Annotated in this window: 55 protein-coding genes (2 of these 55 cut by a window edge); 25 read left to right on the plus strand and 30 right to left on the minus strand. The window is 62.0% G+C overall.

All coding sequences use genetic code 11. The annotated features are described in order from the left end of the window. A protein-coding gene (locus ACGYLC_RS02230) for a P1 family peptidase (RefSeq protein ID WP_394421815.1) crosses the window boundary here: on the minus strand, window positions 1-75 show its beginning. It extends 915 nt beyond the left edge of the window; only the first 75 of its 990 coding nucleotides appear in the window; the start codon lies at window positions 73-75; its stop codon lies beyond the left edge, outside the window. Between the two features lie 232 nt (window positions 76-307). After that, the gene (gabT, locus tag ACGYLC_RS02235; protein WP_394421434.1) at window positions 308-1708 is read right to left on the minus strand and encodes a 4-aminobutyrate--2-oxoglutarate transaminase; all 1401 of its coding nucleotides are present in this window, start codon (window positions 1706-1708) and stop codon (window positions 308-310) included. 179 nt (window positions 1709-1887) lie between these two features. On the opposite strand from gabT, the gene ACGYLC_RS02240 reads away from it, so the two are divergent. Then, window positions 1888-2439, plus strand: coding sequence for a cupin domain-containing protein (locus tag ACGYLC_RS02240; protein WP_394421435.1), 552 nt, complete (start codon window positions 1888-1890; stop codon window positions 2437-2439). Window positions 2440-2509: 70 nt separating this feature from the next. Here ACGYLC_RS02240 and ACGYLC_RS02245 read toward each other — a convergent pair whose 3' ends face one another. The 4 genes from ACGYLC_RS02245 to ACGYLC_RS02260 all read right to left on the minus strand — a co-directional run bounded on the left by ACGYLC_RS02245 (window position 2510) and on the right by ACGYLC_RS02260 (window position 5271). Further along, window positions 2510-2677, minus strand: coding sequence for a hypothetical protein (locus ACGYLC_RS02245; RefSeq protein ID WP_394398352.1), 168 nt, complete (start codon window positions 2675-2677; stop codon window positions 2510-2512). Window positions 2678-2816: 139 nt separating this feature from the next. Next, window positions 2817-4541, minus strand: a complete 1725-nt coding sequence (locus ACGYLC_RS02250; RefSeq protein ID WP_394398354.1) for a sensor histidine kinase — start codon at window positions 4539-4541, stop codon at window positions 2817-2819. 2 nt (window positions 4542-4543) lie between these two features. After that, window positions 4544-5101: an RNA polymerase sigma factor gene (locus ACGYLC_RS02255; protein WP_394398356.1), complete on the minus strand. Its 558-nt coding sequence runs from the start codon at window positions 5099-5101 to the stop codon at window positions 4544-4546. Next, window positions 5101-5271 carry a NepR family anti-sigma factor gene (locus tag ACGYLC_RS02260; protein WP_197470876.1) on the minus strand — a complete coding sequence of 57 codons (171 nt, stop codon included), beginning with the start codon at window positions 5269-5271 and terminating at the stop codon, window positions 5101-5103. Before ACGYLC_RS02260 ends, ACGYLC_RS02255 begins: the two co-directional genes overlap by 1 nt. A 93-nt stretch (window positions 5272-5364) precedes the next feature. Between ACGYLC_RS02260 and ACGYLC_RS02265 the strand changes: the two genes are divergently transcribed. The 3 genes from ACGYLC_RS02265 to ACGYLC_RS02275 all read left to right on the plus strand — a co-directional run bounded on the left by ACGYLC_RS02265 (window position 5365) and on the right by ACGYLC_RS02275 (window position 6937). Next, a complete protein-coding gene (locus ACGYLC_RS02265) occupies window positions 5365-6174 on the plus strand; it encodes a response regulator (RefSeq protein WP_067264155.1) in 810 nt (269 codons plus the stop codon). 106 nt (window positions 6175-6280) lie between these two features. Then, window positions 6281-6586, plus strand: a complete 306-nt coding sequence (locus ACGYLC_RS02270) for a YqjD family protein (RefSeq protein WP_394398358.1) — start codon at window positions 6281-6283, stop codon at window positions 6584-6586. Next, on the plus strand, window positions 6587-6937 hold the full coding sequence (locus tag ACGYLC_RS02275; RefSeq protein WP_394421436.1) for a phage holin family protein: 351 nt from the start codon (window positions 6587-6589) through the stop codon (window positions 6935-6937). It abuts the gene before it with no gap. On the opposite strand, the gene ACGYLC_RS02280 is transcribed toward ACGYLC_RS02275, so the two are convergent. Then, window positions 6888-7259: a hypothetical protein gene (locus ACGYLC_RS02280; RefSeq protein ID WP_394421438.1), complete on the minus strand. Its 372-nt coding sequence runs from the start codon at window positions 7257-7259 to the stop codon at window positions 6888-6890. The two genes, ACGYLC_RS02275 and ACGYLC_RS02280, sit on opposite strands and share 50 nt — an antisense overlap. An 89-nt stretch (window positions 7260-7348) precedes the next feature. Between ACGYLC_RS02280 and ACGYLC_RS02285 the strand changes: the two genes are divergently transcribed. Continuing rightward, a complete protein-coding gene (locus ACGYLC_RS02285; protein ID WP_394421439.1) occupies window positions 7349-8077 on the plus strand; it encodes a Crp/Fnr family transcriptional regulator in 729 nt (242 codons plus the stop codon). Window positions 8078-8080: 3 nt separating this feature from the next. Here ACGYLC_RS02285 and ACGYLC_RS02290 read toward each other — a convergent pair whose 3' ends face one another. The 3 genes from ACGYLC_RS02290 to ACGYLC_RS02300 all read right to left on the minus strand — a co-directional run bounded on the left by ACGYLC_RS02290 (window position 8081) and on the right by ACGYLC_RS02300 (window position 11331). Next, on the minus strand, window positions 8081-9016 hold the full coding sequence (locus ACGYLC_RS02290) for a YihY/virulence factor BrkB family protein (RefSeq protein ID WP_394398366.1): 936 nt from the start codon (window positions 9014-9016) through the stop codon (window positions 8081-8083). A gap of 42 nt (window positions 9017-9058) precedes the next feature. Beyond that, complete coding sequence (locus ACGYLC_RS02295; RefSeq protein ID WP_394398368.1) at window positions 9059-9904, minus strand: formate/nitrite transporter family protein; 846 nt, start codon at window positions 9902-9904, stop codon at window positions 9059-9061. Window positions 9905-10056: 152 nt separating this feature from the next. Beyond that, window positions 10057-11331 (minus strand): Hsp70 family protein, encoded by a 1275-nt coding sequence (locus ACGYLC_RS02300; protein WP_394421441.1) that lies wholly within the window; start codon window positions 11329-11331, stop codon window positions 10057-10059. Between the two features lie 158 nt (window positions 11332-11489). Here ACGYLC_RS02300 and ACGYLC_RS02305 point away from each other — a divergent pair, with 158 nt between their 5' ends. Then, a complete protein-coding gene (locus ACGYLC_RS02305; RefSeq protein ID WP_394421443.1) occupies window positions 11490-12974 on the plus strand; it encodes an ABC transporter substrate-binding protein in 1485 nt (494 codons plus the stop codon). 76 nt (window positions 12975-13050) lie between these two features. On the opposite strand, the gene ACGYLC_RS02310 is transcribed toward ACGYLC_RS02305, so the two are convergent. Continuing rightward, window positions 13051-13488: an HdeA/HdeB family chaperone gene (locus tag ACGYLC_RS02310; RefSeq protein ID WP_394421444.1), complete on the minus strand. Its 438-nt coding sequence runs from the start codon at window positions 13486-13488 to the stop codon at window positions 13051-13053. A gap of 252 nt (window positions 13489-13740) precedes the next feature. Here ACGYLC_RS02310 and ACGYLC_RS02315 point away from each other — a divergent pair, with 252 nt between their 5' ends. The 11 genes from ACGYLC_RS02315 to ACGYLC_RS02365 all read left to right on the plus strand — a co-directional run bounded on the left by ACGYLC_RS02315 (window position 13741) and on the right by ACGYLC_RS02365 (window position 29095). After that, on the plus strand, window positions 13741-14688 hold the full coding sequence (locus tag ACGYLC_RS02315) for an ABC transporter permease (protein ID WP_394421816.1): 948 nt from the start codon (window positions 13741-13743) through the stop codon (window positions 14686-14688). Beyond that, entirely contained in the window at window positions 14685-15500 is an 816-nt protein-coding gene (locus ACGYLC_RS02320) for an ABC transporter permease (protein ID WP_394421446.1), read from the plus strand. The genes ACGYLC_RS02315 and ACGYLC_RS02320 overlap by 4 nt, the downstream gene beginning before the upstream one ends. Then, on the plus strand, window positions 15497-17098 hold the full coding sequence (locus ACGYLC_RS02325) for an ABC transporter ATP-binding protein (protein ID WP_394421447.1): 1602 nt from the start codon (window positions 15497-15499) through the stop codon (window positions 17096-17098). Before ACGYLC_RS02320 ends, ACGYLC_RS02325 begins: the two co-directional genes overlap by 4 nt. A 222-nt stretch (window positions 17099-17320) precedes the next feature. Then, complete coding sequence (locus ACGYLC_RS02330; protein WP_394398382.1) at window positions 17321-18280, plus strand: TAXI family TRAP transporter solute-binding subunit; 960 nt, start codon at window positions 17321-17323, stop codon at window positions 18278-18280. Between the two features lie 101 nt (window positions 18281-18381). Further along, window positions 18382-21135, plus strand: a complete 2754-nt coding sequence (locus ACGYLC_RS02335) for a TRAP transporter permease (RefSeq protein WP_394398384.1) — start codon at window positions 18382-18384, stop codon at window positions 21133-21135. A gap of 12 nt (window positions 21136-21147) precedes the next feature. Further along, the gene (locus ACGYLC_RS02340) at window positions 21148-21579 is read left to right on the plus strand and encodes a universal stress protein (RefSeq protein WP_067268202.1); all 432 of its coding nucleotides are present in this window, start codon (window positions 21148-21150) and stop codon (window positions 21577-21579) included. Window positions 21580-21646: 67 nt separating this feature from the next. Next, on the plus strand, window positions 21647-22729 hold the full coding sequence (locus tag ACGYLC_RS02345; protein ID WP_394398388.1) for a carbon-nitrogen hydrolase family protein: 1083 nt from the start codon (window positions 21647-21649) through the stop codon (window positions 22727-22729). Between the two features lie 66 nt (window positions 22730-22795). After that, window positions 22796-25531, plus strand: coding sequence for an aminotransferase class I/II-fold pyridoxal phosphate-dependent enzyme (locus ACGYLC_RS02350; protein ID WP_394421450.1), 2736 nt, complete (start codon window positions 22796-22798; stop codon window positions 25529-25531). 17 nt (window positions 25532-25548) lie between these two features. Beyond that, window positions 25549-27006 carry a biotin carboxylase gene (locus ACGYLC_RS02355; RefSeq protein WP_394421451.1) on the plus strand — a complete coding sequence of 486 codons (1458 nt, stop codon included), beginning with the start codon at window positions 25549-25551 and terminating at the stop codon, window positions 27004-27006. 17 nt (window positions 27007-27023) lie between these two features. Next, the gene (locus ACGYLC_RS02360; RefSeq protein ID WP_394421453.1) at window positions 27024-27995 is read left to right on the plus strand and encodes a C45 family autoproteolytic acyltransferase/hydolase; all 972 of its coding nucleotides are present in this window, start codon (window positions 27024-27026) and stop codon (window positions 27993-27995) included. After that, window positions 27992-29095, plus strand: a complete 1104-nt coding sequence (locus tag ACGYLC_RS02365) for a CaiB/BaiF CoA transferase family protein (protein WP_394421454.1) — start codon at window positions 27992-27994, stop codon at window positions 29093-29095. Before ACGYLC_RS02360 ends, ACGYLC_RS02365 begins: the two co-directional genes overlap by 4 nt. A 50-nt stretch (window positions 29096-29145) precedes the next feature. On the opposite strand, the gene ACGYLC_RS02370 is transcribed toward ACGYLC_RS02365, so the two are convergent. Continuing rightward, a complete protein-coding gene (locus ACGYLC_RS02370; protein ID WP_394421455.1) occupies window positions 29146-29706 on the minus strand; it encodes a type 1 glutamine amidotransferase domain-containing protein in 561 nt (186 codons plus the stop codon). A 157-nt stretch (window positions 29707-29863) separates the two neighbouring features. Between ACGYLC_RS02370 and ACGYLC_RS02375 the strand changes: the two genes are divergently transcribed. The 7 genes from ACGYLC_RS02375 to ACGYLC_RS02405 all read left to right on the plus strand — a co-directional run bounded on the left by ACGYLC_RS02375 (window position 29864) and on the right by ACGYLC_RS02405 (window position 38785). Beyond that, the gene (locus ACGYLC_RS02375) at window positions 29864-30511 is read left to right on the plus strand and encodes a paraquat-inducible protein A (protein ID WP_394421457.1); all 648 of its coding nucleotides are present in this window, start codon (window positions 29864-29866) and stop codon (window positions 30509-30511) included. Next, complete coding sequence (locus ACGYLC_RS02380; RefSeq protein WP_394398912.1) at window positions 30469-31128, plus strand: paraquat-inducible protein A; 660 nt, start codon at window positions 30469-30471, stop codon at window positions 31126-31128. The genes ACGYLC_RS02375 and ACGYLC_RS02380 overlap by 43 nt, the downstream gene beginning before the upstream one ends. Further along, complete coding sequence (locus tag ACGYLC_RS02385; protein WP_394421458.1) at window positions 31121-33205, plus strand: MlaD family protein; 2085 nt, start codon at window positions 31121-31123, stop codon at window positions 33203-33205. Before ACGYLC_RS02380 ends, ACGYLC_RS02385 begins: the two co-directional genes overlap by 8 nt. Window positions 33206-33208: 3 nt before the next feature. Further along, window positions 33209-33775, plus strand: a complete 567-nt coding sequence (locus tag ACGYLC_RS02390) for a membrane integrity-associated transporter subunit PqiC (RefSeq protein ID WP_394398404.1) — start codon at window positions 33209-33211, stop codon at window positions 33773-33775. Between the two features lie 121 nt (window positions 33776-33896). Continuing rightward, entirely contained in the window at window positions 33897-34370 is a 474-nt protein-coding gene (locus tag ACGYLC_RS02395) for a GbsR/MarR family transcriptional regulator (RefSeq protein WP_394421460.1), read from the plus strand. Between the two features lie 42 nt (window positions 34371-34412). Continuing rightward, entirely contained in the window at window positions 34413-35657 is a 1245-nt protein-coding gene (locus tag ACGYLC_RS02400; RefSeq protein ID WP_394421461.1) for an efflux RND transporter periplasmic adaptor subunit, read from the plus strand. After that, window positions 35654-38785, plus strand: a complete 3132-nt coding sequence (locus ACGYLC_RS02405; protein WP_394421463.1) for an efflux RND transporter permease subunit — start codon at window positions 35654-35656, stop codon at window positions 38783-38785. Before ACGYLC_RS02400 ends, ACGYLC_RS02405 begins: the two co-directional genes overlap by 4 nt. A gap of 37 nt (window positions 38786-38822) precedes the next feature. Here ACGYLC_RS02405 and ACGYLC_RS02410 read toward each other — a convergent pair whose 3' ends face one another. From ACGYLC_RS02410 to pcaF, 15 genes are all read right to left on the minus strand, one after another. Continuing rightward, complete coding sequence (locus tag ACGYLC_RS02410; protein ID WP_067630567.1) at window positions 38823-39287, minus strand: PTS sugar transporter subunit IIA; 465 nt, start codon at window positions 39285-39287, stop codon at window positions 38823-38825. A 40-nt stretch (window positions 39288-39327) separates the two neighbouring features. Next, on the minus strand, window positions 39328-39894 hold the full coding sequence (gene hpf, locus ACGYLC_RS02415) for a ribosome hibernation-promoting factor, HPF/YfiA family (RefSeq protein WP_067267651.1): 567 nt from the start codon (window positions 39892-39894) through the stop codon (window positions 39328-39330). Between the two features lie 308 nt (window positions 39895-40202). After that, window positions 40203-40961: an LPS export ABC transporter ATP-binding protein gene (lptB, locus tag ACGYLC_RS02420; RefSeq protein WP_394398914.1), complete on the minus strand. Its 759-nt coding sequence runs from the start codon at window positions 40959-40961 to the stop codon at window positions 40203-40205. Continuing rightward, window positions 40958-41431, minus strand: coding sequence for a lipopolysaccharide transport periplasmic protein LptA (gene lptA, locus ACGYLC_RS02425; RefSeq protein ID WP_394374296.1), 474 nt, complete (start codon window positions 41429-41431; stop codon window positions 40958-40960). The genes lptB and lptA overlap by 4 nt, the downstream gene beginning before the upstream one ends. 26 nt (window positions 41432-41457) lie before the next feature. Beyond that, a complete protein-coding gene (gene lptC / locus ACGYLC_RS02430; protein WP_394421464.1) occupies window positions 41458-42066 on the minus strand; it encodes an LPS export ABC transporter periplasmic protein LptC in 609 nt (202 codons plus the stop codon). A gap of 6 nt (window positions 42067-42072) precedes the next feature. Continuing rightward, window positions 42073-43041, minus strand: a complete 969-nt coding sequence (locus ACGYLC_RS02435) for an SIS domain-containing protein (RefSeq protein WP_394421465.1) — start codon at window positions 43039-43041, stop codon at window positions 42073-42075. Next, a complete protein-coding gene (locus ACGYLC_RS02440; protein ID WP_394421467.1) occupies window positions 43038-43652 on the minus strand; it encodes a ribonuclease D in 615 nt (204 codons plus the stop codon). The genes ACGYLC_RS02435 and ACGYLC_RS02440 overlap by 4 nt, the downstream gene beginning before the upstream one ends. Window positions 43653-43706: 54 nt before the next feature. Further along, entirely contained in the window at window positions 43707-44486 is a 780-nt protein-coding gene (locus tag ACGYLC_RS02445) for a PaaX family transcriptional regulator C-terminal domain-containing protein (RefSeq protein ID WP_394421469.1), read from the minus strand. Then, window positions 44476-46500 carry a phenylacetic acid degradation bifunctional protein PaaZ gene (gene paaZ, locus ACGYLC_RS02450; RefSeq protein WP_394421470.1) on the minus strand — a complete coding sequence of 675 codons (2025 nt, stop codon included), beginning with the start codon at window positions 46498-46500 and terminating at the stop codon, window positions 44476-44478. The genes ACGYLC_RS02445 and paaZ overlap by 11 nt, the downstream gene beginning before the upstream one ends. Before the next feature lie 10 nt (window positions 46501-46510). Further along, complete coding sequence (locus ACGYLC_RS02455; RefSeq protein WP_394421471.1) at window positions 46511-47575, minus strand: 2Fe-2S iron-sulfur cluster-binding protein; 1065 nt, start codon at window positions 47573-47575, stop codon at window positions 46511-46513. A gap of 7 nt (window positions 47576-47582) precedes the next feature. Next, a complete protein-coding gene (gene paaD / locus ACGYLC_RS02460) occupies window positions 47583-48131 on the minus strand; it encodes a 1,2-phenylacetyl-CoA epoxidase subunit PaaD (protein ID WP_394421472.1) in 549 nt (182 codons plus the stop codon). Further along, the gene (gene paaC, locus ACGYLC_RS02465; RefSeq protein WP_394421818.1) at window positions 48125-48847 is read right to left on the minus strand and encodes a 1,2-phenylacetyl-CoA epoxidase subunit PaaC; all 723 of its coding nucleotides are present in this window, start codon (window positions 48845-48847) and stop codon (window positions 48125-48127) included. Before paaC ends, paaD begins: the two co-directional genes overlap by 7 nt. A gap of 35 nt (window positions 48848-48882) precedes the next feature. Continuing rightward, the gene (gene paaB / locus ACGYLC_RS02470; RefSeq protein ID WP_394421473.1) at window positions 48883-49227 is read right to left on the minus strand and encodes a 1,2-phenylacetyl-CoA epoxidase subunit PaaB; all 345 of its coding nucleotides are present in this window, start codon (window positions 49225-49227) and stop codon (window positions 48883-48885) included. A gap of 5 nt (window positions 49228-49232) precedes the next feature. Continuing rightward, entirely contained in the window at window positions 49233-50225 is a 993-nt protein-coding gene (gene paaA / locus ACGYLC_RS02475) for a 1,2-phenylacetyl-CoA epoxidase subunit PaaA (protein WP_394398426.1), read from the minus strand. Window positions 50226-50253: 28 nt separating this feature from the next. Further along, window positions 50254-51459 (minus strand): 3-oxoadipyl-CoA thiolase, encoded by a 1206-nt coding sequence (gene pcaF, locus ACGYLC_RS02480; protein ID WP_394421474.1) that lies wholly within the window; start codon window positions 51457-51459, stop codon window positions 50254-50256. Between the two features lie 206 nt (window positions 51460-51665). On the opposite strand from pcaF, the gene ACGYLC_RS02485 reads away from it, so the two are divergent. Further along, window positions 51666-53213, plus strand: coding sequence for an alkaline phosphatase D family protein (locus ACGYLC_RS02485; RefSeq protein WP_394421476.1), 1548 nt, complete (start codon window positions 51666-51668; stop codon window positions 53211-53213). Between the two features lie 57 nt (window positions 53214-53270). On the opposite strand, the gene cobO is transcribed toward ACGYLC_RS02485, so the two are convergent. The 3 genes from cobO to aroC form a co-directional block, all read right to left on the minus strand. Further along, a complete protein-coding gene (gene cobO / locus ACGYLC_RS02490) occupies window positions 53271-53876 on the minus strand; it encodes a cob(I)yrinic acid a,c-diamide adenosyltransferase (protein ID WP_394421477.1) in 606 nt (201 codons plus the stop codon). 70 nt (window positions 53877-53946) lie between these two features. After that, a complete protein-coding gene (locus tag ACGYLC_RS02495; protein ID WP_394398432.1) occupies window positions 53947-54885 on the minus strand; it encodes a DMT family transporter in 939 nt (312 codons plus the stop codon). Window positions 54886-54895: 10 nt separating this feature from the next. Beyond that, window positions 54896-55815 carry the 3' portion of a chorismate synthase gene (gene aroC / locus ACGYLC_RS02500; RefSeq protein ID WP_394398433.1) on the minus strand. 190 nt of this gene lie beyond the right edge of the window, so only the last 920 of its 1110 coding nucleotides appear in the window; its start codon lies off the right edge, out of view; the stop codon is at window positions 54896-54898.

The raw sequence follows: 55815 nt of genomic DNA on the forward strand, positions 1-55815 counted from the left end.
CAGCCGCGCATCCTGCGCGTTGCCCACCTTCAGCCCTGTCACATCGGTGATCAGGTTGCGCGGGCCGGGACGCATCGGCGCGCTCATGGCAGGCTCTTCACGTGAAACATCCCCGCAAGGGTGCGCGTGGGGCAGAGGGCTAACAAGGGCATCGTCTCTCCGGCGTTGATTTCGGGCGGAGTTTGCGCGCTTGCTCGGCGGATGCCAAGGCCCGAGGGGGGATAGGATGCCCCCGCCGGAGGGGCGACACAAAAATGGGCGCGCAGGTTGCCCCGCGCGCCCGCTCCATCCGGTGTGACGGTTTGGTTTACTTCTGCTCTTCGGCGACAGCGGCGGCGACGGCCTCTTCGAAGATGGCGAGGCCTTCTTCGACGATGGCGTCGGAGGCTGTCAGCGGCACCATCACGCGCACGGCGTTGCCATACATGCCACAGCTCAGCAGCAGCAGGCCGCGTTTCAGCGCATGGGCGATGACGCGTTTGGTGAAATCGGCGTCGGGCTTGGCGCTGTCGAAGTCGGTCACGAATTCAACGGCGACCATGGCGCCAAGGCCACGGATGTCCCAGAACCGGAAGGGGGCGGAACGCTCGCCAATCTCGGCAAAGCGGGCTTTGAGCGTTTCGCCCATCGCAGTGGAGCGGGCCAGAAGACCTTCGTCCTCGATCGCCTCGATGGCTGCCAGTGCGGCGGCGCAGGCCACAGGGTTGCCGCCATAGGTGCCGCCCAAGCCGCCGGGGGCCATCGCGTCCATCACATCGGCGCGGCCAATGACACCGGCCAGCGGATAGCCACCGGCCATGGATTTCGCCACGGTGATCAGGTCCGGCACCACGCCGGAGTGCTCGATCGCGAACCATGTGCCAGTGCGGCCAAAGCCCGCCTGCACCTCGTCGGCGATCAAGAGAATGCCGTGCTGGTCACAGATCGCGCGCAGCTCTTGCATCATCTCGAAGGGCACGGGGGTATAGCCGCCTTCGCCAAGCACCGGCTCGATGATGATTGCGGCGACACGCTCAGGCTGGGCATCGGTGAGGAAGAGGTTCTTCAGCCCGGTCAGCGCGTCCTGCACGGTGATGCCGTCGCGCAGAGAGGGGAAAGGCGCACGGAAAACATCTGCGGGGAAGGGGCCGACATCTTTCTTGTAAGGTGTGACCTTGCCGGTCATGCCCAGCGTCAGCAGGGTGCGGCCATGATAGCCGCCGGTGAAGGCGATGACACCCGGACGGCCGGTGGCGGCGCGGGCGATTTTAACTGCGTTCTCAACAGCTTCGGCACCGGTGGTGACCAGCAGCGTCTTCTTGGGCGCATCACCGGGGGCGAGCGCGTTCAGCTTCTCGGCCAGTTCGACATATGGGCCGTAGGGCACGACCTGAAAACTGGTGTGGGTATAATGATCTTCCTGCGCCTTGGCGGCCTCAACCACTTTGGGGTGGCGGTGGCCGGTGTTCAGAACGCCGATGCCGCCGACGAAGTCGATGTAGCGGTTGCCCTCTACGTCCCACAGCTCGGCGTTCTCGGCATATTTCGCGTAGATCGGCGCGGCGGAGGCGACACCGCGCGGCACGGCCGCATCGCGGCGCGCGACAAGATCGGCGTTGGTCTGACCGTCGGGTTGGGTCGCGGGATTGGTTTCGACCACGGAGATCTGCGGCGCGGCTTTGGCTTTGGCAGCGGATTTCCGGGGTGATTTCTTGACGGTGCTGGACATGGAACAGATACCTTATTGCGAAAGAATGGAGCAGTGATGTGTCGTTTAAAAAATCCATATTCCGTTTAATATAATTGTCAATCGCGATTGCAGCCTCTATCTAACAATTCCTGTGACCCCCGGTCGGTCCAAAGCCGCGCCGCGTAGCGGCGGCAGGGCGACCCACAAAGGACAAGCCATTGAACGTCGGCGATAAACTTAAAGCGATCCGCAAGAAACATGGGCTGTCCCAGCGGGAGCTTGCGGCCAAGGCCGGGCTGACCAATGGTACGATATCGCTGATCGAAAAGAACCGAACCAGCCCATCGGTCGCCTCGCTCAAAAGCCTGTTGGACGCGATTCCCATCAGCATGGCCGAGTTTTTCGCGATCCTCGAAGAAGACGACAGTGCCAAGGTTTTCTACCGGGCAGAGGAATTGACCGAGATTTCACCGAGCCATCAGGGCGGTGTGTCTCTGCGGCAGTTGGGCAGTGCCGCGCATCACGCCCTTCAGGTGCTGCATGAGACCTATGAGCCGGGCGCGGATACCGGGCCTGAGTTTCTGAGCCATGAGGGCGAAGAGGCGGGGGTCGTGGTGCGCGGTAGCATCGAAGTGACGGTGGATAGTACGGTCAGCCTGCTGCGCGCCGGGGACGGATATCTGTTCGACAGCCGCTTGCCGCATCGGTTCCGCAACATCGGATCCGAGACCTGTGAGATCGTCAGCGCCTGCACGCCGCCCAGTTTCTGAAAAAGGTGCTCCATAAATATCGACCGCCCCAAGCGTTCTGCTCAGGGCGGTCGATAGGGGGTGTCAGGTCTTAGTAGTCTGACCGGTATTTCGACCTCTGGGTCTCCGTTCGCTGTTCTTCGCGCCCGGTTTGGTCCTCATCCAAATGAAGTTCTCTTCGGCCCGTTGTGAGGGCAAGGATGATGACCGCCGCCAAGGTCAGGATGGTCAGACCGCCGAGAAAAAGCTCCGTGGTCATCTCCGTGTTCCTTTTTAGCACTGCGTTTCAGGTGCTCAACCGCGCGCAGGCCAAAGGGTTCCGACAAAATTTTCGCCTATGACGAGTCTGTGATCGGTCTGCCACGTTTCGGGCCAGATTCCATTGGGGTCTTGGAGCCTTAGTAATCGTAGATCATTTTACTGTCGGTCGGGACGTGGAAGTTCACCCTGATCTGGTAGATGTCGTCGTTGGTTTCGACCTCGACCTGGCCGTTCAACTGGCGGGTAAAGGCAAGGATCAGACGCGAGCCAAGCCCGGTGCCGGATTTCACCTCTTCAGGGTTGCCCATGGTGTTGCGCACTTCAAGCATGGCTTGCTCCGGCCCGGTCTGGATCAGCTTGAGCGAAATAAAACCTTTGCCATGTTCGACCGTCGATACGTATTTGAGCGCATTGGTCAGCGCCTCTGAGACCAAGAGGGTCAGGGGCGCGGCATCGTCAGCGTCGATCTTGATCGGCTCAAAGGACTGTTCCACCTTCACGCCAGACCCGGAAGCCAGGCCGACGGAGAGCATCTGGCCCACGATCTCGGTCAACAACTCACTGGCGTTGACACGGACCAGATCGTCATTCTGATAGAGGTTCTTATGCACCGTGGCGAGGCTGAGGATCCGGTCTTGCAACCGGCGCAGCACAAAACGCGCATCTTCGCTTTTGGCCTGCCGTATCTGCATGTTCATGATGGAAGAGATTAATTGCAGGTTGTTCTTGACCCGGTGGTGCACCTCTTTCAGCAGGATGTTTTTCTGCCGAAGGCTGTCTTCCAACGTCGCCTCGTCCCGCAGGATGGATTCCGCCATGCCGACAAAGGCCGATTCCATCTCGACCAATTCGGTGGGAACCGAGGGGCCGAGCGTTCCGCGTGGCAGGGTGCGGTTCAGCGCAAAGCGCCGCATCTGCCGCCCGAGTTTGCGGATATGGTTGATCGCCAGACGGTTCAGCGCCCAGAAGGCCACGATAAGGCTCGCCAGCCACATGACGATGGGCAAGAGCGCACTCAGACGGGTCGAGACACCAGTGTCCAGAAACGGGGTGTTGCTGGGCCAAACGCTGAGCGCGAAGACCGTGTCGGGCACGATCGGCACGATCACATAGGCGCGTTCCTGGTCATTGGAGTTCTGGGAAAAAAAGACGTTGGGTTCTTTGGTGGTCAGCAGCGACAGGGCGACATCGCTGGGATATTCTTTCTTGGCCACCTCCAGCCCGTTTTCCGTGGTAAGGATATGACCCATCTTATTGAGGGTCATCATCGCGACGCTGCTGTGTTTGCTCTTGGGTTCGCGTATCGCGTTAATGGCATCTTCGGGGATGCTGAGCGCCATGAAGCCGATCAACTCACGATCTTCGTAGACCGGCGCGTTGATCAGCGTCACCACTTGGTTGCTGACGGCCCCCTGCAACACCGGCATCGCGCGGCGGACCGGGTTTTCCAGCAGAGTTTGAAAATTCTCATCCTGCGAAAAGTCATGATCCTGCCCCGTGGAGGAGCAGGTCATTTGTCCGTCTAGCCCGATGAAACCCACAAGCGAATAGATGTCCGACGCCTGTTTGTATTCCCTAAGGAAGGCCGTGCATTCCTCGGGATCGTCCCGCCTAAGTCGCACGATGGCGGTGAGCGCTTCGGCCGCGCCGAAGGCCTCTTGGATCACCCGGCGTTCCGCCGCGGAGGCCTGTTCCGTGACGGCGATCAACGACAATTCCGCGCTCTGCCGACTTTGATCCGCAATCTGCCGTGTCTGTACCACCGCGATCAGCCCAATGGGCAATAGCGCGAGAGACAGAAACAGCAGAATACGGATCGTCAGCCCACGCATCAGATCACCGCTGAAGAAGCCAGATGTCATATTTAGAAAGAAGAAACTTTTGAAGCAGATAGAACAGACATTGTCGCGTCGTCGGTCATTTCAAGTGACTCGTTGTCATGGTGACCGAGCAGTTCGGCAAGGCGGGCACGTGCCCGGTTGGTGCGGCTTTTGATGGTGCCGACAGCGACTCCACACATCTCCGCAGCCTCTTCGTACGAGAACCCAGAGGCCCCGACAAGCAGCAGCGCTTCACGTTGTTCGTCCTTCAACAGGGCCAGTGCCTTGCGGAAATCGGTCATCTGCATGTGGCCGTCATGGGCGGGCTTCTCGGCCAAGCCATCCGTCAGCACGCCATCCACGTCCGAGATTTCGCGTTTCGCCTTGCGGCGCGAGGAATAGTAAGTGTTGCGCAGGATCGTGAAGAGCCAAGCACGCATATTCGTGCCTTCTTGGAACTTTTCGATGTTGGTCCATGCCTTGACCAAAGTGTCCTGCACCATGTCGTCTGCCGTAGCACCATTGCGTGTCAGACTGATGGCAAAAGCCCGCATGGCCGGCAGATGTTCCACCAGCTCGTCGCGCGGATCGGGACGGGTCATCATGACGTTCCTTTTTCTGAATCCTGTTCCTTCAACTTCTGAAGCAGATCCTTGAAACGATCAGGGATGCCTTCTTCGAGCGTCTCATCGAAGACCCGTTTGAGGTTGTCGTCGATGACGCGCTCGCGCTCGTCCTTGTTTCCTGAATTCACTAACATCACCTCTGGCATCGTCGTCTCGTTTGAATAATTATGCATGCATACTGGAACCAAACACAATGTCGACGTGTTTGGTTCCAAGAAAAGTAAAAAGGATTCGACTAGATGAACGATGCGACACAAAAGACCAGCATCAGCGATGAACTGGGAGCCAACATCCCCTACCTTCGCCGGTTCGCGCGGGCGATGACAGGCAGCCAGACCAGTGGCGACACCTTTGCCGCGGCAGCCCTCGAAGCTATCTTGGTTGATCGCTCGGTGCTCGATGGAGTGGATACAAAGACGGGTCTTTTCAAAGTTTTGTACGGTATTTGGGCCAGCGCAGGCGCCCCGGTGGAAGAGGGCGAGAGCGGCCCGCGGGCCAAGGCGCAACGCCATCTTTCCAGCCTTACGAACAACAGCCGCGAAGCGCTTTTGCTGCACACGATCGAAGGCTTTTCCCACGGGGAAATCGCCAAGATCATCGGTGTGGATGAGGCCGAAGCGGGCGAGTTGATCCAGATTGCTCATCGCGAAATGGCCGACAGCACCTCGGGTTCGGTGATGATCATCGAAGACGAAGCCATCATCGCGATGGACATTGAATCCATCGTCGCAGAAATGGGCCATCGCGTGACCGGCATCGCACGCACCCGCGAAGAGGCGGTGAAGCTGGGCAAGGCCGATGTGCCGGACCTGATCCTCGCCGACATCCAGCTGGCCGACAACTCGTCAGGTATCGACGCGGTGAACGACCTGCTGAACGAATTGGGCATGCGCCCGGTGATCTTCATCACGGCCTTCCCCGAGCGCCTGCTGACCGGCGACAAGCCCGAGCCCGCCTTCCTGATTTCCAAGCCCTATTCGGTGGATCAGGTCGTCTCGGCCGTGTCGCAAGCGATGTTCTTCTCCTCCACGGAAACGCTCAACGCCTAACGGCTGGCTAAAAAAACCGGGTTCCCCGCACGCAAAGTCGCGCCGGGAACCCTTTGCATTAAACACAGCCGCTGCCTACCATCATCCAAACACTCAGGAGGCCCGCATGGCCAAGACCACAACCGCCGCCGCAAAAGAGGTGACGATTGACGATCTGTCGGATCAAATCGCCCTTCTTAAAAAAGACATCGCATCGTTGACCGAAAGCTTGGGCGACTACGGCAAGGCCAAGTCGGAAGAGATGCGTAACAACGCCCGCAACGCGGCGAATGATTTCGCCGATACGGGGCGTCTCAAGGCGATGGAAGTTCAGCAACAGGCCGAGGAATTCCTCAAGGCCCAGCCCGGAACCGCTTTGGGGATTGCCGCAGGCATCGGTTTCCTCGTCGGTCTTGTGACGGCCCGTCGCTAAATGCTGTCTTCGGTGATGCAACATCTGCGCGGCTCTGTGCGACGGGCGCTGCGCACCGCCATGCTCAGCGCCGGGGCCGCGCTTTTCTTGCTGATCGGCCTGCTGTTTCTGACGCTGGCGGCTTGGCTTTACCTCATCACCGTCACCACCGCGCTCACCGCCGCGCTGATCCTTGGCGCGGTCTATTTCGGGATCGGCTTTCTCTTGCTTGCCATGGCAGGCGCAGATGCTGAGGGTGCGGCGCCGCCCTCCCGGCCAAAAGACCCTGCAACGTCCGAACACGATGGTCTCAAGAACCTTGTCATGGCATTTCTGGCTGGCATAACCGCGGGTCAGAAAGCGCGGCGTTGACGGCGGCAAGCAGGTTGCTGCTGGAAAAGGGCCGGGCGATAAATTTCAGCCGCTCGCCCACTTTTGCCAGCCGTGGCGTATCATTCATGATGCAGATGATCGGAAACCATTCCTGCAAGTTCGACAGTTCCGGCAGATGCTGATACAACTGCGCGCGCCGCAATGACAGGACCGCAAATTTGATGGCAGTGATGTTGTCTACCAATGCGCTCAAATCAAAGCTTTCCAATACCTCAATTCGAAGTTGCGGAAAGGCGGCAGAAAGCGTTTCATTTATGTCTGAACAGACCAATGGGTCCGGTTCGTAGATCAAGATCGACATGGTCTTCCCCCGGGTAAGCAAAGGCGTCGGTGTAGGGGGTGCGCAAAGCGCGCGCATTAAACTAAGACATATGAAGGCAAACTTATCTGATGACGACACAATGCCGCTATTGCCCCCTTCGCCGCAAAGATGCCTTCCTGCCGATGTCGAAAGAGGAAGTGAGCTTCATGGAGAAGTTCAAATCCGGGGAACTGACGGTCGAACCGGGCACGCCAATCCTGCTGGAAGGGTCGAACTCGCCCCAGCTCTACACGGCGCTTACCGGAATGGGCATCCGCGACAAGACATTGGAAAACGGCAGTCGGCAGGTCATCAGCTTTGTCTTCCCCGGCGACTTCATCGGGCTGCAGGCCGGTATCATGGGCGAGATGGGTCATTCCGTCGAAGCCCGAACCCATATGCGCCTTTGTGTTTTCAACCGCAGTGAGTTCTGGAATTTCTTCAAATCTCACCCCGAGCGCGCCTTTGACATCACCTGGCTGGCCGCCATCGAAGAGCATTTCATGGGCGAAGTCCTCGCCACCATCGGCCAGCGCACCGCGACACAGGCGATCGCATGGGCGATGGTCAAGATTTTCGAACGTGGCCAGTCGCTTGGGATGGTTACCCACAATCAGATGCTGCTGCCCTATTCACAGCGCGATCTGGCCGATGCGCTTGGCCTGTCGGTGGTGCATACCAACAAGACCCTCGGCGCTTTGAAAGAGCGTCAGTTGCTCTCGTGGTCCGACAGGGTGCTGCAAATCAACGATCTCGCCGCCCTGGCGAAAGAGGGGATGACCGATCTCCAAGGTCGTCAGAAACGCCCGCTTCTCTAACCGTCACTCCTGCGCGACATCGATATAGGTATCCGCAGCCTCCGCCCCGCGCTGACCCCGCGGTTTGGCCGGGCCAATGGTGCTGTCCGGCCGCGTCCGCCGCTCGACCTGTGCGTTCAGGGCCGCGCCAAACAGGATCAGAAAGCTGCTGATCCAAAGCCAGATCAACATCGCGATCACCGCCCCGATCGAGCCATAAACCTGATTGTAATTGCCGAAATTGGCCACATAATAGGAAAAACCAATGGAAAGCACGGCCCAGGACAGCACCGCCAAAATTGCCCCGCTGCTGAGCCAAGGCAGCCGCGCCGCCCGCCGGTTTGGCCCAAAACGGTAAAGCACCCCAACCCCGGCAAACAGAACCACCGTCGCCACGGTCCAACGCAAAAGGTCGGCCACCGCATTGCCAAAAGGGCCGAGTGGGATGAAGGCCAGAATGATCGGCGCGACCACCACCGCCAGCAGCGCCACAATGCCCACTGCCACAAGGCTCACCGTCAAGAGCAGGGCATGAAGGTAGTGTTTCGCAGCATTGCGGTTGCGCTCGTTATAGACGGCATTCAGCCCGATCACCATCGCCCCCACCCCGGCCCGGGCGGACCAAAGCGCCACCAGCAGGGACACGATACCGGCCCAACCCAGCGTATCGGCCCGCGCGGTGACCAACCCGGTCACCTGCGTGTTGATGATGTCGTAAACATCATCCGGCAGCAGTCCGCGCACCTCCTGCAACTGGGCAATGACCACGACAGGGTCCGAGATCAGCCCCAAAAGCGCGATCAAGGCCGCCAGCGCTGGAAACAGCGACAGCATGGCGAAAAACGCCACCCCGGCCGAAATCAGCGCAAGATTGTCCTCCGCCGCCTGTTTCAGGCTCGCCTTGAAAGCATCCCAATAGATCGCCGGTCGGGTCGGGGGTCTGCGGAGCACCAATGCCATTCCTCTCAATTCGGCCCCGATGCTGATCGGGGCCGCTATGCCTCAACTGTCCTCCACATCGTCGCGGACCTGGCCCCAGGCAACAAGGGTAAAGACCACCGTGCCACCGATGATGTTGCCCACAAGCACCGGCAGGAAGAAGCCAAAGATCGCCTGACCAAGCCCCAAACTACCATGTAAAAGCAGCGCCGCCATCTCGACTGACCCCGCGACGATATGGGTGAAATCCCCCGCCGCAATCAGCCAAGTAAAGGTCAGAATCAGGAAAAATGCCGTCTCATCCGCCTGCGGAAGCATCCAAACGATCAGCGCCACGATCACGCCCGCCGGGATGCCCCGCCAGAACGCCTCCGACAGCCCCATCCCGGTGGCATGTTCCGAAAGGCTGATAATGGCAGGAAGGATGTTTTCGGGAATGGCAGGCGTATAGATAAACAGCGCCGCCGCCGCAAAAGCCCCGACGACATTCGCCCCCAGCACCACGCCCCACAGCCGCAACAGACTACAGAGCACTCTGACGCTGCGCTCCTGCATCAGCGGCAAGACGGTGGTGATGGTGTTTTCGGTAAACAGCTGCATCCGGCCCATGATGACCGCAATGAAACCCAAGGAATAGCCGAGATTCTCCAGCAGGAACCGCCACTCGGCATCCGGCAGATAGGTCCGGAAAATCGCCTCGCCCAAGACCGAAAGACTGATCAGCATTCCCGCCGATATCCCCGACCAGATCAGCGACCGATTGGTGCGGTTCAACTCGTCACGCCCCTCGCGGCGGATCACCTCATAGATCAGCTTGGGCGACAGCGCCGCCGCCTCACTGACAGAGCGTTCTTCCGCCTCTTCCTGCACGGCAGAGGTCGTGGGCTTTTTCTGGATCAGTGGGGCCATTCGCGTTCTTCCTGAAATTCATGGACATTATGAACATAGCCCGCCACGGCCCCCCGCACAGTAAAAAGACCCTAACCAAACACCGGACCGCCAGCGGCTCCCCCGCCCCCCCCCTTCACCTTCATCCTTTCTCAAATACCGATCCCGCACCCTCAACCAGCCGGATCGGCCGCGTTCGCCCCACCTGCCCGCAAGGCCAACCCCTCGACAATCGCCGTAAGCGCCGCCCCCCGATGCAGGTCCGCCCGTGGGAACCGCGCCCGCATCTCGTCTTCGACCACCGCCATCAGGCTCGACCCGCCGACAAAGATTAGCCGATCCACCGCCTCGGGCGCGAGGCCTGCGTTCTGCGCCGTTGCCTCCGCCGCATCCCCCATCTGCGCGGCGAGTTTCGACAGCCGCTTGCGCATCCAATCGCGGGGCAGGGGCAATGTCGCGCGGGGTTTGAGCATCGAGACGTCGATCATTGGTTCTGTATCCCCTTCGGCCCCCGCGGCATTGGCGCGGATTTTGCCCGCTTCGACAGCAAAGGCGAGGTCATGGCCAAGCTCTTCGTCGAGCACTTTGACCAACCGCGCCAGACGCTTGGGATGTTCGGCGTAGCGATGCAGTTCCGCCGCCGCCTTGCGGGTCTCCGGCCCATAGAGAAACGGAATTTTCGCCCAAGTGGCCAGATCGTTAAAGATCGCATTGGGCGCGATATGGGTGTCGCCTCCGAAAGCGTGGCGAATTTCGCTGCCCATGCCAAGCTGCGGCATCACCCGCCCAATCGACAGGGACCGGTCGAAATCGGTCCCGCCCAGCCGAATACCGTGGCTTTCCAGAATGTCGATCTCATCATTCCCGCGCTGCCGGAACAGCGTGAAATCCGAGGTGCCGCCGCCGATATCGATGACCAGCCCCAGATCTCCCGGATGCAAGGCCGCGCGATTGGCAATCGCGGCGGCTTCAGGTTCGTTCATGAAGTCCACATGCGCGAAACCTGCCCGACCATAGGCCTCGCACAGGTCCGTCAGGGCTTGGGCATCGCGGGCGTCATCGGCAGAGTGAAAGCGCACCGGGCGGCCTGAGATCGCCCTGTCGAAATGCATGCCCGTGGCGGTTTCGGCCTGTGTTTTGACCCGCGCCAAAAACCGCGCCACGATGTCGATAAAATCGAGCCTTTCACCCAATAGCACCCGCCGTTCGCGCATCAGCCGGGTGCCGAGCAGGCTTTTCAATCCGCGCATATAGCGGCCCTCGGCCCCGGCCAGCAGCGCGTCGGAGGCAGCGGCGCCGATCCGCATTTCCTGCGCTTCGAAATCAAAGAACACTGCCGTCGGAAGGGTCTGTGCCTCGGCCTCCAGCGGGATCAGTTGCGGGGTGCCGCCGATGGCGATGCCCGCCGCGGTGTTGGAGGTTCCAAAATCAATCCCCAGCGTGGCCATGATGTTCTCCTGACGCCTTTTCACGGTCGTTCCGATACGCGGCGCGCCCGTGCAAAGCACCCGCGATACCCTTCTCGCGCAAGCTTGGCAACGAAGGCTGGCGCGCCGCGCGGCTTTTGGCTAGCCTCGCAAAAAATACGCCAATATGGGAGACTTTCATGAACCGTTTGAACCGCTTGATGACCGGTGTGGCCAGCGCTGCATTGGCCGTTGCCGCCACGACGGCCCTCGCCAAGGACGACATCACTGTCGCCATGCAGCTTGAGCCGCCGCACCTCGATCCGACCTCCGCCGCCGCGGGCGCCATCGACTCGGTGCTTTATACCAATGTTTTCGAAGGGCTGACCCGTTTCATGGGCGATGGCTCTGTCGTGCCGGGGCTGGCTGAATCTTGGGAGATTTCCGAGGACGGTCTGACCTATACCTTCAAGCTGCGTGAGGGGGTCACTTTTCACGATGGCTCCACGATGGATGCCGAGGATGTGAAATTCACCCTCGACCGGATCAATGCCGAAGACAGCGCCAACGCGCAAAAGGCGCTCTATTCCGCGATTTCCGAGGTGAATGTCATCGACCCGCAGACCGTTGAGGTCAAACTGAGCGAGCCAAACGGCAACATGCTTTTCAACCTCGCTTGGGGCGATGCGGTGATCGTGGCGCCGGAATCGGTCGAGACGATCAAACAGACCCCAATCGGCACCGGCGCGTTCAAATTTGAGAACTGGAACCAAGGTGACAAGATCACCCTGACCCGGAATGAAGACTATTGGGGCGAAGCGCCCGCGCTGGCCAGCGCGACGTTCAAGTTCATTTCGGACCCGACAGCGGCTTTCGCTTCCGTCATGGCCGAGGATGTCGATGTTTTCACCGGCTTTCCCGCGCCCGAGAACATTCCCCAGTTCGAAGCCGACCCGCGGTTTCAAGTGCTGATCGGCTCGACCGAGGGCGAAACGATCCTGTCGATCAACAACCAGCGCGAACCTTTCGATAACGTTAAAGTGCGCGAGGCGGTGGCCCGTGCCATCGACCGGCAGGCGATCATCGACGGTGCGATGTTCGGCTATGGCACGCCCATCGGCACCCATTTCGCACCGCATAACCCCGATTACGTCGACCTGACGCAGTTGAGCAGCTACGATCCCGAAAAATCCAAGGCGCTGCTGGCCGAGGCCGGTTTCCCCGATGGGTTCGAGACGACATTGCATCTGCCGCCCCCCTCCTATGCCCGCCGCGGGGGGGAGATCATCGCCGCGCAGCTGGCCGAGGTCGGCATCAAGGCGCAGATCACCAATGTTGAATGGGCGCAGTGGCTGGAAACCGTGTTCAAAGGCAAAGATTTCGGCCTGTCGATCGTCAGCCATACAGAGCCGATGGACATCAACATCTATGCCAACCCAGACTATTACTTCCAGTATGACAATGCCGAATTCCAGTCTCTGATGACCGAGTTCAACAAGACGGCAGACCCTGCTGCGCGGAGCGAGATGCTGGCCAAGGCGCAGCGCATCATCGCCGAAGACTATGTGAACGGTTACCTGTTCCAGCTTGCTTTCCCGACGATTGCCAAGGCCGGTGTCGAAGGGCTTTGGGTAAATGCGCCGACGCAGGCGACGGATCTGACGGGTGTCAGCTGGGCGGAGTGATCTGAAAGGATCATGTCCAAGCATTAAAAAGGGCGCGCCTAAAGGCGCGCCCTTTGTAGTGAGATGCGAAGACCTATTAGTCTTTGCCGCGCATGCCGGCCGCGGCTTCGCTTACCAGCGCATCGGGGTTCTGGTTGCAGACGACCATGAAGTCTTCCATTTCCTGCTGCATTTCCGTGTCGGCCATCTCGTCGGCTGCTTCAGAATCTTCGACAGCTTTTGTGTCGTCGATCAGGGAATCTTCGGTCTCTTCAGCGTCAGTCGCTTCTTCCGAGGTAATATCGCTCGGCTCGGAACCGTCGTTCTTGGTTTCGGTGATCAGGGAGCCACCGTGGCCGCCATCTTCCAGCTCGGCAATTGCCATGGATGCGACTTTCATTTTGTCTTCATCGCTCAGTTCCTTATACTGGGCGCAGGTCATGGTGGCCATGTCCATGTGAGCGGCGGCGAATGCGGGTGCGGAAACGGTGCCCAGAAGGCCGGCGATCGCAAGTGTTTTCAAAGTCGTTTTCATTTTCAATCTCCAGTTTTGTCTGTTCTCCCGAAAACAACACCGCATAACCGATATGGTTCCAGCGCATGGCAATAAGCCATGCAAAATCCGCGCTCAAAGAGTTTAAGGGCATGTCACGACTTGATTCTTTCGGCGATTGTGGGGGGCGCAGCTGGACCGAACTTCCCAAAATCGACCATTTTTCACATTCTTGCAGGGGAAACTGCACGCGGGCTCTGGACCCTCCCGAGCGTGCCGCCTAACCTCCGCGCTATGTTGCGCTATGCGTTGAAAAGATTTCTCTCCTTGCTCATCAGTCTCGCGGTTGCGTCGCTGGTGATATTCATGGTGATCGAGGTCGCCCCCGGCGATCCGGCATCCTTTATGCTGGGCTTGAATGCCCAGCCCGAAACACTGGCCGCGCTGCGCAGTGAACTGGGGCTCGATCAGTCCCGGCCAGAGCGTTATCTGGAATGGGTCGGTGGCATGTTGCAGGGTGATTTCGGCACCTCCTACACCTATCGCACCCCGGTGACCGAGATGATCGGCGACCGGCTTTGGGTCTCTGTGCCCTTGGCGCTCTATGCGCTTTCCCTCTCTGTCATCGTGGCCTTTCCGGCGGGCATCTATGCCGCTTCGCGCCGCGGTCGAGCGGGGGATGTGGGCGTGATGGGGGCGACGCAATTGGGCGTGGCGGTGCCGAACTTCTGGTTCGCCATGATCCTCGTGCTGATCTTTTCGATCAATCTGCGTTGGTTTTCGGCGGGTGGGTTCGTCGGCTGGGACAAGGGGCTTTTCGCCGGGCTGCACGCGCTGACCCTGCCCGCCATCGCGCTGGCCTTGCCGCAGGCGGCGATCCTTGCGCGGGTCATGCGCTCGGCCCTGCTGGATGTGCTGGGCGAAGACTTCATGCGCACCGCGCGGGCCAAGGGGCTGACCGCGCGGCAGGCGCTTTGGCGGCACGGGCTGCGCAATGCGCTGATTCCGGTGCTGACCATTATTGGCTTGCAGTTCTCCTTCCTGCTGGCCGGGTCGATCATTATCGAGCAGGTCTTTTACCTGCCGGGGCTGGGGCGGCTGGTGTTTCAGTCGATCTCGGCGCGGGATTTGATCGTGGTCGAGTCGGTCGTCATGCTCTTGGTCTTTTCGGTGATCCTGGTGAACTTCCTTGTCGATCTGGCCTATGCTGCCGTCGATCCCCGGTTGAGGGCCCGCACATGAACCGCAACCTGCTGCTTGGGGTCGTGCTGACCTCTGTCTTTCTGCTCGCCGCGCTGATCTCCTTTGTCTGGACGCCCTATGACTATGCCGGGCTTGATATCGCGAACAAACTGCGTAGCCCGTCGTTGGCGCATCCGATGGGGACGGATCACTTTGGCCGCGACATCCTCAGCATGATCATGGTCGGCGCGCGCACCTCCATCGCCGTGGCGCTGGTGGCGGTGGGCATTGGCATGGGCGCGGGCGTGCCGTTAGGGCTCTGGGCCGCAGCGCGGCGCGGCAGCCTTGTGGATGAGGTCATCATGCGCGGCAATGATCTGGTCTTTGCCTTTCCGGCCATCGTCATCGCCATTCTGATTACGGCGGTCTTTGGCGCCGGGGCGATCAATGCGATCATCGCCATCGGCATCTTCAACATCCCCGTTTTCGCCCGGATCACCCGCGGTGCGGCGCTGTCGCTCTTGCAGCGGGAGTTCATCATGGCAGCACGGGTGGCGGGCAAATCCGCCGCGCGTATCTCGTTCGAGCATATCCTGCCCAATGTCGCCAATCTGCTGATCGTGCAGGGGACCATCCAGTTCTCTTTGGGCATTCTGGCCGAGGCGGGGCTGAGCTATGTCGGCCTCGGCGCGCAGCCGCCGGTGCCCTCTTGGGGCCGGATGCTGGCCGATGCGCAGACCATGGTCAGCATCGCGCCGCATATGGCCCTGATGCCCGGTTTCGCAATCATCCTGACGGTGCTGGGGCTGAACCTGATGGGTGACGGGCTGCGCGACCTGCTTGACCCCCGCCTGAGGGTGGCACGCACATGACGCTTCTGACCGTTTCCAATCTTTCGCTCTCGATCCACGGGCTGCGCATCCTCGATGGGGTGACCTTTTCGGTCGCACCAGGAGAGATCGTGGCCGTGACAGGGGAAAGCGGCTCGGGCAAGTCGATGACCGCACTGGCGGCGATGCAACTCTTGCCCAAAGGCGCGAGGACCACCGGGCATATCATGCTGGGCGACGACGATCTGACCCAGATGGACGAGGCAGCGCTCTGCGATATGCGCGGCAATGACATCGGCATGGTGTTCCAAGAGCCTATGACTGCGCTCAACCCGGTGCAAAGCATCGGTCGCCAAGTGGCCGAAACCATCCGCGTGCATGAACCCGGCGTCTCGCGGGCCGAGGCTGAGGCCCGCGCTGCCGATACGTTGACCCGCGTCGGCCTGCCTCAAGACCGCTTCCCCCTGTCGCGCTATCCGCATGAATTGAGCGGCGGCCAGCGCCAGCGGGTGGTGATCGCCATCGCCATCGCTCTACGCCCCCGCCTGCTGATCGCCGATGAGCCGACCACCGCGCTGGATGTCACCACGCAGGCGCAGATCCTCGCCCTGTTGACCCGTCTGGCGCGCGAAGACGGCATGGGGCTGTTGATGATCACCCACGACCTTGCCGTCGTGGCGGATATGGCCGACCGGATTATCGTCATGCGCAAGGGGCAGATCGTCGAACAGGGGGAGACGCAGGCCCTGCTGCACAACATGCAGCACCCCTATACCAAAATGCTTTTCGCCGCCTCCCGCCATGAGGTGAACCTGCCCGCGCCGCCCGCGCCTCAGCCCCTGCTAGAGGTCAAAGGCGTCTGCCGCGATTACCATCTGCCGCGCAAGACACTCTTTGGCGCGCCCGGCACGTTCCGCGCGGTGGACAACCTCAGCTTTACCCTAAACCGGGGGGAGCGTTTGGGGCTGGTCGGGGAATCCGGTTGCGGGAAATCGACCCTGACCCGGGCGATTTTGGGGCTGGAGCCGGTTCAAGAGGGCAGTATCACTGTCGATGGCCAGCCAGTCTTTACCGGGACGCAGCCGAACCTTGCCGTACGGCGCAAGATGCAGGTGGTGTTTCAAGACCCCTTCGGCAGTTTCAACCCGCGCCACCGGGTCGACCGTTTGGTGACCGAGCCGTTTCACCTGCTCGACACCCCGCCGCAGGGGGCCGAGCGAACCCGCGCGATCGACGAAGCCTTGACCGCCGTGGGGCTGCGCCCGGCGGATGCGCGGAAATACATTCACGAATTCTCCGGCGGTCAGCGCCAGCGGATTGCCATTGCCCGGGCGCTGATCATCCGGCCCGAGTTGATTCTGTTCGATGAGGCCGTCAGCGCGCTTGATGTCTCGGTCCGGGCGCAGATCCTCGATCTGCTGGCCGATCTTTGCAGCCATTATGACCTGACCTATCTTTTCATCTCGCATGACCTGTCGGTGGTGCGCACGGTGACGGATCGGGTGCTGGTGATGCAGTCTGGCAAGATCGTCGAGGCCGGAGAGACCGCGCAGGTCTTTGACGCGCCGCAGCATGACTATACCAAATCGCTGATCGCCGCCGCGCCGGTTCTGCCTGACCTGTCCCAGCCCGTCGGATAGGCTTTGCGGCCCCAGGGGTCAGCCGCATTGATTGCGATGAAAAACCGACCTAACGTGAAATCGGGGATTCCCGCCACAGGGGCATGTCTGCTCGCGGTCTGAATGGTGTGTGAAGAATTTCCCAGCCCAGTCAATTGCCTGAAGGCTGCGGCGCTCTACTTGTGCATGCAATGGTGTCCGCCTAAAGGGTGGTCCGCCAATTATAACAATGGGAGACATCTTATGAAAATGTTCAAAATGCTCGCGATGACCGGTGCCATGGTGGCCGGCACTGCGGCTATGGCGCAGGAAAAATTCATCACCATCGGCACCGGTGGTCAGACGGGCGTTTACTTTGTCGTCGGTCAGTCGATCTGCCGTCTGGTGAACCGCGGCACCGCGGACCACAACCTGAAGTGCACCGCGCCCTCCACCGGCGGGTCGATCGCCAACATCAACGCGATCAAGGCGGGCGACATGGACATGGGCGTGGCCCAGTCCGACTGGCAGTTCCACGCCTACAACGGCTCCTCCCAGTTCGAGGGTGACAAGTTTGACAAGCTGCGCGCGGTCTTCTCCGTGCATGGTGAGCCCTTTAACGTCATCGCCCGTGCCGACAGCGGCATCGAGTCGTTCGATGACCTCAAAGGCAAGCGCGTCAACATCGGCAACCCCGGTTCCGGTCAGCGCGCCACCATGGAAGTCGTGATGGACGCCAAGGGCTGGACGCTGGACGATTTCGCACTGGCCTCCGAGCTGAAACCGGCTGAGCAAGCCGCCGCACTGGGCGACAACAAGGTGGATGCGATCATCTACACCGTGGGTCACCCCAACGGTTCGATCCAAGAAGCCGTGTCGACCATCGACGCCAAGCTGATCCCCGTGGATGGCGACGCGATCCAAGGTCTGATCGACGACAACCCCTATTATGCCGAGGCCACCGTGCCGGGCGGCATGTACAAGGGCACCGACGAAGACGTGAAAACCTTCGGTGTGAAAGCTACCTTTGTGACCTCCGCCGATGTTGACGACGAAGTCGTTTATCAGGTGGTCAAAGCGGTTTTCGACAACTTCGACCGTTTCAAGCGTCTGCACCCTGCCTTTGAGAACCTGACCCAAGAGGAAATGATCTCGGGCGGTCTTTCCGCGCCGCTGCACCCCGGCGCCGAGAAGTATTACAAAGAGCAAGGTTGGCTCGAGTAATCTATCCGTGACATGATAGCTCTGGCGGCGGTACGCTGCCGTCAGAGGCCCGAAGAACAATATGCGCATCCGCCCCAAGGTGGAGCCGACAGGGGGACGATATGTCTGAGAAGGACCAGCAAAAGGCGGCGGCTGTCGAAACCGCCGCGACCGGTGACCGGGGCGGATTGAGCCAGGCGGAACTGGACGAACTTGTCGCTTCTTCCGATACGGGTGGGCGTTCTGTCAGCGGGTTAATGGGCACATTGCTGCTGCTGGTGGCCTTGGCTTGGTCGCTGTTCCAACTCTACATCGCCTCGCCCATCGGCCTTTTCAACGATACGCTGGCCCGCTCCATCCACCTTGGCTTTGCCGTATTCCTTGGCATCATGGTGTTTCCGGCCACGCGCACCAGTTTTCAGGTGGCGCTTGGCGTCATCGTTCCCATCGTTCTTGCCGCGCTCTTTATGGCCAGCACGAAAGACTCCACCGCCATCTGGTGGATCCCGATCCCGGCGGCCTTTGTGGTCGCGACCGTGCTGCTTGGCTCACCCAAGAACCGCATTCCGATTTGGGAATGGGCCTTGGCCATCGTCGGCACCTTTTGTGCGCTGTATCTCTTTATCTTCTACCGTGACATCGCCAACCGCGTCGGCGCGCCGATCCTGCCAGATTATATCGCAGGGGTGACCGGCCTGTTGATCCTGCTCGAAGCCACCCGCCGCGCCCTTGGGCCTGCGCTGATGATCGTGGCGAGCGTCTTTCTCTTCTACACCGTGCTTGGCCCCTATATGCCCAGCATCATCGCCCATAAGGGCAACAGCCTTTCGGAGATCGTGAACCACCAATGGATCACAACCGAAGGCGTCTTCGGCATCGCGCTTGGTGTGTCGACCTCCTTCGTCTTCCTCTTCGTGCTCTTCGGTTCGCTCTTGGACCGTGCGGGCGCGGGCAACTACTTCATTCAAGTTGCCTTCAGCCTCATGGGCCACATGCGTGGCGGCCCGGCCAAGGCGGCGGTCGTGGCCTCGGCCATGACCGGCCTGATCTCGGGCTCGTCCATTGCCAACGTCGTGACCACGGGCACCTTCACCATCCCGCTGATGAAGAAAGTCGGCTTCAACTCCGAGAAGGCCGGCGCGGTCGAGGTGGCTTCGTCGGTCAACGGGCAGATCATGCCGCCGGTGATGGGGGCTGCGGCCTTCCTGATGGTCGAATATGTCGGCATTCCCTATTTCGACGTGGTCAAACACGCCTTCCTGCCTGCGGTGATCTCATACATCGCGCTGGTCTACATCGTGCATCTTGAGGCGATGAAAGCCGGGATGCAGGGTCTGCCGCGTGCCTATACGCCCAAGCCGCTGGTGCAGCAGCTCATCGGCATCGCCTTTGCAATCATCGCGATCTGCGCGCTGTCCTTCGCGGTTTACTATCTGATGGGCTGGATCCGCCCGGCCTTCCCCGAAACGGCGGGCTATATCATCTTTGTCTTCCTCACGGCGGTCTATGTCGGCCTGCTTTATGTGGCGAGCAAGGAAGAACCGCTTGAAATGGAAGACCCCAACGCCGAGGTGACGACCCTGCCGATGCCGGGGCCGACTGCGCGGTCCGGTCTGCATTTCATCTTGCCCGTCGTGGTGCTGGTCTGGGCGCTGATGGTGGACCGACTGTCGCCGGGCCTGTCGGCCTTTTGGGCGGCGGCCTATATGATCTTTATCCTGCTGACGCAGCGCCCGCTGATGGCGATGTTCCGGGGTGAGAGCCAGTTCCTAAATGATGTCAAAGCCGGGTTCCTTGACCTGATCGACGGTCTGGTCACCGGCGCGCGCAACATGATCGGCATCGGCATCGCCACGGCGACAGCGGGAATCATCGTGGGCGCGGTCAGCCAGACCGGTGTCGGCTCGGCGCTCGCGGACGTGGTCGAGGTGCTCTCGGGCGGCAATATCCTTGCCATCCTGTTCCTCACCGCGATCCTGTCGCTGATCCTCGGCATGGGCCTGCCCACCACCGCCAACTACATCGTGGTCTCGGCGCTGCTGGCGCCGGTGATCGTGACGCTGGGCCAGCAGAACGGGCTGATCGTGCCGCTGATCGCGGTGCATCTGTTCGTGTTCTACTTCGGTATCATGGCCGATGTGACCCCGCCGGTGGGTCTGGCGAGCTTTGCCGCCGCCGCCGTCTCGGGCGGTGATCCGATCCGCACCGGTCTGGTCGCTTTCTTCTACTCCCTGCGCACTGCGGCGCTGCCGTTCCTGTTTATCTTCAACACGGAATTGCTGCTGATTGGGGTCACATGGGGGCAGGGGCTGTTCATCTTTGTGGTGGCCACCGTGGCCATGCTGCTTTTCGCGGCGGCGACCCAAGGCTGGTTTTTGGCCCGCAACCGTTTCTATGAAACCATAGCACTGCTGCTCATCGCCTTTACTCTGTTCCGCCCGGGCTTTTGGATGGACATGATCTATCCGCCCTATAGCGAGGAAGCCCCGACCGAAATCGTGCAGGCCGCCGAAGAAACCCCCGCAGGCGAACGGCTGCGGTTGCGCATCTCGGGCGTGAACGATCTGGGCGATCCGCTGGAGTTCGTGGCACTGCTGCCCATCGGCGAAGGTGAGACTGGGGCCGAGAAGCTGGAGGCCGCGGGGCTCATGTTCCGCGAGGATGGCGACAAGATGATCATCGACGATGTTCTCTACGACAGCCCGGCGCAGGGCGCGGGCCTTGATTGGGACCAAGAGGTGCTGCGGGTGCTGAAGCCGATGCCGCAACCCAGCAAGTACTGGATGTTCATCCCCGCCCTGCTACTACTGGCGTTGGTGGTCTTCTTGCAACGGGGCCGTGCCGCGCAGGCCCCCCGTAAGCCTGCGACAGCATAAGGAGAGCGCATCATGTTCGATAACATCCTGCTGACCGTTGATTTGAGCGACCCGAAATCATGGGAAAAGGCCCTGCCGCAGGCGATCGACATGATCCGCCTCTCCAAAGGCACGCTGCATATCCTTTCGGTCGTGCCGGACATGGGCACGCCGCTGGTCGAAGGGTTCTTTCCCGCAGATTACGAGAAACAGGCGACGGGCCGCGCGGCCAAGGCGCTTGAGCAGTTGGTCGAGCGTGAGGTGCCTGATGACGTAAAGGTGAAGCAGCACCTGAAGTTCGGCAAGATCCACCGCGAGGCACTGAAAACAATAAAGAAATCAAACGCCGATCTGGTGGTCATGGGGTCCGAGCACCCCGACAGCCTGCGCGAATTCCTCGTCGGGTCCAACGCCGACCGCATTGTGCGTCGTTCGCCTGTTTCCGTTCTGGTCGTGAGGGCGTAAGACACGTGCGTCGCGGAGATAGGCAAGGAAATGGTCCATTGCGCCGCGTAGTTCGGAGTATTCACGCATGACCCCTTTCGCGATTGCCGGCGTGCAGATGTACGTCAATGCCTTGCAGCCCAATGTCGAGGGCATGATCCAGCGGCTCGACATCCTGATGGCGCGTTTCCCTTGGACGCAGATGGTGCTGTTTTCCGAACTGGCGCCTTTCGGCCCGCTTGACCGGTTTGCCCTGCCGCCCGAGAATGAGACGATCGAACAGTTTCAGGCCGCCGCGCGGCGGCATCGGGTCTGGCTGATCCCCGGTTCGATGTTCCTCAAGCATCCCGAGGATGGCCGCGTGTACAACACCTCGGTCGTCATCAACCCCGAAGGCGAAGTGGTGCGCCGCTATGCCAAGATGTTCCCCTTCCGACCCTATGAGGCCGGGATCGCGGCGGGCAATGAGTTCTGTATTTTCGACGTGCCGGATGTGGGCCGTTTTGGCCTGTCGATCTGCTATGACATGTGGTTCCCCGAAACGACGCGGCAGTTGACCTCGCAGGGCGTCGAGGTGCTGTTGCACCCGGTTTTGACTGGCACCACGGACCGGGATGCGGAACTTGCCATCGCGCGCGCCACGGCGGCGCAATTCCAGTGCTATATCTTCGACGTGAATGGCCTTGGCGCCGGGGGTGTGGGCCGCTCCTGCGTGGTCGATCCGACTTCGATGGTGCTGCACCAATCGGCGGGGCAAGAGGATATGTTCCCGATCGAGATCGACCTCAATATGGTGCGCCGTCAGCGTGAGACGGGGATGAAGGGGCTGGGCCAACTGCTGAAATCCTTCCGCGACCGTCCGACAGACTTCCCGGTCTATGACCGTGACAGCGGCGCAGATGCCTTCCTGCACACCCTTGGCCCGCTCGAAATTCCGCAACAGGGCAGCCGCGCGGGGCTGCATGTCGACGTGCCCGCCCAGCAGGTGCCTGCCGAGATTCCGACCTATAAGGGCAAGAACGGTTTCCCGCCTGAGCCGCTTGCCAGCCCCACCGCCGGGACGGCGCCCGAGGTGGCGCAGACACCGGCGCCCACGGCCCCCGCGGCGGCCATGCCAGATACACATACAACGCCCGATACGCCCGGGCAGAACGACAATACCAGCGGCTAGGCCGAGGTTAGGTTCGCGCAAAGCGCTACCTGAAGCATCGGTCGGCCCTCAAGCAGAGGACGACTGATGCATTCTATGAACGACTATTCCTCGGCCATTCAACTGCGGTCGGATCGGTGGAGCGCCCTGCGCGCCGCCGCCGCTGCCATGTCGCGCGATCCGAAGGGCAAGGGCGCGGCGGAGGGGCGCAGGGAAATCGAGGCGCTGTTTGAGTCACTGGCCCTGATCGAGCCCTATTGGGCCTTTCCGGGCATGTCCGCCTTTGACCACATGCGCCGCCAGTTCGCCCATGGCAATTACGAGGATCTGGCCTTTGCCTTGAACCGGGTGACCCGCGCGCTGACCACCGGCGCCTATCGCCGCCGCACCATTCCGCTGGAACGCGACAGTCTGGATCAGGACGAGCATGATGACGAGGCCATGCTGCCGCCCGAGGCGCGGGCGCTGGCCAAGCCCTATTTCGAAGTGCTGATCGTCGATAATGTGAACGAACAGCAGGAACGCTGGCTGCGCAGCAATGTCACCCGCATGCGCCGGACCGAAGACCCGTTCATCTACGAAGCCGTGGTGGTGCCCAGCCTTGAAGATGCGCTGATCGCGGTGATGTTCAATCACAACATCCAAGCCATCGTTGTCCGCCCCGGTCTGACGTTGAAATCAAAGGTCGATCAACAGATCCTGACCCGCTACCTCGCCCGTGCGGGAGGGCGGGCTGAGATCGACGCGCTTGAGCCTGAAAGCTACGGCCCCGAGCTCTGCCGGATGATCGCCAAGGTCCGGCCCGAGCTTGACGCCTATCTGGTCACCGAACGCTCGGTCGAGGATATCGCGGGGCTCGATCTGGGGATTTGTCGGCGGGTCTTCTACAATCAAGAAGACTTCATGGAGTTGCACCTCAACATCCTGCGCGGGGTGCAGGCGCGCAACAAGTCGCCTTTCTTCACCGCGCTGGTGGAATATTCCAAACAACCCACCGGCGTTTTCCACGCCATGCCCATCAGCCGCGGCAAGTCGATCACCCGCAGTCACTGGATTCAGGACATGGGCGCGTTCTACGGGCCGAATATCTTTTTGGCAGAGACTTCCGCCACCTCTGGCGGGCTGGACAGCCTGCTAGAGCCGCATGGGCCGATCAAGGAGGCGCAGGAACTGGCCAGCCGCGCCTTCGGCTCTAAACAGACATTTTTCGCCACCAACGGCACCTCGACCTGCAACAAGATCGTGGTGCAGGCACTGGTGCGGCCCGGCGACATCGTTCTGGTCGACCGCGACTGCCACAAGAGCCACCACTACGGCATGGTGCTGGCAGGCGCACAGGTGAGTTACCTCGACAGCTATCCGCTCAACGCATACTCGATGTATGGCGCGGTGCCGCTGCGCGAGATCAAGCATCGCCTCTTGGAGTTGAAGGCGGCGGGCAAGCTTGATCGGGTGCGAATGCTTTTGCTGACCAACTGCACCTTCGACGGGCTGGTCTACAACGTCGAACGGGTGATGGAGGAATGTCTGGCGATCAAGCCCGACCTGATCTTCCTCTGGGATGAGGCGTGGTTCGCTTTCGCCCGGTTTAGTCCCACATATCGCCAACGCACCGCGATGAACGCGGCCAATACCCTGCGGGCGAAGTTCAAGTCCGAGGCCCATGCCGCCGCCTATGAGGCCCAGCAAAAGTCCCTGAAGGACGCGGATGATGAGACCCTGCGCAACACCCGGCTGATCCCCCCTCCGCAGGCGCGGGTGCGGGCCTATGCCACACAATCGACCCACAAGACGCTGACCTCGCTGCGGCAGGGCTCGATGATTCATGTCAACGATCAGGACTTCAAAGGCGAGGTCGAGCAGAGCTTCCACGAAGCCTATATGACCCACACCTCGACCTCACCGAACTACCAGATCATCGCCTCGCTCGATGTGGGGCGGCGTCAGGTCGAACTCGAAGGGTTCGAATTTGTCCAACGGCAGGTCGAAGCGGCAATGTCGATGCGCCGCGCGATCAGCGAACACCCCTTGCTGCGCAAGTATTTCAAGGTGCTGACCGCAGGCGACATGATCCCCGAGACCCACCGCGAAAGCGGGGTGACCAGCTATTACGACACCGAACAGGGCTGGACCGACATGTGGGATTGCTGGGAGCAGGACGAATTCGTGCTCGACGCCACCCGCGTGACACTCGCCGTGGGCGGCACCGGCTGGGATGGCGATACCTTCAAGACCCAGATCCTGATGGATAAATACGGCATCCAGATCAACAAGACCTCGCGCAATACCGTGCTGTTCATGACCAATATCGGCACCACGCGCTCCTCGGTGGCCTATCTGATCGAAGTGCTGGTGGAGATCGCCAAGTCGCTCGACGATCTGCTGGACGATGCCAGCCGGATGGAGAAACTGTCCTTCGATCGCCGCGTCACCAACCTGATGGAGAACTACCCGCCGCTGCCGGATTTCAGTTGCTTCCACGAAGCCTTCCGCGCCGCCGATACGCCCGAGGGCGACATTCGCACGCCCTTCTTCCTCGCCTATGATGAGAAAAACTGTGACTATCTCGACCTGAACGGATCCTTGCAAGAGGTGATGGACGCGGGCGACACGGTGGTCTCGGCCAGTTTCATCATCCCCTATCCGCCCGGCTTTCCGATCCTCGTCCCCGGACAGGTCGTCAGTCAGGAAATTCTCGACTTCATGCGCGCGCTCGACGTGAGCGAGATCCACGGATACCGGCCCGATCTGGGCCTACGTGTCTTTACCGCGGAGGCACTGAAACGCGTGCGCCGCAAAGACCTTTCTTCTTCACCCGTTTGACCAAAAGGACCTACGATATGGCAAAAATTCTCAAGAATATCTCCGAAATCCGCCGGTTCTTTCACCGAAACGAGGATCCGGTTTATTTCATCTCGGCCACGAACTTTAACCTCTTGGGCCTCGATGAGTGGGTGAAAAATTTCAAATATATCTGCTACATCGACTGCTACGGCGGCAAGCATCCCAACGTCTTTTGCCCCTCGGAACAGCCTCATGCGGAGTTCCAGAGCATCGAGGACATCAACAACTACCTGCTGCAGCACAAGGAGGTCATCGACTTCGTCAAACGCCGCGGCGGCAAGCCCAAGTTTGTGTTCCTCATGTTCGACGAAGAGACCGAGCGTCTGTCCAAGGAGCTCGGGGCCGAGGTCTGGTTCCCGAAAGCGAAGCTGCGCCAGTCGATGGACAACAAGATCGAGACGGTGCGCATCGGCAACAAGGCCGGCGTGCCGTCGGTGCCCAACACACTGAGTGAAGTGGAAAGCTACGAGCACCTGCGCGAGATCTGCGAGAAGGCCAATCTGGGCCATGACCTCGTGCTGCAATCGGCCTATGGCGACAGTGGCCATACCACCTTCTTCATCAAGTCCGAGGCCGATTTCCGCCGCCACGAGAGCGAGATCGTCGGCGAGGGCGAGATCAAGATCATGAAGCGGATCGACTGCCGTGGCGCCGCGATCGAGGCTTGCGCCACCAAGGAGGGCACCATCGTCGGCCCGCTGATGACCGAGCTTGTCGGCTTCAAGGAGCTGACCCCCTACCGCGGCGGCTGGTGCGGCAACGAGATCCTCGCCACCGCCTTCCCGCCCAAGGTCCGCGAGAAGGCCCGCGATCTGACCTTCAAGTTCGGCGAACAGCTGCGGAAAGAGGGTTATCGCGGTTATTTCGAATTGGACTTCCTGATCGACAAGAAGACCGGCGACCTGTGGTTGGGGGAGTTGAACCCGCGGATCACCGGGGCAAGCTCGATGACGAACCACGCCGCCTTTGCCCATGCCGATGCGCCGTTGTTCCTGTTCCACCTGCTGGAGTTCAGCCGCAAGAAATTCACTCTCGACGTGGATGAGTTGAACGCCCGATGGGCCGATCCGGACAATATCGACGGCTGGAGCCAGATGGTCATCAAACACACCGAGGACAGTGTCGACATCTGCACCGAAGCGCCGGAGACCGGGATCTACAAGATGAAGGAGGACGGCACCGTCGTCTTTGACCGTTTCGACTATCACCGCCGCGCGGTAGAGAGCGAGAACGAAGCCTTCTTCCTGCGCATCTTGCAACCGGGTGACTATCGCTACGAGGGCGCGGATATCGGTATCCTCGTGACGAGGGGGCGGTCGATGACCAAGTCTTTCCAGTTGAACGAACGCGCGAAAAAGTGGATTCATGGGATCAAACGCAGCGTGGATGGCAAACCCTTGCCCACCGCCTCGGCCGGTCCAGAGCTTTCTGATCCGGCGTTCAAGATCCTGTAGAAAGACGAAAGGCCGCGATGTATTGGCGCGCATTGTCCGAAGACCAGCCCGGCCCGAAATGGGCTGGACTCTTCGCGGCCTATTGGCCTGATTACCACGCATGGTGGCTGAAGGAGGGGGAGGCCGCGCGCCCGACCTATGCCCAGTGCCGCCGTGCGCTGGCCCAGCATATGCCCGAGATGCTGCCGCTTTATGACCAGCTTTGCAGTCTTGCAGGCGGCGGCGATCACGCGGCGCGCTTTCTCAGTTTCTACTGTCCGCCGCCCTATCTGTCGGCCTGTTCGCAGGCGATCTGGGCGGGGAAAGAGCCGGTCATGGTGCGCAACTATGACTATAACCCAAATGCCTTTGACGCGATGGTGCTGCGCACCGGTTGGCAGGGGCGGCAGGTCATGGGCACCTCCGACGGGCTTTGGGGGCTGGTCGACGGGGTGAATGATGCAGGGCTGTCGATCTCGCTGACCTTTGGCGGGCGGCGTGTGGTGGGCGAGGGCTTCGGTGTGCCGCTGATCCTGCGTTATGTTTTGCAGACCTGCGAAACCGCGCAAGAGGCAGGCGAGGTGCTGGCGCGGGTGCCCACGCATATGAGCTACAACGTGACCGTGCTGGACCGAAAGCGCAGCTATCTGACGGCTATGATGGCCCCCGATCGCCCCGCTGTCATCACCCGTGCCGCAGTGGCGACCAATCATCAAGAGAATGTGGAGTGGGTCAGCCACGCCCGCTTTACCGCCACGGTCGAGCGGGAGCGCTACCTTTTGCAACGTCTGCGTCTGCACCGCGACCCGGAGGAGAAGTTCATCGGCGCCTTTCTCAAGCCGCCGCTTTATTCCACGGCCTTCAACGCGGGGTTCGGCACGCTTTACACCGCCGTCTACCGTCCGCGCAAACGCGAGATGGAGTTGCGCTGGCCCGGCACGACATGGGCGCTGTCGCTGTCGGATTTCACCGACGGAGCGCGGCAGGTCTTGGTGCCGGGGGCGGCATGAGCGTGGCGGCGCGCAAAGGGCCGCTGTCCTCGCTCAGGGTGGTGGAGTTTTCCGGCCTTGGCCCCGCGCCACTGGCGGGGCAATTGCTGGCCGATCTGGGCGCGGATGTCATCACGATTGACCGCAAAGCCGCCCCGGCGGACCCGTCGGACATCAACCGGCGCGGCAAGCGGTCGGTGGTCTTGAACCTGAAAACCGCCGAAGGGATCGCCGCGGCGAAGGCGCTGATCGCCTCTGCCGATGTGCTGATAGAAGGGTTCCGCCCCGGCGTGATGGAGCGTTTGGGCCTTGGCCCTGACGCCTGCCCCGAGGCTCTGATCTATGGTCGCATGACCGGCTGGGGCCAGACCGGCCCATGGGCGGAAACGGCGGGGCATGACATCAATTATTTGGCTCTCACAGGGGCACTTCATGCCATGGGCCGCGCCGATGCGCCCCCGGTGCCGCCCTTGAACATGGTGGCGGATTACGGCGGCGGGACGATGTTTTTGCTGTTCGGTATCCTTGCTGCCGTCATCGAACGCGGGGTGACCGGCAAGGGCCAAGTCGTCGACGCCGCGATGGTCGATGGGGTGCCTGCGATGATGGGGCTGATCCATGGTATGCTGGCCCAAGGCGCTTGGACCGAAGAGCGTGCCGCCAATTGGCTCGACGGGGCCGCGCCGTTCTATCGGTGCTACACCTGTGCGGATGGGAAATTCATCTCGGTCGGGGCTTTGGAGCCGCAGTTCTACACGATCTTGCTAGAGAAGTTGGGCCTGCCTGCGGCGCTTGCCGAGAGCCAGAATGACAGGACGACATGGAAGGCGCGTATCGCCGATTTCGCCGCGATCTTCGCCACCCGCGCCCGGGACGACTGGGCGGCGCATTTCGACGGCTCGGATGCCTGCGTGGCCCCGGTGCTCAGCTTTTCCGAAGCGCCGGACCATCCGCAGATGGCGGCTCGGGGCAATGTGGTGAGGGTCGATGGCGTGTTGCAATCGGGCCAAGCGCCGCGTTTCGGCGCCACTGCGCCCCAGATGCCCAGCCCCCCGCGTGCCATTGGGGCCGATACCGATGCGCTGCTAGACGAACTTGGCCTGCCGCGCGACCGCGCATGAAAAACCCCCGGCCAAAGGACCGGGGGTAAGTCTCGTCACAGAGGCAAGGCTCAGGCCGCTTTGCGGTCATGTTTGCCTTCTTCGATTTCCTCGACGATCTTACCTACGAAAGCGTCGAGATCCTCGGGCGAGCGGCTGGTCACGATGCCTTGGTCGGCCACCACTTCGCTGTCTTCGTATTGCGCACCGGCGTTCTTCACATCCGTCGCGATGGAGGAGTAGCAGGTCGCCTTGCGGCCCTTGATGATGCCCGCCTCGATCAGCAGCCACGGGGCGTGGCAGATGGCGGCGACGGTCTTGCCGCTGTCGTGGAACTTGCGGATCAGAGCCACCGCGTCTTCGTTGGCACGCAGCAGGTCGGGGTTGATTTGGCCACCGGGCAGCACGATGCCCTGGTAGTCGTCGACGTTCACGTCCCCGAGGGCGAGGTCTGCAGGCACGGTGTTGCCCCAGTCATCTTCGTCCCAGCCCTTGATCTCATTACCGTCGGGCGTGGCCACATGAACGGTGGCGCCGCGGTCGCGCAGATCGTTCAGGGGCTTTTCCAGTTCGGACTGCTCAAAGCCGTTGGTGGCGAGGATCAGGATCTTTGCATTGGTGATATCAGTCATTGCTTTCTCCTTTGTCATTTCTGCTGGACCAACGGTCTGCTTGGGCCCCTGTTCCCCTCACATTCGCGCGAGGGCGATGATCCGCCGGTGCAGATACGCCACAGGGTGGTGAATATTTGTTGATACGTCGAAGGGCGGCATCATATATGCGTTCAGAATGGATCGCCCCAACACCCCCCTTGCCGAATTGCCCATAGACGAATTGATCGTCTGTCCGCAATGCGACGCCGTCTATCGGCTGCGCCGCCCCGCCCATGGGGAGCGGGCGAGTTGTGAGCGGTGCCATACCGCCCTGATCACGCCTCGCAGGAACGCCGGGTTGCAGATCATCGCCGTGGCGGTGGCGGTCATGGTCTTGATCATCGGGGCGGCGGTCTTTCCTTTTCTCACCATCGACGCGGCGGGGGCCAGCAACGCGGTGTCGGTGCTGGATGCGGCCCTTGCCTTTTCCGGCGGGCCGATGATCTTCTTGTCATTGGCCACGGCGGCGCTGATCTTTTTCATCCCGCTCTTGCGGGTGTTGCTGACACTCTATGTGCTGATCCCCGTGGTGCTGGATCGCCCGCCCGCGCGCCATGCCGTCGCCGCCTTTCGGCTGTCAGAGGAGCTGCGCCCTTGGTCGATGGCCGAGGTTTTTGCCATCGGCTGTGCCGTGGCGCTGGTCAAAGTGGCCGATCTGGCCGATGTGGGTTTTGGCCCCGCGTTTTACATGTTCGGCGCGCTGGTGATCCTCGTCATCGCGCAGGACAGATTCTTATGCAAATGGTCCGTATGGAATTCTCTGGAACATCCCAAGACATCGTGAGCGCACGGGAGTTGGGCATCGTGGCCTGCACCCGCTGTAACAAGCCTGCGCCGATGGGCACGGCGCTTTGCAGCCGCTGTGGCAGCAAGCTGGTCTCGCGCGACCGGATGAGCCTTCAGCGTGTCTGGGCCTTCTGGACCGTGGGGCTGATGTGCTACATCCCCGCGAATACCTATCCGATGCTCAAGACCCGGACGCTGTTTCAGGTTGAGGAAAGCACCATCATCGGCGGGGCGGTGGAACTGGCGCAATATGGCAACTGGGGGATCGCCTTTATCATCCTTTTCGCGTCTGTCGCCATTCCACTGGCCAAGTTCATGGCCGTGGCCTTTCTCGCGATCAGCGTCAAACGGCGCTCTGTCACCTCGCAGCGGCAGCGGCATTACCTTTACGAAATGGTTGAGTACATCGGGCGCTGGTCGATGATCGATATCTTTGTGGTTGCGATTTTGTCTGCTCTGGTGCAACTCAAGACACTGGCCGCTATCAATCCCGGTACCGCGAGCATCTTTTTCGCCCTCTCCGTGATCTTTACCATGCTGGCGGCACAAGCGTTCGATACCCGCATGATCTGGGACGCTCAGACCAAGGACGAGGGCCTGAAAACCGATGACTAAGACACCTCCCGACCTCCCGATTTCGCCGACCCGCAAGATGTTTCTCAGCGGGGCTTCGGTGATTTGGATCATTCCGATCCTCGCTTTGATCGTGGCGCTTTTCGTGGCCTACCGCTCGTACAGCGAACGCGGCCCGGTGATCGTCATCGAGTTCGAAGAGGGCGCGGGCATCTCTGCTGGAGAGACCGAATTGCGCTTTCGCGATGTGACGGTCGGGGTGGTCGAGAAGGTCGGCTTTACCTCGGGTCTGGACCGGGTGACGGCGCATATCCGCGTCGACAAGGACGTGGCCCCCTATATCGACAACGGCGCGGTCTTCTGGGTGGTGCAGCCCGAAGTCACCGCGCAGGGCATCACCGGGCTCAGCACGGTGCTGAGCGGTGTCTATATCGAAGGGTCATGGGACCAACAGGTCGGCCCGGCGGCGGAGCGCTTTCAAGGGTCATCGACCGAGCCGCTGATCCGTGGCGGCCAAGGCGGGCTTGAGATCGCCTTCCGCTCCACCGCGAACGGGCATCTGACCGACAATGCGCCGATCCTTTACAAGGGCATCGAAGTGGGCCGCGTCGGCTATGCCAAGATCGCCCCGCGCGGCAATTTTGCCATTGTCGAGGCGCTGATTTTCGAAGAGCACCGCCAGTTGATCAATGAATCCACCCGGTTTTGGGACGCGTCGGGCTTTAGCGTCAACATCGGCCCGGCAGGGGCCGAAATCGACTTTTCCTCGTTGGCGACCCTTGTTGGCGGCGGCATCACCTTTGACACCTTCGTCTCGGGCGGGGCGCAGGTGTCTGACGGGACGGTGTTTGAGATCTACCCCGACAAGGAAACCGCGCGGAACTCTGTCTTCAACGCCTCCGAGGTCGATCCACTGAAGCTGAGCGTCGTGTTCGACGACAATATCTCGGGTCTGATCGTCGGCGCCCCGGTTGAGATGAGCGGGCTTGAGATCGGTGAGGTCGAGACCCTGTCGGGGCTGGTGGATTTCGAACGTTTCGGCGACAGCCGCGTGCGGCTGAATGCGATCCTGTCGATCCAGCCGGCGCATTTGGGGATGCAGGATGACGTGACCGCCGAAGCCGCTTTGGCTTTCCTGAAAGAGCGTGTGGAAAACGGTCTGCGCGCGCGGCTTGCATCGGCCAGCCTGCTGACCGGCGGTTTGAAGGTTGAGTTCGTGGCCGTCGAAGACGCGCCCGAGGCCTCGTTGAACGAGACGGAGAATGGCCTTGCCTTGATGCCGACCACGGAAAGCGACGTCTCCGATGCCGCGGCCACGGTCGAAGGTGTCTTTACCCGCATCAACAGTCTGCCGATCGAAGAGTTGCTCAACAGCGCGATTTCCTTCCTGAACTCGGCAGAGGCTTTCGTGTCGGACGAAGACCTGCGCGAGACCCCGCAGGACGTGCGCACCCTTCTGGGCGAGTTGACCGGGCTGGTCTCGTCCGAAGAGGTCAAGAACGTGCCGGTCGCCCTGAACGGCACCTTGGTGCGGATCGAAGAACTGGTGGCCCAGCTTGAGGAAGAGCGCATTGCCGAGCGCCTGTCCGCCGCGCTTGAGGGCGCGTCGGAGGCGGCCAATGCGGTATCCTCCTCAGTCGAAGGTGTGCCGGAGTTGGTGGAGCGCATTCAGGCGGTGGCGGCCAAGGCCGAAACGCTTGAGGTCGAAGAACTGGTCGTCGCGCTCACCGATCTTACCGAATCTGCTGACGCAGTGATCGGTACCGAAGATGCGGTGGCCCTGCCGGGCGCGCTTAAGCGGGCGTTGGATGAGGTGAACGCCACGCTTGAGGAATTGCGCGAAGGCGGCGCGGTCGAGAGTGTGAACCGCACCTTGGCCTCGGCCCGCAATGCCGCGGACAATATCGCCGTCTCGGCGCGCGATCTGCCACAGGTGGTCGAGCGTTTGACCGCGCTTTTTGCCCAAGCCAGCCGCACCATCGAAGGCTATAACCAAGGTGAACAGCTCAGCCGCAGCGCCGAACGCACGCTGCGTGACATCCAGAAAGCCGCCGATGCCCTTGCATCTTTGGCGCGGACCATCGAACGTAACCCCAATTCTCTATTGCTGGGACGGTAAAGCATGACACTTGCAAGACCCTTGATCACCCTCGGCCTCATGGCAGCCTTGGCGGCCTGTGGCAGTACGGCTGAACGTTTCCCCGTCCGCGCCCCGGCGGTGACAGAGAAGACCCCCATCTCTTTCAGTTCCGTCGAAGTGCGCGATGTCTCATTGCCGACCTATGCCGCCTCCGAGGAGATTTCGGTGCAATTGGCCGATGGCAGTCTGGTCAGCTCCACCGATGTGCTCTGGGCCGATGCGCCTGAGCGGGCCGTGGCGCTGGAGCTTAGCCAGAACCTCGCACGGATGACGGGGCGGCGCATCGCGTCTGAGCCTTGGCCGTTTGAGGCCTTCCCCGATGCCCGGCTCGAAGTGCGCTTTGCCGAACTGGTGGCCACCGAAGCCGGAGAATTCCGCGCCTCCGGCCAGTATTTCGTGGCCGTCCGGGATGAGCGTCGGGAGCGGTCGGGCCTGTTTGACCTCAGCGTGCCGTTCAATCCCGAAGGGGGGGCGAACGCCATTGCCGCAGCGCGGGGGCAACTCGTCCTCGATCTGGCCCGGTACATTGCTCAGAATGGTCTGAAGTAGGGCCAAACGCCGGGCTCTTTCCGCGACGCGCGTTGTTCTGTCTGTTCGGAAAATTCTGAATAGTCTTGATTTGTGCCTCACCTTGTCTATCTACCGTCAACGCACCTGCCGTGGACGGGAAATGATGGATAGCACCGACCAAATCGACCAAGTCCGCGATGACTTCATTACCCGCATGGGGGTGGTGGCCATGGGCGAGGGGCTGCCGCGCATGGCGGGGCAGATCTTTGCGATGTTGGTGTTCGAGGGCGAGCCGATCGCCTTTGGCGCGCTGTCGCGTCGCCTTTCCGTGAGCCGCGCCACGATCAGCACCTCTATTCGCCTGCTCGAAGAGCGGGGTCTGATCCGGCGGGTGAACAAGACGGGCGACCGGCAGGACTACTTTCAACTTGCCGATGACGCCTATGCCGCGATGACGAAATATGCGCTGGCAGGAACCCGCCACGCGAAATCCGAGATTAACGATACGATCAGCAAGCTGCCCGAAGAGGCCGAAGGGGTGCGCCAGAGGCTCGATACTTTCGCCGCCTTCTATGACACGATCAGCGCCGCGCTTGATGACGTAGCAACCCGGGTGAGCAAGCCCAAGAATTGACGCGCGGCCCGATCACGGGGGCGCGGTGATGGAGTTCGATCAATGAGTGACACCTCTCAAGAGCGCCAGACGCTTTCATTCGACAGCGATGCCGGCTCGAAACGGTCGAAGTTCATCGCCGGTGGGATTGCGCTGTTGATCGCTCTTTGGATGGGCAGCGGCTATATCATCCCCTCCGAAGAGACCGAGGAAGCCGCCGCGCCTGCGCCCATTTCCCCCGAAGCGGTGACCGTGGCCGTGCGCGGCTCTCAGGCCGACAGCGTAACGCAGGTCTTTGTCGCCGAAGGACAAGCCCTGCCGGACCGAGACACCATGGTCCGCGCCGAAGCGGGCGGTGAGATCGCCGAGGTGCTTGTCGCCAAGGGCGATGTGGTCGAAGCGGGTGCGTTGATCGCGCGGCTCAGCACCACGGCGCGCGATTCCGATCTGGCCCGCGCGCGTGAGGAACTAAGCCGCGCGCAGCGCGAATACGACAATGCCCAAGCCTTGCTGGACCGCGGCGTCTCGACCGTGGACCGTGTGAGCCAAGCCCGCGCGACCTTGGCCGCCGCTCAAGCCTCGGTCACCGCCGCCGAAGAGGCGCTGAACAACACCGAAATCCGCGCCCCCTTTCCCGGGCGGCTAGAGATGCTCGACATCTCGGCGGGTGAGTTCGTCTCCACCGGTGAGGAAATCGCGCGTCTGGTCGACAACACGCCGCTGACGATCCAAGTGCAGGTGCCCCAGCAGTCGCTCAAAGACATTGAAGAGGGTCAAACCGCCGAAGTTGTTTTCATCACCGGGGCAGAGGCGCAGGGCAAGGTGCAGTTCGTTTCAAGCAGTGCCAGCGCCGAAACCCGGACCTTTACCGCCGAAGTCAGGGTCGAGAACACCGATGGGGCGATCCCCGCGGGCATTTCGGCCCGCGTTCGCATCCCCACGGGCGAGACCCGCGCGCATTTCGTCTCTCCGGCGATCCTGTCCTTGGACACCAATGGCACCCTGGGCGTCAAAACGGTGAATGGCGACGACAAGGTCGTCTTCAACAAGATCGCCATCGTACGCGCCCAGACCGATGGCATCTGGATCGCGGGCCTGCCGGATGAGGCCCGGATCATCACTATTGGGCAGGGCTTCGTCAATGATGGCGAGAGGGTCAATCCGCAGCCCGAAACCGGTGGCGACAGTGAGAGCGAGGCGCAGCCCATGGCGGGTGTGCCCGAGATCGACGAATTGGAAGAGCAGCCAACGGGCGATGGCCAGATCACCGGCAGCGCCGAAGCCGCCCAGCCGGAGCAAGTGGAATGAACACGCTGATCGACGCCGCTTTCAGCCGCGCCCGCGTGGTGATCCTGAGTTTGGTGATGATTTTGGCGGTCGGCGCCTATGCCTATGTCGGCATCCCCAAGGAAAGCTCGCCCGAGATTCCGATCCCGACGCTCTATGTCTCGACCTCTCTCGAAGGCATCTCGCCCGAGGACAGCGAGCGGTTGCTCGTTGAGCCGCTCGAGACCGAACTCAGCGCCATCACCGGGTTGAAACAGATCACCTCGAACGGGGCCGAGGGCCATGCCTCGGTGCAATTGGAGTTCGAGCCGGGGTTCGATTCAGACGAGGCGCTCGACAAGGTGCGCGAAGGCGTGGACCGGGCCAAGTCGGACCTGCCCGAAGACGCCACCGATCCGGTCGTGACCGAGATCAACACGGCGCTTTTTCCGATCCTGACCGCGATCCTCTCGGGCCCGGTGCCGGAAAGGACGCTCAACACCATTTCCGAAGAGTTGAAGGACGCGATCGAAGGGCTGTCCGGCGTGCTTGAGGTGGATGTCGGGGGGGAGCGGACCGAGCTTTTGGAAGTGCTGATCGACCCTACGGTCTTTGAGACCTACAACATCTCTTTCGAAGAGCTGATCAGCCAGATCAACCGGAACAACCGCCTGATCGCGGCGGGGGCGATTGAGAGCGGCGCGGGGCGGCTGGTGCTCAAGGTGCCGGGGCTGATCGAGAATGTCGAAGATGTCATGTCGCTGCCGATCAAAGTGCGCGGCGATACGGTGGTGACCTTTGCCGATGTCGCCACGATCCGCCGAACCTTCAAAGACCCGACCGGATTCGCCCGCATTGATGGCCAGCCCGCGCTGGCGCTTGAGATCAAGAAACGCTCGGGCGCGAATATCATTGAGACGGTCGCGGCGGTGCGCGAATTGATTGACGAGATGCGCGCGGAATGGCCCGACAGCATCACCGTCAAATACACCCAAGACGAATCCGAGCAGGTCCAAGACATGCTCAGCGATCTTGAGGCCAATGTCATCGCGGCGGTGATCCTTGTGATGATCGTGATCGTCTGGGCCTTGGGAGTCCGCTCGGCCCTGCTGGTGGGCTTGGCCATTCCGGGAGCGTTTTTGGCCGGGGTGACTGCGCTTTGGGTCATGGGCTATACGATGAACCTTGTGGTGCTGTTTTCGCTGATCCTCGTGGTGGGGATGCTGGTGGACGGGGCCATCGTGACCACCGAGCTGGCCGACCGGCGGCTGCAAGAGGGGCATTCGCCCCGCGCCGCCTATGCCCATGCCGCCAAGCGCATGGCATGGCCGATCATCGCCTCGACAGCGACGACGCTCAGCGTGTTCTTCCCGCTGCTGTTCTGGACCGGCACGGTGGGGGAGTTCATGAAATTCCTGCCGATCACGGTAATCCTGACCCTGACTGCATCGCTTTTCATGGCGCTGGTCTTTATCCCCGTCGTCGGCGGGATCATCGGCAAGCGCCCGCCGCAATCGGCCAAGGACAAGGCCACGCTCCATGCCGCGGAACAGGGCGACCCGCGTGACCTGAAAGGCTTTACCGGCGGCTATGTCAAACTGCTGCAATTCGCCATCCTACGCCCGTGGATGACGCTGATCCTAGCCATCTCCCTGCTGATGGGCGGCTTTACGGCCTATGCGCAATTCGGCAACGGCATCACCTTTTTCCCTGATGTAGAGCCTGATTTTGCGCAGGTGCAGGTGCGCGCGCGGGACAATTTTTCGATCTACGAACAAGACGCGCTGGTGCGGCAGGTCGAGCAACGCCTCTTTGCCTATGACGAGATTGCCAGCGTCTATGCCCGCACCGGCAGCAGCAACCGCGACAGTGCCGATCTGATCGGCACCATTCAGGTTGAGTTCACCGAATGGGACGAACGCCGGACCGCCGCGAAAATTGGTGAAGAAATCCGGACCGAGATGGCGGCCATTCCGGGGATCGACGTGCAGGTGCAAACCGCCTCGAACGGCCCCTCGGCGGGCAAGCCCGTCAATCTGCGGATCAAGGCGCATGACCCGCAGGTGCAGCAGCAGGTGGTCGATCAGATCCGCGAGAAGATGGCCGATATCGGCGGCTTCACCGATGTGACCGACTCGCGCCCTCTGCCGGGGGTGGAATGGCGCATCGCCGTGAACCGGTCCGAGGCCGCGCGGTTCGGGGCCGATATCTCGACGTTGGGGCAGGCGGTGCAACTGCTGACGCGGGGCATCACCGTGGCGGATTACCGGCCTGACGATGCCGAGGGTTCCATCGACATCAACGTGCGCTTCCCCTCCGATGAGCGCACGCTGGAAGAGTTGCAGTCGCTGCGCGTGCCGACCTCGGCGGGGCTGGTCCCGATCTCGAATTTCGTGACCTTTGAGCCAAGCCCCCGGACCGGCACGATCACACGGGTGGATCAAGAGCGGGTGGTCACGATCGAGGCCAATGTCGCGCCGGGCGTCTTGGTGAACGACCAGACCGTCGCCCTGCGCAGCGCGATCGACGCGATGGACCTGCCGCCGGGTGTCGAAGCCTCTTTCGCCGGGGAGGCGGAGGACCAGCAGGAATCGATGATCTTCCTCGCGGGCGCCTTCATCACCGCTATTTTCCTGATGTTCGTGATCCTCGTGATCCAGTTCAACAGCTTTTATCAAGCCTTCGTCGTCATGTCGGCCATCGTCTTTTCGATTGCCGGGGTGCTCTTTGGTCTGCTGATCACCGGACGGCCCTTCGGGGTGGTCATGGGCGGCATCGGGGTGATCGCGCTGGCGGGGATCGTGGTGAACAACAATATCGTTTTGATCGACACCTACAACGACCTCAAGAAAGCGGGGCTGTCGCCGCTGGAGGCCGCCTTGCGCACCGGGGCGCAGCGTTTGCGGCCCGTGGTGCTGACCTCGGTTACCACGGCGCTTGGCCTGATGCCCATGGTGATCGGCCTCAACATCAACTTCTTCACGCGTGAGATCGTCTATGGCGCGCCTTCCACCCAATGGTGGACCGAGCTGAGTTCGGCCATCGCGGGCGGTCTGGTGGTCGCCACCGTGCTGACGCTTGTGGTGACCCCGGCAATGTTGATGCTGGGAGAGAAGAAGGCGAAACGCGCTGAGCCGACCCCGCCGGAGCCGGAACCGGTCGCCGTCTAGCGCAGGGTCAAGCCGCTAAAGATCAGGCGGCCCACGATCAGGCGGCCTTATCGGCCTTGTCTTCGGTCAGGATGGTGTAAAGCGTGGCCGGGTCGGGGTTCGACCGTAGCTTGGTGCAGATGCTGGTGTCGCGCAGCGTACGGGCCACCAGCGCCAGCGCCTTGAGGTGCTCCACCCCCGCGTCTTCGGGGGCGAAGAGGGCAAAAGCCACGTCGACCGGTTGCCGGTCGACCGAGGAAAAATCAATCGGCTTGTCCAACAGCACGAAGGCACCGACGACCTTGTCGATCCCGTCCATCCGCGCGTGGGGCAGGGCAACACCATGGCCAACGCCGGTCGGCCCGAGGGTTTCGCGCGTCATCAACGCATCCACCACTTGGCCGGCCGGCAGCCCATAGGCTTGCTGGGCGAGTTCGCCGATATCCTGCATCAGACGCTTCTTGCTTGAAGCCGAAGTCAAAACCTTCACGGCCTCTGGCTTGAGGAGTTTGCCGAAATCCATTCCGCTCGCCCTGCTCTGTGGCGGAAGTTACCGCCGTGGGTTACGAAGGGTCGATCCAGCCGATGTTGCCGTCTTCGCGGCGGTACACGACATTCATCCCTTCCTGGCCTTCCTTGCGAAACAATAGCACCGGATCGCCCGACAATTCCATCTGCATCACCGCTTCGCCGACAGACAAAGTTGGCACCTTCGTCTGCATCTCTGCAATGATCATGGGTTGGAGGGTATCAGGTTCCTGCGCATCTGAATCGCTGTCTGACGCGAGGATATAGGAGGACGCCCCCAGAAGTTCAACCGGTTCGGCGCGTTCTTTGTGATGGTCCTTCAGGCGGCGCTTGTAGCGGCGCAGCTGTTTTTCCATCTTTTCGCAGCAGCTGTCGAAGGCGGCGTAGATCTCTGTCGCCTTGGCCTTGGCCGAGGCATTGAGGCCGGTGGAAAGATGCACGGTGGCCTCGCAGGCAAATTCGTGGCCCGTTTTGGAAAACACCACCATCGCATCTGTCGGGCGTTCGGCATATTTGCTGACCGCCTCGTCCAGTTCGGTCCGGACATGCGTCCGAAGCGCGTCGCCAATGTCGATCTGTTTGCCACTGATCTGATACCGCATAACGTCTCCTTGTCTTTCTTGTTCCGAACATTGCCAAACGGTCCACATGCGTGGCGCGCGACAACTTTCAGATATGGAGGAATGGCGCTGCGACCAGGATGATTTTGACCGTTCCTTCGCGGGAAGGGCCATGCAGGATCAAACAGGAACGCGATGTCACCATAGCTCAATGAGGCCGCGTTTCGGTTTGAAAGTCAATGGCGCCGATGCGCACGCCGCCCTTTAATCGCTACAATCAGAGCGGTTTCCCGCATCATGCGGGCAAGGCTTCGCCGAGGTCTGGAAGACCCGGAAAAACGCGCTAAGTCTTAGGAAATACGGAAGTTATCGCCAAGGTAGACGCGGCGCACATTCTCGTTTTGCACAACTTCTTCGGGCGTTCCGGACATCAGAACTTTGCCCTCATGCAGGATATAGGCGCGGTCCACGATCTCTAGGGTTTCGCGCACATTGTGATCGGTGATCAGCACCCCGATGCCGCGTTTCTTGAGGTCGGCAACCAATTGCCGAATGTCCCCGACCGAGATCGGATCGACCCCGGCAAAGGGTTCATCAAGCAGCAGATAGTTCGGGTTGGCGGCCAGACAGCGGGCGATTTCCACCCGGCGCCGTTCCCCGCCCGATAGCGCCAGGGCAGGCGCGCGGCGCAGGTGTTCGATGGAAAATTCGGTCAGCAACTCTTCCAGCCGCTCGCGGCGCTGGTGGCGATGTTTGACCCGAATATCGAGGATTGCGCTGATGTTGTCTTGCACCGACAGCCCGCGAAAAATGCTCATCTCCTGCGGCAGATAGCCGATGCCAAGCTGGGCGCGGCGATACATGGGCAGGGTGGTCACGTCTTTGCCGTCCACGGTGACGCGCCCGCCTTCGGGCGTGACCAGACCGGCCACCGCGTAGAAAGTCGTCGTCTTGCCTGAGCCGTTCGGTCCCAAAAGGGCCACGACCTCGCCCCGGTCGAGCTCCATCGAAAAGTCGCGGATCACCGCTTTCTTGCGGTAAGACTTGCGCAGGTGTTGAATGCGCAGGCCGGAATCGCCCCCGGCGACTTTCAGTTCAGGCGGCATCAGTTGTCGCTGCCGGGCTGCAAAATGGTCTTCACGCCGCCCGACATCTGTGCCGTGCCGTCGTTCAGGTTTACCGTCATCTCTTGCGCGCTCAGGGCACTGGGGCCCTGGGTCATCAGCACGTCGCCGCGCATCACCAAGGTGCCTGCGTCGATGTCGTAATCGGCGCGCTGCGATTCAGCGGCGTCCTCACCAGCGACCAAGACCACGCCGCCGGTCGCCTCCAGCTTGGCGATGCCCTGATCCGAGGCGCGATAGACGACCTCGACCTTCCCGGCGGAGAGGGTCATTTCACCCTGAGAAATCAAAACATTGCCTGTGAAGACGGCGGTGCCGGTGGCATTGTCGACCGACAGGTTGTCGGCGGTCACTTCGACGGGTTGACTGGTGTCTTGCTCAAGCGCGCCGAAGGCGACGTTGGCAGATTGTGCAGAGACAGGGGCGGCCTGCAGCGCGAAAAACAGCGGCAGCATCAAAATAAACAAGTGTCTCAAGGCAGTTACTCTTTCGTTGCTTGCGGCGTGTATATCAGTTTCACACCCTTTGTGAAAAGCAATTGCGATCCGGCGCTGTTCTGCCGATTGGTGATGGCCATGCTTCCGGCGGTGATCTCGCCCGCGGGGCTGGTGGCTTGGACCGGGCCGGGCGATTGCAGGTCAAGCGTGGTGAGGTTCGAGATCATCCGCTCGGACAGGATTTCGTAGCCGGTTGAGGTGCTAACCCGCACATCGCCCGCCAGTTCCGCCGCCTCTGCGCCGGTGTCGAACCGCCCTCTGTCGGAGTGGAGCTTGATCTGGGCGCCGCCCTCCAAGTCTAGCGTGGCCTCGATCTCCTCGGCTTCATTGGTGCCGGTCTCCCCGCCGGGGGTGGTCAGCTTCTCGGCAAAGAATGAGATCAGATCGCCATCCGCGGTGGTGCCGGAATAGAAAGGTCCGGTGATCTGTTGGTCGCGCAGCCGTTCCTGAACCTCTTTGTCGGCGAAAGGGATCACGGCCTGCGGTTCAATCGCCCGCGACAGCAAGAACAGGGTCGATAGCAGCGCCAGCGCGATCAGCGGAAAGAGCACTTTCAGCCACGACACGACGCGAGAGTGGCGATCCCCCTTCATCCCGCGTCACCCAAGCCCGACGCGCAGGCAGTCGTGGATATGCAGCAGACCCACGGGCGATTTGCCGTCGTTCTGTGCGGGGTCGGTCACGATAAGGCAGGTGATCTTGCGGGTGTTCATCACGCCCACGGCCTTTTCGGCCAATTCGTCGGGGGTGATGGTCACGGGCGAGGGGGTCATGACGTCGCGGGCGGTCATGGTCATCAAGCCATCCAGATGCCGGGCAAGGTCACCCATGGTGATGATCCCGGCCAGCGCGCCATGCGCGTCGGTGACGCAGACCACGCCAAAGCCCTTGCGGCTGATTTCGCTCAGCGCCTCGGGCATAGGGGCGTCGGCGGTGACCAGCGGCAACGCGTCGCCCACATGCATCAGATCGGCCACGCGGCTTAGCCGCGCGCCCAGCTTGCCGCCGGGGTGGAAGTCGCGGAAATGTTCGGCGGTGAAGGCGCGGTTCTCCATCAACGCCACGGCCACCGCATCGCCCATCGCCAGCGTTAGCGTGGTCGAGGTGGTGGGCACCACGCCGGTGCCGCAGGCCTCTGCAGCGCGGGGCAGTTCGAGCACCACATCGCTATGGCGGCCAAGGCTGCTTTCGGGGCGGCTGGTGATACCAATGAGCGGAATGGCATAGCGGCGCGAATAGGCGATGAGGTTGGCAAGTTCCGGCGCTTCGCCCGAGTTCGAAATCGCCAGCACCACATCGGCGGCGGTGATCATGCCCAGATCGCCGTGGCTCGCCTCGGCCGGGTGGACGAATTGCGCGGGCGTGCCGGTGGAGGCCAGCGTCGCCGCGATCTTGTTGCCGATATGGCCCGACTTGCCGATGCCGGTGACGATCACGCGGCCCTTGCAGGCGCGCATCAGGTCGACGGCGGCGCGAAAGCGGTCATCGAGGCTATCGGCCAGCAGGGTCAGCGCCTCGGCTTCGCAGCGGATCACGCGGCGGGCGGTGTCGAGGAAAGGTGTGTTCATGCGTGTGCGAAGATGTCCGTGTCCGGCCATCCCTCCAGATCCAGCCGCGCGCGCATCGGCAGGAAATCGAAACAGGCCTGCGCCATGTCCATCCGGCCTTCGCGTATCAGGCGTTTGTTAAGTTCATCGCGCAGCCGGTGCAGGTAAAGCACATCGGAGGCGGCATAGTCGATCTGCGCTTGGGTTAGTTCTTCGGCTCCCCAATCGCTGGATTGCTGCTGTTTCGAAATATCGACGCTCAGAAGTTCTTGGCAAAGCTTGGCCAGCCCGTGCCGGTCGGTATAGGTGCGAACCAGTCGGCTGGCGATCTTGGTGCAATAGACCGGCGTCGCGGTGGCGCCAAAGGTGTTGCGCATCGCGGCAATGTCGAAGCGGCCATAGTGGAACAGCTTCAGCACATGGGGGTTTTCCAGCAGCGCGCAGAGGTTCGGCGCCTCGGTCTGGCCCTTGGCCACCTGCACCAGATGCGCGTGACCATCGCCGCCCGAAAGCTGCACGACACAGAGCCGGTCGCGATGCGGATGCAGCCCCATTGTTTCGCAATCAATCGCGACCATCGGCCCAAGGTCGAGGTCATCCGGCAGGTCGTTCTGATAGAGGAAATTTGTCATGAGCACGTCTATATCCTGCTTGCCCGGCATGGGAAAGCAGCGCTTTGCGCCGCGTCAGACGGTGGCCAGATCCCGCAACGCGGGGCGCGGGTAGCGGCGCAGCAGGCGGTCGACCAACAGATGACACTGGTAGCCAGGCCATTCGGGACGGATCAGCCCACCGGGCAGGGCGGGATGCCTTAACACCAGTCGCCGCCAGTTGTGCACGATCAGGCAGCGCAAAACCGCAACGTCTAAGGGTCTGAGTTGCTCCGGAGCGGGAAGTTCGGCATCTAAGGCGCTGAGCGCAACCAAGAGCGCGGCATAGTCGCGCTCAAGCGCGGCAGGTTCCACTGCGCGGCGCAGCCACTCGGGCGGGGGCGTGCCGGGCAGGGTAAGGCATCCCTTGGGGGTCGCGCTCTCGGCCCGTCCGACATAGGCGCGGGGCAGGGCGGCGATGAACCCCGCCTCTCGCAGGGCGCTGTCGGTCTCGGGCCCGTTCTCCTCGGTCACGACCATCTGCCAAGGTTCCGACAGGTCCGGCGGCGCGGCGTAGATGCGCGGACTGGCAGCAGCGCTTTCCGCGCGGCCTTGGGCGGTCAGGCTGTGCTGGCTGATCCGCCCCACCTTTTGCGACTGTAGCCACCCGTCATTGCGCAGTCGGTGCAGCGCCACGCGGCTTGCCTCGGGCCGCACATCTAGCGCGGCCATGATCTGCGACAGCACCGGCCCGTCGATCGCATCGCCCTGTCCCTGCGCCAGATCGCCGAAGAGACTGACCATCAGCGACCAAACCCTCTGACCGCCAAGGCCCGCGAGTGCGGCGACGACCGCCGGTGTGTGCTCAGACGGCATTCATCGTCAGCAGGTCGTATTCCGCAACCGCCTCCTCGCGCTGGTTGGTCAAGGTTACATGCCAGCGGACCTCGCCATATTCCTCGTTGCGCGGGGTCTTGTGCTTGACCGAGAGCCGCACCTTGATGCTGTCCCCGCCCGAGACCGGTTCGAGGAAGCGCAGGTTGTCGAGGCCGGTGTTGGCCAGCACCGGGCCGGGGTCGGGCTGCACGAAGAGGCCTGCGGCAAAGCTCAGCAGCAGGTAGCCATGCGCCACGCGCCCCGGGAAGAAGGGGTTCGCCTTGGCGGCCGCGTCATCCATGTGGGCATAGAAGGTGTCGCCGGTGAAATGGGCGAAGGTCTCGATATCCTCCAGTGTCACCTCACGCGCGGGCGAATGGAAGGTCTCGCCCAGATCGAGCTCGGTGAAGCGGCGGGTGAAGGGGTGAGCGCGGTCGGTGATTTCCTCGGCCCCCGGCACCCATTGCTTGCCGATGGCGGTGAGAATGTCGGGGCTGCCCTGCACCGCGGTGCGCTGCATGTAATGCATCACGCCGCGCACGCCGCCCAACTCCTCGCCGCCGCCCGCGCGGCCCGGGCCGCCATGCACCATATGCGGCAGCGGAGAGCCGTGGCCGGTGGCCTCAGCCATTGATTTGCGGTTGTTAAAGTAAAGCCGTCCGTGGAAGGCCGCGGAACCCATGGTCAACTCGCGCGCGACCTCGCCGTCATTGGTGATGATCGACGCCACCAGCGAGCCTTGGCCGCGGTTCAGAAGCTGCGTGGCATGGGCCAGATCGCGGTAGGGCATGAGGGTGGAGACGGGGCCGAAAGCCTCGGTGTCATGCACCCGCTCGGCGGCGTCGGGATCGGCGCAATGGAACAGCATGGGCGGCAGGAAGGCACCCTTGTCCCGGTCCGCGCCCTTCACGGTGAAATTCTCCGGATCGCCGAAGACCCGCTCGGCCTCGGCACTCAGCAGCCCGACCTTTTCCAGCACGTCGCGTTTCTGACTACCCGAGACTAGTGCGCCCATGCGCGTGTCCTCGGCGCGGGGGTCGCCGATGGTGGTCTTGGCGAGGCGCTCGGAGAGCGCCGCGATCACCGCGTCGACCTGCGCCTGCGGCACCATGATGCGGCGGATGGCGGTGCATTTCTGCCCCGCCTTGGCGGTCATCTCGCGCTGCACTTCCTTGACGAAAAGGTCGAACTCCGGCGTGCCCGGCACGGCATCGGGGCCGAGGACGGAAGCGTTGAGACTGTCCTGCTCGGAAGTGAAGCGGACGGAGTTTTCCATGAGCTTCGGATTGCCACGCAGCTTCAGCGCGGTGTCGGCGGAGCCGGTGAAAGCCACCGCATCCTGACAGCCGAGCAGGTCGAGCATGTCGCCCAAGCCCCCGCTCACGAATTGCAGCGCGCCCTTGGGCAGCAGCCCGCTGTCGAGCATCAGCCGTACGCAGTGCTCAGTGACGTAGCAGGTGGCGGTGGCCGGTTTCACGATCGCGGGGACGCCCGCAAGCAGGGTGGGGGCGAGCTTCTCCAGCATGCCCCAGACCGGGAAGTTGAAAGCGTTGATATGCACCGCGACGCCCTGAAGCGGGGTGCAGATGTGCCGCCCCATGAACTGCCCCTCGCGGCCCAGTTGCTCGGGTGCGCCGTCGAGATAGACATACGCATCCGGCATCTCGCGCCGGCCCTTGGAGGCGAAGACCAGCATCGTGCCGATCCCGCCGTCGACGTCGATCTTGTGGTCCGAGAGCGTCGCCCCGGTGTCGTAGCTCAGGTCATAGAGCGCCTGCTTATGCTCCATCAAATGCAGCGCTAGCGCCTTGAGCATACGTGCGCGGTCGTGGAAGGTCATGGCGCGCAGGGCAGGGCCGCCGTGTTCGCGGGCGAAGCTTAGCATCGCGCCGGCGTCCAGCGCGTCGTTGCCGGCCTGCGCGATCACCTCGCCGGTGATGGCGCTGGCGATGTTGCGGGCGCCGGCCCCGGGGGCCAGCCATTCGCCGGCGGCGTAACTGTGAATATCGCGCATGTCGGCTCCTTCAGTGGGTGTCGTAGTCGATGACGAGCGTGTCGCTCAGCGGGTAGGACTGGCAGGTCAGCACGTAGCCGCGTTCGACCTCGTAATCCTCCAGCGCGTGGTTCGAGATCATCTCGACCTCGCCCTCCAGCACCTTGCCCATGCAGGTCGAACAGACCCCGGCCTTGCAGGAGAACGGCGCCTCCTGACCGTTTTCCAGCGCCGCTTCGAGGACCGACTGGCCCTTCTGCATGGAAAAGCTGCGCCGCGCGCCATCAATGATGACGGTGATCTCGGTGCCCTTCTGGCCCTCGCTGCGCTTCGCTATTTCCTGCTTCGCCAGACGCCCCTGCTGGCTTTCGCTGAAGAGTTCGAACTTGATCTGATCCTCGCCCAGACCGTTGGTTTTCAACGCCTCGGCAATCGCCAGCATCATCGGTTCCGGCCCGCAGATGAAGGCGGTGTCGATCGTGTCGATCTGGATCCAGTGCTTGAACAGCGCGTCGCATTTCGCCTGATCGACGCGGCCTTCGAAAAGCTCCATGTCCTGCCCGGATTCGAGGATATGGATCACCGTCAGGCGGCCCATGTAGCGGTTCTTAAGATCCTCGAGCTCCTCACGGAACATGATCGTGTTTACCGCGCGGTTGGCATAGACCAGCGTGAAGGTCGACTGCGGTTCGCGTTTCAGCACGGTCTTCAGGATCGACAGCACCGGGGTGATGCCCGAGCCGCCCGCGAAGCCGAGGTAGTTCTTGGCCACCTCCGGCTCGATCGGGGTGAAGAACTTGCCCTGCGGCGGCATGGCGTGCAGCATGTCGCCGACCTTGAGTTCGGTATTGGCATAGGTCGAGAAGGCCCCGCCATCGACGCGCTTGATGCCCACCTTCAGCTCGCCATCGTCCAAGCCTGCGCAGATCGAGTAGTTGCGCCGCAACTCGGTGCCGTCGAAGTCCTGCTTGAAGGTCAGGTACTGGCCCTGGGTGAAGGCGAAGGCCTCGGGGTTTTCCGGCTTCAGCGTCAGCACCACCGCGTCGCGGATGGTGTGGTGAATGTCGGTAACGGTGAGAGGGTGGAACTGGCTCATCGGGGCCTCAGATACATTTGAAATAGTCAAAGGGTTCAAGGCAGTCCAAGCACCGCCATTGCGCCTTGCAGGGGGTCGAGCCGAACTGGCTGATGCGCTCCACCGCCTTGGATTTGCAATGCGGGCAGTGCTGCGGCCCGCCGGCGGGCCGCGGCGGCGCGATGCCGTAGGCTTCCAGCTTGGCGCGGCCGGTGTCACTCATCCAGTCGGTGGTCCAGGGCGGGGAGAGCTGGCGTTTCAGCTCCAGCTTCTCGATCCCGTGGCCGTGCAGCGCCGTCTCGATATCGAGGTTGATGATGCTGGTGGCGGGGCAGCCCGAATAGGTCGGCGTGATCGTCACAACCAGCGTGTCGCCGTCCCATGCCACATCGCGGATGATGCCAAGATCGGTGAGCGAAATGGCCGGGATCTCAGGGTCCGGGATCGCCGAGAGCCAGGCCCAGACCGTCTCCAACGTGGGCTTCTCAGCCCGCGCAGCACCGCGCGGGGCGGCACCGCGCACCACCCCCGGCACCGGCGTGGGGGCGGGCCGGCTGTGGGGCGTGGGTTTCACCATGTGGCGTCCGGGTAGGCGCGTTGCAGCCACTGCATCTGGGTCAGCATATGGCCCAGATGTTCGCTATGCCGCGCGCCGGTCTTCCCGCCCCTATGGGCAAAGTCATCCTCGGGCCTCGTTAGGGTCGCCGCCGCCAGAGTGTCGCCGACCAGTTGGTCATAGCTCTTACGCATACCCGCCGGATCGGGGGCGATACCGGCCTCAACCATAGCGGCGTCAGCATCATCGCCGATGAACATCTCGCCCACATAGGGCCAAAGCAGGTCAAGCGCTGCCTGCATCCGGCGGTGGCTTTCCTCGGTCCCGTCGCCAAGGCCGATCACCGTGTCGGAAGAGCGTTCGAGGTGATAGGTCACTTCCTTCGCGGATTTCTCGGCGATGGCGGCGATCTGCTTGTCGCTGGAATCGATCAGCGCGGTGAGCTGCGCCAGATGCCATGCGTCGAACAGAAACTGCCGCATCATGGTCTGGCCGAAATCGCCGTTGGGCTGCTCCACCAGCAGGACATTGCGGAAATCCCAGACATCGCGGTGAAAGGCGAGCGCATCGGCATCACGTCCCGCGCCCTCGACCTCACCTGCCAGACCCAGCCACAACTGCGTCTGCCCGATCAGGTCGAGCGCCACGTTGGCCAGCGCGATGTCCTCTTCCAGCACCGGCGCCACGCCGCACCATTCCGAGACGCGGTGGCCCAGCACCAGCGCGTTGTCGCCCATCCGGCAAAGAAATTCGAACTTGGGGTAGGTGCCGCTCACATCGCCCCCACTTCGTCGGGAATGTCGTAGAAGGTGGGGTGACGGTAAACCTTGTCGTTGGCGGGCTCATAAAGCGCGCCTTTTTCTTCGGGGGAGGAAGCAGCGATGGCGCTGGCCTCGACCGCCCAGATGCTCACGCCCTCGTTGCGGCGGGTATAGACGTCGCGGGCGTTCTTGATTGCCATCTCCGCGTCCGCAGCATGCAGGCTGCCGACATGGCGGTGGCTCAGCCCGTGCTGGCCGCGGATGAAGATCTCCCACAGGGGCCATTCGGTGGGCCGGGCCCTGCCATGGGGGGCGGCTTCGGTGCCTTTGTATTCGCTGGATTCAGGGCTGCTCATGTCGCTTACTCCGCTGCCATTTGTCTGCTGCGCTTTTTCTCGGCGTGGGCCAGAAGCCCCTCGCGCACCCAGCGGCCTTCGTCCCAAGCCTTGTTGCGCGCCGCCAGCCGTTCGGTGTTGCAGGGGCCGTTGCCCTTGAGCACCTGAAAGAACTCTTCCCAATCCGGCTCGGCGAAATCGTAATGGCCGGTCTCTTCGTTGAACTTTAACGTCTCGTCGGGGATCGTGAGACCGAGGTATTCGGCCTGCGGCACGGTCTCATCGACGAACTTCTGGCGCAGCTCATCATTGGTGTTCATCTTGATCTTCCAGGCCATCGACTGCGCGGAATGGACCGAATCCTTATCCGAGGGGCCGAACATCATCAGCGCCGGGAACCAGAAGCGGTTGAGCGCATCCTGCGCCATCTTGCGCTGGGCAGGCGTGCCCTTGGCCATCTTCATCATGATGTCGAAGCCCTGCCGCTGGTGGAAGCTTTCTTCCTTGCAGATGCGGACCATGGCGCGGGCGTAGGGCCCGTAGGAAGTGCGCTGCAACGGCACCTGATTCATGATCGCGGCCCCGTCGACAAGCCAGCCGACGGCGCCCATGTCGGCCCAAGTCAGGGTCGGGTAGTTGAAGATCGAGGAATATTTCATTTTGCCCGACAGCAGGTCGCGGGTCATTTGGTCGCGGGTCACGCCGAGCGTCTCGGCGGCGCAGTAGAGGTAGAGGCCGTGGCCCGCCTCGTCCTGCACCTTGGCCAAAAGGATCGCCTTGCGCTCCAGCGTCGGGGCGCGGGTGATCCAGTTGCCCTCCGGCAACTGGCCCACGATTTCGGAATGCGCATGCTGTCCGATCTGGCGGATCAGGTTCTTGCGGTAGCCGTCGGGCATCCAGTCCTTGGGCTCAATCTTGCCGCCCGCGTCGATGCGCTCCTGAAAGGCGCGCTCTTCGGGGTCCATCTCGTCGAGGGATTTGACGCCCTTGCCGGTGGATTTGATCATCTGTGCATACATCGGTCCGTTCCTTTCGAGGAAAGAAGTGTCAGCCTGCGTTTTCGAGGATCAGGGCGACGCCCTGACCCACGCCCACACACATGGTACATAGCGCGTATTTGCCGCCCGTCCGCTTGAGCTGCAGCGCCGCCGTCATCACCAGACGCGCGCCGGACATGCCAAGGGGGTGACCGATGGCGATGGCACCACCGTTGGCATTCACATGGGGTGCGTCGTCCGGTACGCCGAGGGCGCGCAGCGTGGCGAGGCCCTGGCTCGCGAAGGCTTCGTTGAGTTCGATCACGTCCATCTGCTCGATCGTCAGGCCCGCGCGGTCCAGCACCTTGCGCACCGCCGGAATCGGGCCGATGCCCATGACGCGGGGCTCGACGCCCGCCGCCGACATGGCCACGACGCGCGCGATTGGGGTGAGGCCATGGTCCTTCACGCCTGCCTCAGACGCCAGCAGCATCGCCGCAGCACCGTCGTTCACGCCCGAGGCATTGCCTGCCGTCACAGTCAGATCGGCGCCATTGATGCCGCGCAGCTTGCCCAGTTTCTCCAGCGTGGTGCCGGGGCGGGGGTGTTCGTCGCGGTCGACGACCACGTCATCACCTTTGCGCTGCGGGATGGTGACGGGGGCGATTTCCTCGGCGAAGATGCCCTTTTCGGCGGCGGCGGCATAGCGTTCCTGGCTGCGCGCGGCGAAGGCGTCTTGGTCCACGCGCGACACGTCGTAATCGGCGGCGACGTTGTCGGCGGTCTCAGGCATGGAATCGACGCCGAACTCAGCCTTCATCTTTGGGTTCACGAAGCGCCAGCCGATTGTGGTGTCATAGACGGCATTATTGCGCGCAAAAGCGGTTTCGGCCTTTGGCATCACGAAGGGTGCGCGCGACATGCTCTCGATCCCGCCGGCGATGGCGAGGTCCATATCTCCGGCGCGGATCGCCCGGGCGGCGGCACCGACGGCGTCCATACCGCTGGCGCAGAGACGGTTGATCGTGGCGCCCGGCACCTCGACCGGCAGACCCGCCAGCAGGGCGGCCATGCGTGCCACGTTGCGGTTGTCTTCGCCAGCCTGGTTGGCGCAGCCCATGATCACGTCATCCACGCGTGCCCAGTCCACCGAGGGATTCCGCTCCATCAACGCCTTCAGCGGCACGGCGGCCAGATCGTCGGCCCGGACCGAAGAGAGGGCGCCGCCGTAACGGCCGATGGGGGTGCGCTGCGCGTCGCAGATGAAAGCCTGCATGGGGGTCTCCTGTTGTTGCACCGCAATCTACACATTGGGGCGATTCGGTTCAATCAAAATGTTACGGAATAAATATAGGTTGCGAATTTTGGTAACACTTCATCGCCCTGTCACCAAAGCTTTGCCAAAGAGTCACGCAGCTGTCGGGCATCTGTCACGCGTCGGGGGTTCTGTGCCGCCATCGCCACCCCCAGAGGAAGCTCACGATGACCAAACTGATCCGCCCGACCCGCCGCGCTGTGCTGGCGGGCTCCACCGCCTTTGCCGCAAGCCTTGCCATGCCCAGCCTCAGCCGTGCGGCCGCGCGCCCGGTGTTTACCCATGGGGTGCAGTCGGGCGATGTCGACACGCAGTCCGGCATGATCTGGACCCGCACCGACCGCCCGGCGCGGGTGCAGGTCGAAATCTCCACCACCGAAAGCTTTGCCAATGCGCGCCAGCTTGCGCCGATGAACGCACTGCCGAACCACGATCTGGCGGTGAAACGTCCGATTGAGGGGCTGCCCTCGGATCAGGACATCTTCTACCGCTTTACCGCTGCGGACCTGAGTGACATCAACGCCACCTCCGAGCCGATCGTCGGGCGCTTCCGTACCGCGCCCACCGCGCGCCGCGACCTGCGCTTTGCTTGGTCCGGTGACACCGCCGGGCAGGGCTGGGGCATCGACGAGGAGGGCATGCGCACCTATGCGACCATGGCCAAACACCGCCCCGACTTCTTCCTGCATTCCGGTGACACCATCTATGCCGATGGCCCGCTTGAGGATGAGGTGCAGCTTGACGATGGCACGATGTGGAAGAATACAACCATCATCGACGAGAAGCGCAAGGTGGCCGAGACGCTGGACGAATACCGCGGCCAGTGGAAATACAACCTGATGGACGCCCATGTGCGCGAGATGAACGCCCATGTGCCGACCTTCATGCAATGGGACGACCATGAGGTCGTGAACAACTGGTCCTCCTCGCGCAGCCTGATGGAAGACGACCGCTATAGTGAGAAGTCGATCCATGTCCTTGCCGCGCGCGCTTCGCAGGCCTTCCATGAGATGACCCCGCTGCGCATCACCCCCGCCGAGCCGGGCCGGGTCTACCGCAAGATCAACTACGGTCCGATGCTGGATGTCTTCTTCCTCGACCTGCGCAGCTACCGGGGGCCGAACAGCGAGAACATGCAGACCGAGATGTCGGAGGCCACCGATATCCTCGGGGCCGAGCAGATGGCATGGCTCAAGCGCGAGTTGACCAATTCGGCGGCCACATGGAAGGTCATCGCCTGCGACATGCCCATCGGTCTGGTCGTCGGCGGCGGGGCCGAAGCGGTTGCCAATGGCGACAATGGCGCCGCCAAGGGCCGCGAGCAGGAGATCGCGGGGCTGCTGCCTTTCATCAAGACCGCGCAGGTCGACAACGTGGTCTGGTTCACGGCGGATGTGCATTACACTGCCGCGCATTACTACAACCCCGACAAGGCGCAGTTTCAGGACTTTGACCCGTTTTGGGAGTTTGTCTCGGGCCCGCTGCACGCGGGCACCTTTGGCCCGAACGAGTTGGACGGCACCTTTGGCCCTGAGTTGAAATACGTCAAAGCGCCCGAAGACGGTCAGGTGAACCTGCCGCCCTCCGCCGGTCTGCAATTCTTTGGCTTGGTCGATATCGACGCCAAGACCCAGCAGATGAAAGTGCGCCTGATGGACCGCGCCGATACCGAGCTTTACTCGGTGACGCTCGACCCAAAGGGGGCGGCGATCTAAGCGCCCTCTGGAAGGCACAGTGAGAGGATCGCCCGGATGCGGGCGATCCTTTTTGTTTCAGTAGTCGACGCCGCGCTGTGCTTTGATGCCTGCTTTGAACGGGTGTTTAACCTCGGACATTTCGGTCACCAGATCGGCATAGTCGCAAAGCTCGGGCCGTGCGTCGCGGCCTGTAAGCACGACGGCGGTGCGCTTGTCGCGGGCGTCGAGCCCGGCGATCACGTCTTCGATCTTGAGGTATTCATAGCGGATGGCGATGTTGATCTCATCCATCACCACAAGGTCATAGTCCCCGCTTTCCATCATCTCGCGCGCCTTGCCGAAGGCGGCCTCGGCGGCGGCGATGTCGCGGTTGCGGTCTTGGGTGTCCCAGGTGAAGCCTTCGCCCATCGTGTGCCATGTCACCTCGTCCAGCCGTTCAAAGAACAACCGTTCGCCGGTTTTCCATTTGCCCTTGATGAACTGCACCACACCGACGCGCTGTTTCCAGCCAAGCGCGCGCACCACGACGCCGAAGGCGGAAGAGGATTTGCCCTTGCCCGGGCCGGTATGGACCAGCACCAGACCCTTGTCTGGGTCTTGCAACTCGGCCACCTTGGCGCGCTGTTCGGCCTGACGCCGCTGCATCTTTTCCTTGTGGTCTTTCGGATCCGCGTCGCTCATCGGTCATCTCCTCTATCCGGTTTCGGGGCACCATAGGGAGAGGCCGGGCCGGGCGAAAGCCCGCATTCGATCACGCTTTGGGATCGGTGACAGACCGCGCCTTGCCCCGCTCCATCCCCAGCTGCCGCTCGCGCCAGATCACCAATGCGCCCGCGCTGATCACCAACGCCGCGCCCGCCAGCATCATCATCGTGGGCAGTTCGGCAAAGAAGACATAGCCCAGCAAAATGGCGAAAAGCATCGAGGTGTAATCATAGGGCGCCAGCATCGAGGCCGAGCCAAAGCGATAGGCCGAGGTGATCAGGATCTGCGCCACCCCGCCGATCAATCCGGCGAGGACCAAGAGGCCAAAGGTTTGCGGATCGGGAATGACCCAGCCGAAAGGCAGGGTGCAAAGCGCCAGCAGGGAGGCGGTGCAGGAGAAGTAGAAGACGATCGCGGCAGTGTCTTCGTTCTGCACCAATTGGCGAATGTGAATCTGCACGAGGCTGCGCACCATTGTCGCCATCAGGATCAGCAACGCGCCGATGGTGGCTGTCTGTTCCATCGTGCCGATGCTGGTGAAACGCGGCCAGAGGATGATCATCACCCCCACCAACCCAATCGCCACGGCACTCACGCGGATCAGACGGATTTTCTCGCCCAGCAACACGGCGGCGAGGATGACGGTGAAAATCGGCGTGGCAAAGCCGATGGCCGTGACCTCGGGCAGGGGCAGCAGGCCGAGGCCGGTGAAGGTCAGCCCCATCGCCGTGGTGCCGAACAGCCCGCGCCAGACATGGCCCATCGGGTTTTGCGTCTTTAGCCCGCTTTTCAGTTTGCCGCGTTGCGCGAGCCAGATCAGGATCACCGGAATGGCAAAGAAGGAGCGAAAAAAGACCGACTCGCCTGCGGGCACTTCGTCGGCCAGCGATTTGATGATCGCGGACATGCAGGTGAAAAGCAGGATCGCCGTGATTTTCAGACCGACACCAAGGGCGGGACGGGCGGAGAAATCATCGACTTTCATGCTTTGATTCTCACGCCTCGGGGCCGATTATGCCGCGGTTCTGGCCAATCTGTCCGCGATGCAGCAGCAGGTGATCCAGCAGCACGCAGGCCATCATCGCCTCGCCCACCGGTACTGCGCGAATACCGACGCAAGGATCGTGGCGGCCCTTGGTGATGATCTCGGTCTCTTCGCCCTGTTTCGTGATCGTGCGTCGCGTGGTCAGGATGCTGGAGGTCGGCTTCACCGCGAAGCGCAGCACCACATCCTGCCCGGTGCTGATCCCACCCAAGATGCCGCCCGCGTGGTTCGAGGAATATTCCGGCCCATCCGGCCCCATGGTGATCTCATCGGCGTTCAATTCGCCCGTCAGCATCGCCGCCGACATGCCCTCGCCGATCTCCACACCTTTGACGGCATTGATGCTCATCATCGCGGCGGCCAGATCGGTGTCGAGCTTGCCATAGACCGGCGCGCCGAGACCCGCAGGCACGCCGCGCGCGGTGACTTCGATGATCGCGCCGACGCTGCTGCCCGATTTGCGCAGCCCGTCGAGGTAGTCGGCCCAGTCGCTGGCCGCCTTGGCATCCGGCACCCAAAAGGGGTTTTGGTCGATCTGGTCCCAATCGAACGCCTCGCGGTCGATCTTATGCGGCCCCATCTGCACCATGTAGCCGGTGATCTGAAGCTTTGGGGCCAGCGCCTTGATCGCCTCCCGCGCCAGACCGCCCGCCGCCACCCGCGCGGCCGTCTCCCGCGCCGAGGAGCGGCCACCCCCGCGATAGTCGCGGATGCCGTATTTCTGGAAATAGGTGATGTCGGCGTGACCGGGGCGGAACTTGTCCTTGATGTCGCCGTAGTCTTTGGAGCGTTGATCTGTGTTCTCGATCATCAGCTGGATCGGGGTGCCGGTGGTGACCCCTTCGAAGGTGCCCGACAGGATCCGCACCG

The sequence above is a fragment of the Sulfitobacter sp. 1A12157 genome (genome assembly GCF_043557345.1).
GTDB lineage: Bacteria > Pseudomonadota > Alphaproteobacteria > Rhodobacterales > Rhodobacteraceae > Sulfitobacter.

Coding starts and splice junctions, on each gene's coding strand:
- ACGYLC_RS02360 (WP_394421453.1), top strand. CDS start 27,024: ATGTATTGGCGCGCATTGTCCGAAGACCAGCCCGGCCCGAAATGGGCT.
- hpf (WP_067267651.1), bottom strand. CDS start 39,894: ATGCGGTATCAGATCAGTGGCAAACAGATCGACATTGGCGACGCGCTT.
- ACGYLC_RS02285 (WP_394421439.1), top strand. CDS start 7,349: ATGACGACACAATGCCGCTATTGCCCCCTTCGCCGCAAAGATGCCTTC.
- ACGYLC_RS02370 (WP_394421455.1), bottom strand. CDS start 29,706: ATGACTGATATCACCAATGCAAAGATCCTGATCCTCGCCACCAACGGC.
- ACGYLC_RS02280 (WP_394421438.1), bottom strand. CDS start 7,259: ATGTCGATCTTGATCTACGAACCGGACCCATTGGTCTGTTCAGACATA.
- ACGYLC_RS02355 (WP_394421451.1), top strand. CDS start 25,549: ATGGCAAAAATTCTCAAGAATATCTCCGAAATCCGCCGGTTCTTTCAC.
- paaA (WP_394398426.1), bottom strand. CDS start 50,225: ATGTATGCACAGATGATCAAATCCACCGGCAAGGGCGTCAAATCCCTC.
- ACGYLC_RS02365 (WP_394421454.1), top strand. CDS start 27,992: ATGAGCGTGGCGGCGCGCAAAGGGCCGCTGTCCTCGCTCAGGGTGGTG.
- ACGYLC_RS02445 (WP_394421469.1), bottom strand. CDS start 44,486: ATGCCGTCTGAGCACACACCGGCGGTCGTCGCCGCACTCGCGGGCCTT.
- lptA (WP_394374296.1), bottom strand. CDS start 41,431: ATGCTGCCGCTGTTTTTCGCGCTGCAGGCCGCCCCTGTCTCTGCACAA.
- ACGYLC_RS02265 (WP_067264155.1), top strand. CDS start 5,365: ATGAACGATGCGACACAAAAGACCAGCATCAGCGATGAACTGGGAGCC.
- ACGYLC_RS02245 (WP_394398352.1), bottom strand. CDS start 2,677: ATGACCACGGAGCTTTTTCTCGGCGGTCTGACCATCCTGACCTTGGCG.
- ACGYLC_RS02495 (WP_394398432.1), bottom strand. CDS start 54,885: ATGAAAGTCGATGATTTCTCCGCCCGTCCCGCCCTTGGTGTCGGTCTG.
- ACGYLC_RS02380 (WP_394398912.1), top strand. CDS start 30,469: ATGGTCCGTATGGAATTCTCTGGAACATCCCAAGACATCGTGAGCGCA.
- ACGYLC_RS02300 (WP_394421441.1), bottom strand. CDS start 11,331: ATGGCCACGCTGGGGATTGATTTTGGAACCTCCAACACCGCGGCGGGC.
- ACGYLC_RS02435 (WP_394421465.1), bottom strand. CDS start 43,041: ATGAACACACCTTTCCTCGACACCGCCCGCCGCGTGATCCGCTGCGAA.
- ACGYLC_RS02405 (WP_394421463.1), top strand. CDS start 35,654: ATGAACACGCTGATCGACGCCGCTTTCAGCCGCGCCCGCGTGGTGATC.
- paaZ (WP_394421470.1), bottom strand. CDS start 46,500: ATGCGCGATATTCACAGTTACGCCGCCGGCGAATGGCTGGCCCCCGGG.
- ACGYLC_RS02315 (WP_394421816.1), top strand. CDS start 13,741: ATGTTGCGCTATGCGTTGAAAAGATTTCTCTCCTTGCTCATCAGTCTC.
- ACGYLC_RS02485 (WP_394421476.1), top strand. CDS start 51,666: ATGACCAAACTGATCCGCCCGACCCGCCGCGCTGTGCTGGCGGGCTCC.
- ACGYLC_RS02330 (WP_394398382.1), top strand. CDS start 17,321: ATGAAAATGTTCAAAATGCTCGCGATGACCGGTGCCATGGTGGCCGGC.
- ACGYLC_RS02410 (WP_067630567.1), bottom strand. CDS start 39,287: ATGGATTTCGGCAAACTCCTCAAGCCAGAGGCCGTGAAGGTTTTGACT.
- ACGYLC_RS02455 (WP_394421471.1), bottom strand. CDS start 47,575: ATGAGCCAGTTCCACCCTCTCACCGTTACCGACATTCACCACACCATC.
- ACGYLC_RS02325 (WP_394421447.1), top strand. CDS start 15,497: ATGACGCTTCTGACCGTTTCCAATCTTTCGCTCTCGATCCACGGGCTG.
- ACGYLC_RS02290 (WP_394398366.1), bottom strand. CDS start 9,016: ATGGCATTGGTGCTCCGCAGACCCCCGACCCGACCGGCGATCTATTGG.
- ACGYLC_RS02350 (WP_394421450.1), top strand. CDS start 22,796: ATGCATTCTATGAACGACTATTCCTCGGCCATTCAACTGCGGTCGGAT.
- ACGYLC_RS02305 (WP_394421443.1), top strand. CDS start 11,490: ATGAACCGTTTGAACCGCTTGATGACCGGTGTGGCCAGCGCTGCATTG.
- paaD (WP_394421472.1), bottom strand. CDS start 48,131: ATGGTGAAACCCACGCCCCACAGCCGGCCCGCCCCCACGCCGGTGCCG.
- ACGYLC_RS02320 (WP_394421446.1), top strand. CDS start 14,685: ATGAACCGCAACCTGCTGCTTGGGGTCGTGCTGACCTCTGTCTTTCTG.
- paaC (WP_394421818.1), bottom strand. CDS start 48,847: ATGGGCGACAACGCGCTGGTGCTGGGCCACCGCGTCTCGGAATGGTGC.
- ACGYLC_RS02400 (WP_394421461.1), top strand. CDS start 34,413: ATGAGTGACACCTCTCAAGAGCGCCAGACGCTTTCATTCGACAGCGAT.
- ACGYLC_RS02270 (WP_394398358.1), top strand. CDS start 6,281: ATGGCCAAGACCACAACCGCCGCCGCAAAAGAGGTGACGATTGACGAT.
- ACGYLC_RS02255 (WP_394398356.1), bottom strand. CDS start 5,101: ATGACCCGTCCCGATCCGCGCGACGAGCTGGTGGAACATCTGCCGGCC.
- ACGYLC_RS02250 (WP_394398354.1), bottom strand. CDS start 4,541: ATGACATCTGGCTTCTTCAGCGGTGATCTGATGCGTGGGCTGACGATC.
- ACGYLC_RS02375 (WP_394421457.1), top strand. CDS start 29,864: ATGGATCGCCCCAACACCCCCCTTGCCGAATTGCCCATAGACGAATTG.
- ACGYLC_RS02395 (WP_394421460.1), top strand. CDS start 33,897: ATGATGGATAGCACCGACCAAATCGACCAAGTCCGCGATGACTTCATT.
- ACGYLC_RS02385 (WP_394421458.1), top strand. CDS start 31,121: ATGACTAAGACACCTCCCGACCTCCCGATTTCGCCGACCCGCAAGATG.
- ACGYLC_RS02440 (WP_394421467.1), bottom strand. CDS start 43,652: ATGACAAATTTCCTCTATCAGAACGACCTGCCGGATGACCTCGACCTT.
- cobO (WP_394421477.1), bottom strand. CDS start 53,876: ATGAGCGACGCGGATCCGAAAGACCACAAGGAAAAGATGCAGCGGCGT.
- lptC (WP_394421464.1), bottom strand. CDS start 42,066: ATGAAGGGGGATCGCCACTCTCGCGTCGTGTCGTGGCTGAAAGTGCTC.
- paaB (WP_394421473.1), bottom strand. CDS start 49,227: ATGAGCAGCCCTGAATCCAGCGAATACAAAGGCACCGAAGCCGCCCCC.
- ACGYLC_RS02345 (WP_394398388.1), top strand. CDS start 21,647: ATGACCCCTTTCGCGATTGCCGGCGTGCAGATGTACGTCAATGCCTTG.
- ACGYLC_RS02340 (WP_067268202.1), top strand. CDS start 21,148: ATGTTCGATAACATCCTGCTGACCGTTGATTTGAGCGACCCGAAATCA.
- ACGYLC_RS02260 (WP_197470876.1), bottom strand. CDS start 5,271: ATGCCAGAGGTGATGTTAGTGAATTCAGGAAACAAGGACGAGCGCGAG.
- ACGYLC_RS02295 (WP_394398368.1), bottom strand. CDS start 9,904: ATGGCCCCACTGATCCAGAAAAAGCCCACGACCTCTGCCGTGCAGGAA.
- gabT (WP_394421434.1), bottom strand. CDS start 1,708: ATGTCCAGCACCGTCAAGAAATCACCCCGGAAATCCGCTGCCAAAGCC.
- ACGYLC_RS02390 (WP_394398404.1), top strand. CDS start 33,209: ATGACACTTGCAAGACCCTTGATCACCCTCGGCCTCATGGCAGCCTTG.
- pcaF (WP_394421474.1), bottom strand. CDS start 51,459: ATGCAGGCTTTCATCTGCGACGCGCAGCGCACCCCCATCGGCCGTTAC.
- ACGYLC_RS02335 (WP_394398384.1), top strand. CDS start 18,382: ATGTCTGAGAAGGACCAGCAAAAGGCGGCGGCTGTCGAAACCGCCGCG.
- ACGYLC_RS02310 (WP_394421444.1), bottom strand. CDS start 13,488: ATGAAAACGACTTTGAAAACACTTGCGATCGCCGGCCTTCTGGGCACC.
- ACGYLC_RS02275 (WP_394421436.1), top strand. CDS start 6,587: ATGCTGTCTTCGGTGATGCAACATCTGCGCGGCTCTGTGCGACGGGCG.